We start from the raw sequence: 56,434 nt of genomic DNA on the forward strand, positions 1-56,434 counted from the left end.
TGAAGCCGAAGCCCTTTTCGCTGTTGAACCATTTGACGGTTCCCTGCACGAGTGCTGCCTGTGCCATAAAGCTGTTCCTCTCGGAATCTATCCGGCCCCGCCGTGTGCGAGTCCGGGGTCGTGACGTGTGACGCCGCGAACCCGATCCGAGATGTGGAAGGGAAACGTCGTCGCGCGCTGCAGAAATCCTGCGCGCCAAGACGTGAAGGACCAATGCCTAACCACCGCCAACGCTAGCATCAATCGACCCAAACGCGCTCCGCTGGCGCCCTCTGCGGCTGCCGGACGGCGTCAGGCCGGCGCCAGCCTGGCTTGCCGCAGTGGTGCACCGAGCCCGTGCAGGTGCCGCAGCACGATCGCGTACGAACCGACCAGTGATGTCTCGGTGTAGGTGATGGCCCGCTCCGCACAGTGCGCCCGCACGAGCGCGCGGACGGCTCGCAGGTTGGCGCGGGGCAGGTTCGGGAACAGGTGGTGCTCGATCTGGTAGTTCAGCCCGCCGAAGACGAAGTCGGTGATCCGGCCGCCGCGCACGTTGCGGGCGGTCAGCACCTGCTTGCGCAGGAAGTCGGCGGACTCGCCGGTCGTCGTCGGCATTCCCTTGTGGTTCGGGGCGAAGGAGCATCCCATGTAGACACCCCACAAAGCCTGGTGCACCACGATGAACAGCACCGCGACCCCGGGCGAGAGCACCACGAACACGGCGCCGAGGTAGATGACGACGTGCGCGGTCAGCAGCAGCCCTTCGAGCCGGCGCGCCTTGGTCTGCCCCTGCCAGATCGCCCTGACCCCGGAGACGTGCAGGTTCAGGCCTTCGAGGGTGAGCAGCGGGAAGAACAGCACCGCCTGGTGCTTGGCCATCCAGCGGAGAAACCCGGACTTCAGCCGCGCCTGGCGGCTGGTGAAGGCCAGCGCCGGGATGTCGAGGTCGGGGTCGTGCTCCTCGTGGTTCGGGTTGGCGTGGTGGCGGTTGTGCACGCTGACCCAGCGCCGGAAACTCATCCCGACCAGGCCACCGTGCACGGTGCCGATCAGGTCGTTCGGGCGGCGGGTGCGGAAGATCTGCTTGTGCCCGGCGTCGTGGCCGACGAACGCCAGCTGGGCGAACAGGACGGCCAGCAGCGCGGCGATGATCAGCTGCCACCAGCTGTCGCCGATGAAGGCGAACGCGACCCAGGCCCCGGCCAGCATGATGAGGTTGCCGGAGATCTTGAGCGCGTAGTAGTCGTAACGGCGGCGCAGCAGCCCCGCCGAGCGCACCTCGTTCAGTAGTTCCGCGTACTCACCGGTGGTCGTCGCCGCCGCGGCGGCCGGAACCGTCACCGGCACGACCCGCCAGGGGTCGCGAAGGGTTCGGCGGAAAGGCGCACGCGCCGCGCGCGCTCGGCGGCGGTCACCTCGGGCGCGGCGGAAGACTGCGTATCCGGGTGGCTGAACACCACCGGCGCGGCCGTAGGCGTGCGGCGTTCGGTTACTGGCATGAAAGCTCCTTGAGCGGTGGTCGCGGCGCGAGCGATCGCACGCTTGGTGTCGCGAGACTTTGTTCGTGCCGGCAGGTGAAAAAGGAAGATCGCGATATTCGACCTTGTCCGTGTTCCGGGCGTCGCCGGTGTACACGGCAGCACGTGGAGCTCCTGCTGGCCGCCAGCTTACACGTCGGGGCCCGGTGAAGCGCCAGCCGGCGCCGGGACCCCTCCCGGCCGTTGGCGCGACCCTGTCCCCCGGCAACCGCTCGCCGTGGAAGGGACCCGGATGGACTACCAGCCGCAGGAACAGCCGGAGCCCGCGCCGCGCGACCCGCTGGCCGTGGCGATCGGCAACGCGTCGCTGCTCGGCGTGGGCTATCTGTTGTCGCGCCGGCGCGGGCTCGCGGCGGCGACCGGCGTGGTGACCGTGCTGCTGCTGGTCCTGCTCGCCACGGTGGCGCGGACGGTGTGGTTCGAGGCCGTGGTGCTCGTGTGGTGGCTGGGCATGACCTGGCACGGCTGGTTCCTCGCCGGCGGCCGCGCCCGGTGGAACCTCGTCCGGCGGCAGCGGTCGATCGCGCTCGCCGTGACGATCCCGGTCCTGATCGCGGTGGGGCTGCTCCGGTTCGACGCCGCACAGATCGAGAAGACCGTGACCACCGCTCGCGCCAAGGGAGACTGCGGCCAGGCACTGTCCGCTTTGGACAGAGTCTGGGTGGGCCACCGGGTGGTCGACGCGCCCATGACCGTGCGCGGCGAGACCACCGCGCAAGCCTGCGGCCGGCTGCGGGAAGCCTATGATCACCTCACCGTCGGCCTCAGCGGGGACACCGTAGCGCTCACCGCCGGTTTCGCCGATCTCTCGTCCGTGCTGGCGGAATACCCCGGCCACGAGAAGATGGTCGACACCGTCCTGGACGGGTTCCTCGGCCGGCTGCCCGCTCCCGACGCCTGCCGGACAGCCGCCGTCACCGACTGGCTCCGTCAGCGGCCCGCCGGCCACAACGCACTGGACCGCGCCGCCACCGCCGTCCCACGCGTCGCGCCCGCGGCACTGGCCGGATGCGGCGATGCCTTGCTGGCAGGGCAGAACTGGACCGACGCACAGCGGCGCTACCAGCAACTCCTCGACCAGTACCCAGGAAACGAACTCACCGGCAAGGCCCAGGACGGCGTCCGGCGGGCGGGCCTCGCGCTCGAACTCGCCGACGTGACCGCCCTCCTCGGCGGAAGCGCGGAGTCGGCGCCCCAGTACTGTGCCGCGCCGGGCCATTACAGCGCCGCCGCGCCGTACGGCAAGGGCGTCAACCACGCGCTGGTCTACGGCAACACCGACTACACCAGCCGGCTCCCCGCAGACTGGAAAGCCGACGGTCCCGGCAACGCCGTGCTGGTCCTCTGCACCGGGGACGCGACCTACGGAACCCCGACCAGGACCTGCGGCTACAACGCCGACGACAGCACGGGCGGCGCGACTGACGTGACGTTCCACAAAATCGCCATTCCGGTGCGGGCGTTCGAACTGCGCACCGGCAACGTCGTCGCCGACACCACGGTCGAAATCGGCGGCACGAGCTGCCCGTATTTCCTCTCGTACACCACGTTCGGCGACTACGACCACGGCCCCGGAACCGACCAGTACGTGGACCCGTCCGACGACGACATCCGCGCCGCCTTCGCCCCGGTGATAGCGCGCTGAGAATCCCTTTTGCCGCAGTAAGTTTGACTTTCCAACTCACTGGCGTACGCTCGGGCGCAGGACCTCGGACGGCACGGAAAGAGTGAACATGCGCCACCTGACCTTGTCGCGGCGGAGCGGCATGCGTGTCTCGGAATACGCGCTCGGCGCGGGCAACTTCGGCACCAGGTGGGGCACCGGCGCCGATCCGGACACCAGCCGCGCCATCCTGGACCGGTTCGCCGAAGCCGGCGGGACCTTCATCGACACCGCGAACAGCTACCAGTTCGGCGAATCCGAGGAGATCCTCGGCGCGCTGCTCGGCAAGAACCGCGACGAGTTCGTGCTGGCGACCAAGTTCACCAACCCCGTCACACCGGACGCGTCGATCCTCGCCAAGGGCAACAGCCGCAAGACGATGACCCGGACCGTGGAAGACAGTCTCCGCCGGCTCGACACCGACTACCTCGACCTGCTGTGGGTGCATTTCCCGGATTCGGTGACGCCGACCGAGGAGATCATGCACGGCCTGGACGCGCTGGCGACGTCGGGGAAGATCCTGCACGCCGGGTTCTCGAACTTCCCGGCCTGGCGGGTCTCGCGCGCGGTCACCTACGGCGAACTGCGCGGAATCCCTTGGCTGGTGGCGATTCAGACCGAGTACAGCCTCGCCGAGCGCACCGCCGACCGCGACCTGTTCCCGATGGCCGAGGCGCTGGGCCTCGGCACGACGATCTGGTCCCCGCTCGCGGGCGGCTTCCTCACCGGCAAGTACCGGACCGCGAACGGCGGCGGCCGGGCGGACACCGCGTTGAAGCACCTCCTGCACAACGAGCAGGACGCACACCGGAAAGCCTTGCTCGACACGGTTTTGGCGGTCGCGGACGAACAAGGAGCCACCGCGGCCGAGGTGTCGATGGCCTGGCTGCGCGAGCACTCGGCGCGGCTGGCCACGACGTCGATCCCCATCATCGGCCCGCGCACGGTCGCGCAGCTGGACGACTACCTCGGCGCATTCGACGTGACCCTCACGCCCGGGCAGTTCGAGCGGCTGACGGCGGCGAGCGACGTGCCGCTGGGGCAGCCGCACGAACGCGGCGCCACCCAGCTCGACACGTTGCTTGGGCCGGACCGGGCCCGGTTCGAGGCCGCGAGCGGCCCGGTCGCCTGATCGGTCAGCCGACGGCCGACGGCGTGCGCGTCCCGCTCGCCGAGCCCGCGGGCAAGGCACGCAAGAGATCCTCCACGCGCTCCTTGGCGTCACCGAAGAGCATCGCGGTGTTCTCGCGGAAGAACAACGGGTTCTGCACACCCGCGTACCCCGAGGACATGGACCGCTTGAACACGATCACGTTCTTGGCCTCCCACACGCTGAGCACGGGCATGCCCGCGATCGGCGATCCGGGATCCTCGGCCGCGGCCGGGTTCACCGTGTCGTTGGCGCCGATGACGAGCACGACGTCGGTGTCGGCGAAGTCGTCGTTGATCTCGTCCATCTCCAGCACGATGTCGTACGGGACCTTGGCCTCGGCGAGCAGCACGTTCATATGCCCCGGCAGGCGCCCGGCGACGGGATGGATGCCGAAGCGCACGTTCACGCCGCGCTCGCGCAGCTTGCGGGTCAGCTCGGCGACGCCGTGCTGCGCCTGTGCGACCGCCATGCCGTAGCCCGGCGTGATGATCACGCTGCTCGCTTCCGCGAGCAGTTCGGCGGCACCGTCGACGGTGATCTCGCGGTGCTCCCCGTAGTCGGTGTCGTCGGCGGGCCCGGCCTCGATGCCGAAGCCACCGGCGATGACCGAGATGAACGACCGGTTCATGGCCTTGCACATGATGTAGGACAGGTAGGCACCGGACGAACCGACGAGCGCGCCGGTGATGATCAGCAGGTTGTTCTCCAGCAGGAACCCGCTCGCCGCGGCTGCCCAGCCCGAGTAGCTGTTGAGCATCGACACCACCACGGGCATGTCCCCGCCGCCGATGGATGCGACCAGGTGCAGCCCCAGCGCGAGCGCCACCACGGTGACGACGATGAGCAGCCACAAATGCGGATCCGCCACGAACCACGCCGTCAGCCCGACGAACACCGCGAGCGCGCCGAGGTTGAGGAAGTTCTTGCCCGGCAACGTCAACGGCGCGGATTTGATCCTGGCCGACAGCTTCAGGAACGCCACGATGGAACCGGTGAAGGTCACCGCGCCGATGAACACGCCGATGAACACCTCACCGGAGTGGATCCCGCCGAGCCCGAGTGCCTTGAGGGACAACGCTTCCGCGCCTCCGGGGTCGGCTTCGACCTGCTGGTAACCGTTCCAGCCCACCAGCACCGCGGCGAGCCCGACGAACGAGTGCAGCAGCGCGATCAGCTCGGGCATACCGGTCATCTGCACGACGCGGGCGCGCTGCAGGCCGACGGCGGCACCGGCCACCATCGCCACGACCAGCAGCACCACGCCGAGCAAGGAGATCTCGCGCTGCACGGCGAGCGTGATGGTGGCGGCGAGCGCGATGACCATGCCGGCGATGCCGAATCCGTTGCCGGTTTTCGCCGTCTCGTGCCGGGAAAGGCCCGCGAGCGCCAGGATGAACAACAGCGCGGCGACGATGTAGGCCGCCTGCGCGATGGTGTCGAGGGTCATGTGCGGTCTCAGACTTTCGTGCTCGGGGCCGGATTCAGCTGCGGGAGAACATGCCGAGCATGCGCCGGGTGATGGCGAACCCACCGAAGATGTTGATCGACGCCAGCAGGATCGCGGCGAACGAGAGCCATGTGACCGCGGCGCCGTGGCCGACCTGCAGGAGCGCGCCGACCACGATGATGCCGGAAATGGCGTTGGTGACCGACATCAGCGGCGTGTGCAGCGCGTGGTGCACGTGCCCGATCACGTAGAAACCGACCACCACCGCGAGCGCGAACACCGTCAAATGCCCTTGCAACGCCGGCGGTGACGCCGCGACCAACAGGAACAGCAGCGCGCCCGCCAGCGCGATCAACCCGGTTCTGGCCGCCGCGGACATCGGCTTCTTCGGCTCCGGCTCGGCGCGGGTCGCCTCCGCGGCGTCCTTTTTCGCCGGGGCGGCCGAAACCTGGGCGGGGGGCGGCGGCCAGAGGCACTCGCCGTCCTTGACCACCGTCATCGACCGCACGACGATGTCGTCCATGTCGAACACCGGCTTGCCGTCCTTGGCCGGGGTCACCAGCTTCATCAGGTTCACCACGTTCGTCCCGTAGAGCTGGGACGACTGGGCGGGCAGGCGGCCGGCCAGATCGGTGTAGCCGAGGATCGTGACCCCGTTGGCGGTGGTCACGGCCTTGCCCCGCACCGTGCCCTCGACGTTGCCGCCGTTGGCCGCGGCCATGTCGACGATCACGCTGCCGGGGCGCATCGAGGCCACCATGTCCGCGGTGATGATGCGCGGCGCGGGCCTGCCCGGGATCAGCGCCGTGGTGACGATGATGTCCACGTCGCGGCACTGGTCGGAGTAGAGCTGGGTTTCGCGGGTCTTGTAGTCCTCGCTCATCTCCTTGGCGTAACCGGTCGAGGAGACCTCGACGTCGGCCGCCTCGATGGACAGGTACTCGCCGCCGAGGCTGCGCACCTGGTCGGCGACCTCGGGCCGCGGATCCGTCGCGCGCACCATCGCCCCGAGCGAGCCCGCCGCGCCGATCGCCGCCAGCCCGGCGACGCCGGCCCCGACCACCAGCACCTTCGCCGGCGGCACCTTGCCCGCGGCCGTGACCTGCCCGGTGAAGAACCGGCCGAAACTGTGCGCGGCCTCGATCACCGCCCGGTAGCCCGCGATGTTGGCCATCGACGAAAGAACGTCCAGCGACTGGGCGCGGGAGATACGCGGCACCGCGTCCATCGCCAGCGCGGTAAGCGGGCGCGAGGACAGGTCCTCGACCAGTTCCTTGTTCAGCGCCGGGCTCAGCAGGCTGATCAACGTGGCGCCCGGCGCCATCGCGTCGAGCTGCTCCTTCACCGGCGCATTGACGCCCAGCACGATCTGCGCCCGCACCGCCTCGCCGATCGACGCGCCGGCCTCGGTGTAGGCCTCGTCGGAGAAGCTCGCCGCGGCACCGGCCCCAGGCTCCACCACGACGTCGTACCCCAGTTTCAGCAACTGGGACACCGTGGCCGGTGTCGCGGCCACCCGGGTCTCCCCCGGGGTGGCCTCCTTCAGCACTCCGACGAGCATCGAGCCTCCTCGCTCAGGTTCGGGCGATGAATGCCCTCCGGCCGGTGCACGGCCCGTGCTTTCCGGGCGGCCCTGCGAGCGAGGACGCACCGGAGTACCGGCTTGTTGGTGCAGTCATGGTAAGGCGCCGACTGTGCCACCGCACGCGAGATATGTCACGGAAAATGTCGGCAGAACTGTGTTTCCGGCGAATTCCGCCGCCATCGGGCCCGCCGCCGGGCGTGGCCTATTCCGGTCCACAATGGACGACGGTGCGCCGCCTCAGCCGATCGCTGCCGCGACAAGGGTTTTCGCCGTCCGGACCGCGCTGGCGACAGCCTCGTCCGGGGCGATCCCGCACAGATCGGTGAGGGTGAACAGCGCCTCGGCGCTCACGACCACCGCGAGGTCGCGCTTGAGCTGGGCGAACGTTTCCGGATCCGTGCGGGCGAGGGTGGTTTCCAGCGGCTGTAGCGCGTGGTCGATCAGGCCGAACCGGATGCCGGGCCGGGTCGTGACGTTTTCCGGCCGCGTGATCGTGGCCGCGATCATCGCCCGCACCGCGCCCTCGCGGGCGATGATGCCGCGAAGCAGGAATTCACAAGCAAAAGCGACGCGCTCTACCGCGTCGGCGGAGTCGTCCACCGGCGCGAGCGCTTCGGCAGGCGAGGGCCAGACGCCGGCCAGCGCTTCGCTGATCAACGACGAGAGATCGGGGAAATACCGGTACGCCGTGGCTTCCGAGACAAGCGCCGCGCGGGCGACCACGGGCATGGTCACCTCGGAGCCATCGCCGATGAGTTCCCGCGCGGCCGTCACGATCGCCGTGCGGGTGCGCTGTTTCTGGTTGATACGTCCCGTGCCCACCCTCGCATCCTAGCATTCAACTCTCGTTATGAGAGTTCACTTGCATGAACCCGGCCGCCCGGCTAGTCTCGTGAGAGTTGACTCTCATGAAGGAGATGCCCATGAGCAGCGTTTCGGTGATCGGCCCGGACGGCGGCGAGGCGATCCAGCTCGGCCCCACCCGGATGCGGATCCTCGAAGACGGCACCACGACCGGGCACCGTCTCGGGATCGGCGAGATCACCATCGCGCCGCACACCCAGGGCCCGCCGCAGCACCGGCACGCCCAGCACGACGAGGGTTTCTACGTCGTATCCGGCACCGTGCACTTCACCGTCGGCGAGACCACGCACGAGGCCCCGGCCGATTCGCTGGTCATGGTCCCGCCCGGCGCCCCGCACACCTTCGCCAACCTCGGCGAGACGCCCGCGGTCATGCTCAACACCTTCACGCCCGACCTCTACGTGCAGTACTTCCGCGATCTGCGGGCCATGATCGCCGCCGGCGGGGAGCTCACGCCGGCGGCGACGGCCACCGTGATGAGCCACTACGCCACCGTTCCCGCCACCGACTTTCGCCTGATCAGGAGACCTGGATGACCGACACCTACCCACTCACCGTCGACGGCCGCACCCTCGACGTCACCGTCGATCTGCACGGCGGCGCCGGGCGCCCGGTCCTGCTGCTGCACGGCGGCGGCGGCCCGCAGACCGTCGCCACGTTCGGCGCGCTCCTCGCGCGGCAACGGCCCGCGACGGTGCACATTCCCGTCCACCCCGGGTTCGACGGCACCCCCCGCCCCGGCTGGCTTTCCGACGTCCCGGCACTGGCGCGGGTGTACGCGGAGCTGCTGGAAACCCTTGCGCTGCAAGACGTCGCCGTCGTGGGCAACTCGATCGGCGGCTGGATCGCCGCCGAGCTCGCGGCACTGGGCAGCGACCGGATCGGCAGCGTCACCCTGGTCAACGCGGTCGGCGTCGACGTGCCAGGGCATCCGGTCGCCGACACCTTCGAGCTGACGCCGGCCGAACTGGCGCGGCTGTCCTTCCACGACCCGTCGAAGTTCCGCTTCGACCCCAGCGCGCTTTCCGAGGCACAGCGCGAAAACGCGGCCGCCAACCGCGCGGTGCTGCGCGTCTACTCGGGCCCGGACGACATGGCCGACCCCACGCTGCGCGCACGCCTGGCCAAGATCACCAAACCGGCCCTGGTCGCCTGGGGCGCGGGCGACCAGGTGGTGGACGCCGATTACGGGCGCGCCTACGCGGAAGCCATTCCCGGCGCGGAATTCCGCCTGCTGCCCGGCACCGGCCACATGCCGCAGGTCGAGACTCCTGCGGAGTTCCTCGACGCGCTCTGGGAGTTCGTCGGTACGGGCGCGTCGGTCGGTTGATGTGCGGCCCTCCGGCGAGGAGATCTGTGTGACCCCACCCCGCCCCGATCACGCGGTGTTCAACGGGCGGCGGTTGGTGGGGTGGCGTGTCGGGCGGGCGCTCAGGAAGGCAGCGGGGTTCCGGGAAGTACCACATCGCACGTGACCGGTTGCCGTCCGGTGAGAATCGGCACGGCGCGCGGGGTCGTCTTCGCGCTACTGGAACCGGGCGTGACCACCAGCAGGTACGCGCCGACGCCCGGCGGTCGCAGGCAGTACCGTCCTTGCCGTGTCTGCGCCCGCCCGACCTGGCGCCCGGCCTGGTCGATGAGCGTCACGACGGCGCAGACGGGCCGGGCGTCCACTCCGGACACGGAACCGCGGACAGTGCCCTCAGTCTCCACCGTCCGGGTCACCATCGGCGGTTTCTCTTCCGCCACAACGGGTTCCGCGCAGGGTTGCGCGCCGGCGATACGACGGGAGGTCTCGTCCAGGTGCCGCAGGGCTGCCACGATCCGCCGCGGATGCTCCGAAGTCACGCCGTACCAACTGACGAGCGTCAGCCCGATCGCGTCCAGCGACCGCGAGACGCCGTCCGTCTCAAGTGGACTCTCGTCGAGCGCGCGCAGCCTGGCGGCCAGCAGCCCGCAGATCCGCGACAGATCGTGCGCCAGATGGACCGGCGGGCGCGGGTCCGCGGTGGCGAGCACGGCCAGGCTCCGGACCTGCGCGGCGAGCATCGAGTACGCGGTCAGCCGGTGCCGCAGGTTCCGCGCGCCGGGGAACGGGCTTTCCGCGCCGAACAGGGCGGGCAAGGTCCACGGCCTCGTGGTCAGCAGCAACTGCTGCAGCGCCGCGTCGGCGGCCCGCGCGCTGCCCCGCAACGCCGACCGGTCGCCACGGCTGTCCTTCAGCTGATCGCCCGTTTCCGCGAGCAGATCCGCGGCGGCGACGAAGAAATTGCGCCGCGCCGTCCGTGCGACCCGGCGGGTGCTCGTGGGCAGGAAGCACAACGCGACCGCCGAACCGATCACCGCGCCCAGCGCCGTTTCCTCCACCCTCAGCAGGAGCAGCGAATCGGAGAACTCGTGCAGCACGCCGTAAAGCTGGCCGACCATGGTCGTGATGAAGACGACGGCCAGCACATAGGTGAACCGCATCAGGAAGAACCCGGCGAGCACCGAGCCGAAGATCACGATCAGCACGCCGACGAGGTTGCCGTGGGTCAGGTTCGCGAAGAAGATCGCGACCCCGACGCCGACCAGGGTGCCGAGTGCGCGGTCGAAAGCCTTGCTCACGGTCTCGGCCGCGGTGGCCGTTCCGGTGAAGGTCACGAAACAGGCCAGCGCCGCCCAGTAGTACCGCTGTTCGCTGATCATCGAGCCGAGCACGATCGCCACCGCGCTGGCCAGTGACACCTGGAGGGCCTGACGGGTGGGCAGCGGCATCCGGGCGATCCGCGCGCGCCAGCCGCTGCCGGCGCCGTCGTCGAACTGGGTGGCGAGCGGGGCGCTGCCCGGCAGCCGTCCGTTGAGCAGCTCGACGGACGGGGTGAAACGGCTCTCCGCGGGGCCCGCTTCGGGCACCGCTTCGACGTTTCGTTGCGCGCGCACCAGATCGACGACCGCGGACCCAAGTCGGTAGGCCGCGGCGGCGGCCGCATAACCGTTTCCGGCGCCGAGGCCGAGCGCGGTGAGGCGTTCGCCCGCGGCCTCGGCTGCCGCGAGATCGCCGCGGCGCAACGCGATCAGCGCCTCGCGGACGTTGGCGAGTTCCCGTGGCGTGACCGCGCTTCGCTCGTCACGGAGCCGTTCGGCGGTGGCCGCGACGGTGCCGACCGCGAACTCGGCGGTCAGCAGCTCGTGCCGGACCGCCTCCTCGCTCCAGCCCGTCGGCAACGATCCCGCGATGCCGAGCTGACCGTCGATCAGCAGCGCCGCCTCGTTCAACCGGATCAGGCGGATGCGCTGCCGCCGGTCCGTCCGGCCACCGGCCCGCGCCCCGTCGACCTGGGCGAGGCTGGTGTCGGCGACCGCGGCGACCCTGGCGTGGAAGGCACGCACCATGCGGGCCAGCACCCGGTCCGGGCGGACCTGGAAGACCCCCACCTGCAACACGACCATCGCCACGGTTTCCAGGCCCACCACGGCGAACACGGGCAGCAGCCGGTCGAACCCGATGCCGGTGAACATCGACATGAAGTAGGACATCCAGGCCATGAGGCCGTACGCGGCGAAGCGCGGACCGAACCGGCGGATCCACACGGCCACGAACATCACGACCACGAACCCGGCCAGCGCCGCCACGTGCCGGGGCGCGAGCAGGGCCGCCAGCACCATCCCGGCCGCGACCGGGACCGGCATCAGCACCACCGTGACCAGCCGCGCGCCACGGGTGGGCTCGGCGACCGTGAAGCCGATGTTCAGCGACAGCACCGCGCACAGCATGATCGGGATCAGCGGCTGCTGGCCGGTCAGATGCGCGCCACCGAACCCGACGAGGATGCCGACCGCGACGCTGACCACCGCGCGAGCCGCCAGCTGGAACTGGCTGAGCCCGGGATCGGAGGAGCAGAAGCGCCCCCAGAGGTTCCGGCCGATCTCCGCAACGCCCGACCCCGGCAAGCCAGCACTCCCGTCCGCAGCCTGGTCACGTTCCGTGGCCGGGCCACCCGATGGATGGTAAGCAATCAATGATCATTGTAACCATTACGTGAATCCTTCACGCCAGAGCGTTACCTGAGCTTAGCCTGCGGCAGCTTCCGCAAGGTGAGCGACAGGATCAGCACGGCCACGATGAACGCCCCGATGTAGAGCGAGACGCCGTTCCAGCCGCCCGCGCCGTAGGCGATCCCGCCGACCGAGCCGCCCACGCTCGAACCGAGGTAGTAGCAGAACAGGTAGACCGCCGGCCCCTGCACCTGCAGGGTCGCCGCCCGCGGCCCGACCCAGCCGCTCGCCACCGAATGCGCCGCGAAGAAGCCCACCGTGGTGGCGACCAGCCCGATCACCACGACCACGAGGTTGGACGGCACCATCAGCGCGATGCCGGCAAGCGTCACCGCGGCCGCGGCCGGCAGCATCCGGGGCCGCCCGAGCAGATCGACCAGGCGGCCGGCGACGGTCGAGGACACCGAGCCTGCCAAATACACCACGAAGATCATCCCGACCACGGCCGCCGACAGCCCGAAAGGCGGGCTCAGCAGGCGGAAGCCCAGGTAGTTGTAGACCGTCACGAAGCAGCCCATCAGCAGGAAACCGCAGGCGAACAGCCGCACGAGACCGTGGTCGGTGAACGACCGGCCGACGGCACCGGCAAGATGCCGCAGGCGCGGCGGGCTGGGCGTGAAGAAGGCGGACGGCACGATGCTGACGCGGAAGACGATCGCGCAGAGCAGGGCGACGCACCCGACGACAGCCAGCGCCCACCGCCAGTTCGACACGTCCAGCACGACGCTCGCGATGATGCGGCCCGCCATCCCGCCGATCCCGTTGCCCGCGATGTAGAGCCCCATCGCGGAGCCGAGCGAGCGGCGGTCGATTTCCTCGGCCAGATAAGACATCGCGGTCGCCTGCAGCCCGGCGAGCGCGAGCCCTTGCAAGGCGCGCAACACCAGCAGCACCGCGAACGACGGGCTGATCGCCTGCGCGACGCCGAGCAACGCGGCCGCGAACAGCGAGGCGGTCATCATCGGCGTCCGCCCGACGACCCCGGACAGCGCGGTCAACGGGATCACGCCCACGGCCAGCCCGCCGGTGCCGAGGGCGACGGCGAGACTCGACTCCGCCGGCGTCAGCCCGAACTGGGTACTCAGCGCCGGAAGCAGCGCCTGCACGCAGTAGAGGGTGGTGAACGTCGCCAGCCCGGAAGCGAAGAGCGCCAGGGTGATGCGCCGGAAACCGGGGGTGCCCCGCAGGTGCCGGATCGCTGCCCGCTGTGTCGTCGTCTCTGCCACGTTCAGTAACCGTAAGCAGCCGCATATTATGCGTCCAATACGCAGAGCAGACCCAAAACATCCATAGGTGGATCAATTCCATGGACGACCCGCTGACCGCGAGCATTACCCCGCTGGCCCCCCGGGTCGCGCTGCTGGACGCGCTGGCCGAGGAGAGCAACCTCACCCGTGCCGCGGCACTCGCCGGTGTCCCCCAGCCCACCGCGAGCCGGTGGCTGACGGAACTGGCGGAACAGCTGGGCACCGCGGTGGTGAGCCGCGACGGGCGGGGCATCAAGCTGACCCGCGCGGGACAGCGCCTGGCCGAATCCGCGCGACGGGCCGCGGGCGAACTGAGGCTCGGTTACCGGGCGGCACTGGCCGAGGCCGACCCGGAGCACGGACACGTCTCGCTCGCCTTCCTGCACACCATGGGCGGGGTCCGCGTGCCCGAACTGCTCGCCGGGTTCCGGGCGGCGCATGGCGGCGTCCGGTTCACCCTCGTGCAGGGCAGGAGCGAGGAGATGCTGCAACGGCTGCGCGCCGGCGAAGTGGACCTGGTGCTCACCGCTCCGTTGCCGGCCGGTGACCCGGAACTGGCCACCCGCGCACTCGCGAAACAACCCCTGGTGGCCGTCGTCCCAGCAGGACACGCCCTCGCGTCCCGGAAACGAGTGCGGCTCGCGGCGCTCGCGGAATCCGAGTTCGTGTCGCTCAAACCGGGGTTCGGCCTGCGTCGCATCGTCGACGCGCTGCTCGCCGAAGCGGGCTGCACACCGCGGATCTCGTTCGAGGGCGAGGAAGCGGACACGTTGCGCGGCATGGTCGCCGCCCGGCTCGGCGTGGCGGTGCTGCCGGAGTCGGAGCCGCTGCCCAATCCCGGCACGGTGGAAATCCCGCTGCAGCCGCCCGCGTACCGGGAAATCGGGCTGGTCTGGTCGACGGAACGGCCGCTTTTGCCCGCGGTGCGGACCTTCCGGGACTACGCGGCCGGCGAGGCGCAGCTCACCGCCGCCGCGACGCGCGCAGGAACTCCCGGTTGAGCGTGGTGATGCTGGCCAGCGGGATGCCCTTCGGGCAGGACGCGACGCATTCGCCGGTGTTCGTGCAGCCGCCGAAACCCTCGGCGTCCATGGTCTCCACCATGTCCAGCACCCGCGTTTCGCGTTCCGGCCGCCCCTGCGGCAGCGTGTTGAGGTGCGCGACCTTGGCCGAGGTGAACAGCATCGCCGAGCCGTTGGGGCAGGCCGCGACGCACGCGCCGCAGCCGATGCACGTGGCATTGTCGAACGCCAGGTCCGCGGCGGGCTTCGGCACCGGGGTCGCGTGTGCTTCCGGGGCGCTGCCGGTCGGCGCGGTGACGTAACCGCCGGACTGGACGATCCGGTCGAACGCGGAACGGTCCACCACGAGGTCCTTGATCACCGGGAATCCACTGGCGCGCCACGGTTCCACGTCGAGCACGTCGCCGTCGCGGAAGGACCGCAGGTGCAACTGGCAGGTCGTGGTGCGCTCGGGGCCGTGTGCCCGGCCGTTGATCACCACCCCGCAGGAGCCGCAGATGCCCTCGCGGCAGTCGTGGTCGAACGCGATGGGCTCTTCGCCCTCCTCGATGAGCCGCTGGTTGAGCACGTCGAGCAGTTCGAGGAAGGACATGTCCGGGCTGGCGTCGTCGACGGCGTACTCGACGAGGGTGCCGGCAACGTCGGGGCCGGCCTGGCGCCAGACGCGCAGGGTGAGTTTCACGTGTAGCTCCGCTGGGTGGGGTGTACGTGTTCGAAGTCCAGGGTTTCCTTGTGCAGCACGGGAATTTCGCCGTATTCCCAGGCCGCCACGTGCGCGAAGTTCTCGTCGTCGCGCCGGGCCTCGCCGTCGGCGGTCTGGTACTCCTCGCGGAAATGCCCGCCGCAGGACTCCTCGCGCACGAGGGCGTCGAGCAACAGCAGCTCCGCCAGTTCGAGGAAATCCGCGACCCGGCCGGCCTTTTCCAGCTCCTGGTTGAGTTCCGCGCCGCTGCCGGGCACGCGGACATCGCGCCAGAACTCGGCGCGCAGCTCCGGCACGCGGTCGAGCGCCTTGCGCAACCCCTCCGCGGTGCGCGACATCCCGCAGTGCTCCCACATCAGGTGGCCGAGTTCGCGATGGAACGAGTGGACACTGCGGCTGCCCTGCACGGCGAGCAGGCTGGACAGCCGCTCGCGCACCGCCGCTTCGGTCTCGCGCACCGCCTGGTCCCCGGGGCCGAGTTCGTCGAAGCCGCCGCGCGCGATGTAGTCGTTGAGGGTGGCCGGAAGCACGAAATAGCCGTCTGCCAGGCCCTGCATCAGCGCCGACGCGCCGAGCCGGTTCGCACCGTGGTCGGAGAAGTTCGCCTCGCCGATCACGAACAGGCCGGGCACCGTGCTCTGCAGGTCGTAGTCCACCCACAGACCGCCCATCGTGTAATGGATCGCCGGGTAGATGCGCATCGGGACCTCGTAGGGGTTCTCCGCGGTGATGCGCTCGTACATCTCGAAAAGGTTGCCGTACTTGGCTTCCACCGCCGCGCGGCCAAGGCGCGCGATGGCGTCCGCGAAGTCCAGGTACACCCCGAGCCCGCCGGGGCCGACGCCGTAGCCCGCGTCGCACACGTTCTTCGCCGCGCGCGAAGCGATGTCGCGCGGAACGAGGTTGCCGAAGCTGGGGTACATCCGTTCCAGGTAGTAATCCCGTTCGTCCTCCGGAATCTGGTCCGGCCGGCGGGAATCACCCTGCTGCTTCGGCACCCAGATCCGGCCGTCGTTGCGCAGCGACTCGCTCATCAGCGTCAGCTTCGACTGGTGCTCGCCCGAACGTGGGATGCACGTGGGGTGGATCTGGGTGAAGCACGGGTTGGCGAAGTACGCGCCGCGCTTGTGCGCGCGCCAGATCGCGGTCGCGTTGGAGCCCTTGGCATTGGTGGAAAGGTAGAAAACGTTGCCATAGCCGCCGGTCGCGAGCACGACGGCGTCCGCCAGATGCGTGGACACCTCGCCCGTCACCAGGTCGCGGGCGACGATGCCGCGGGCCCGGCCGCCGCAGACGATCAGGTCCAGCATCTCCGTGCGGGGATGCAGCTCCACTCCGCCGGCGTCGATCTGGCGCGACAACGCCTGATACGCGCCGAGCAGCAGTTGCTGGCCGGTCTGTCCTCGGGCATAGAACGTGCGCTGCACCTGCACCCCGCCGAACGAACGGGTGTCGAGCAAGCCGCCGTACTCGCGTGCGAACGGCACGCCCTGGGCGACCGCCTGATCGATGATCTGGGCGGAGACCTGCGCCAGCCTGTACACATTGGACTCCCGCGAGCGGAAGTCCCCGCCCTTCACGGTGTCGTAGAACAGGCGGTACACCGAATCGCCGTCGTTGCGGTAGTTCTTGGCCGCGTTGATCCCGCCCTGCGCGGCCACGGAATGGGCCCGGCGCGGGGAGTCCTGGAAGCAGAACTGCACCACGTGGTAGCCCTGTTCGGCGAGCGTCGCGCCGGCCGAGCCGCCGGCGAGGCCGGTGCCGACCACGATCACCCGGTGCCGCCGCCGGTTGGCCGGGTTCACCAGTTTCGCGCCGAAGCGGCGGGCGTCCCAGGCTTCGGAGACCGGGCCGTCCGGTGTCTTCGTGTCGGCGATCGGTGCGCCGACCGTGTATTCGAGCATGTCAGCTCACCCATCCCGCCATCACGGCGATCGGCACGATCAGGAAGCCGCCGGTGATCACGACGGCGAGCACGGTCCCGGTGGTCTTGATCGCCCGATCACGCGTGGCGCCGCGGATGCCCAGCGTCTGCGCCGCACTCCAGAAGCCGTGGTTGATGTGCAGCCCGAGCATCAGCAGCGCGACGATGTAGATCAGGTTGACCCACCAGACTCCGAAGTCCGCGACCACGTTGTGGTATGGGTGCCCCTCCTGGAAGTCCTGGTTCGCCACCCCGGCGGTGAGGTCGAGAATGTGCCACACCAGGTAGGCGGCGAGCGTGGCGCCGCCCCAGCGCATGGTGTGCGTGGCGAAGCTCGCCCGCGGCCGCCGGCCGTGCGCGTACCGCACCGGGCGAGCTCGTCTGTCCCGTTTGGACAGTTGGACGGCCGCGGTGACGTGCAGCACCAGTGCGAGCACGAGCACCGTGCGCTGGCCCCACAGGTACCACGAGCTGTGCAGCACCGGCGAGCCGATCATGCGCAGCCAGCTCGAGTAGTGGTCGAACTCCGCCGGACCGAAGAAGATCTTGAGGTTGCCCGCCATGTGCGCGAGCAGGAACGCCACGAACAAGAGCCCGGTCACGGCCATCACGCTCTTCTTGCCGATGGTCGAACGCCAGAACACGAGGAGCGCGGGCGGGCGGCGCGTCGTCGCGGTTGCGGTTGCCACGCACTCGACGGTAGGACGCGGCACACGAGAGGGCAAACACATGCTTCCTCTCATCATCATAGGCAAGAGCTATCATAAGATATGCAGTTCCAGCAGCTGGCCTACTTCGTGGCAGTCGCCGAGACGCGGCACTTCACCCAGGCCGCCGAGCGGATGCGCGTCGCGCAACCCTCGCTGTCGCAACAGATCCGGGCCCTGGAGCGGGATGTCGGCGCCGTCCTGTTCCACCGCATCCGGGGCAACATCACGCTGACCGAGGCGGGTGAGACGCTGCTGCCGATCGCCCGCCGGATCCTCGCCGAGACGGAAGCGGCCTACCGGGCGATCCGCGAGCTGGACGAGCTCGGCCGTGGCCGGGTGCGCCTTGGCGCGACGCCGAGCCTGTGCACCGGCCTGCTGCCCGCGATGCTCGCCGCGTTCCGCCGGGACTACCCGGGGATCGAGCTGGTGCTGCACGAAAGCGGCTCGCGGGACCTGCAGACCGAACTGTCCGAGGGCGCGCTGGATCTGGCGATGATCGTGGACAGCCGGGTGCACGACGATCCCCGGCTGGAAAGCCGCCCGTTGTTCGTCGAGGACCTCGTGGTGATCTCGCCGAAGGACGCGCCCGCGCCGGTGCGTGGCCGGATGCCGGTCCGCGCCCTGCGCGACCGCCAGCTGGTCATGTTCCGGCAGGGCTACGACCTGCGCGAAGCGACGGTGAACGCTTGCCACGCCGAGGGTTTCGACCCGCTGTTCGCAATCGAGGGCGGTGAGATGGACGCGGTGCTGGAACTGGTCAAGGCCGGCCTCGGGCTCGCGGTGGTGCCGAGCACCGTGGTGGGCGACCGGTTCCGCCGGACGCCGTTCGCCGGACCGGGCCTGAGCCGCGTGGTCCGGCTGGCCTACCGCCGCGACGTGGAACAGCCTCGCGCGGTCCGGGCCCTGCAGGCCGCGGTGGTCCGCTACCTCGGCGGAGCACAGCTCCCGCCCGGAATCCGCGCACTGCGCTCGTGATCTTCGCGGCCGCGTAATCGTGGCGCCGCCGGTCCGTAACTCCCCGTTCCGGCTGCTGCTCTTCCATCGGAAGCGTGTGGCGCGCACTCGAAACCGACCCCGGCGACCTGCACCGGACCGCCGGGGGCCTCGGTGACCTCCTGACCATGGACACGGCGACGCTCGACGGGATCGACGCGGCCACCGAGATCTACGGCAATGCCGCGCTGGCCGGGAAACTGCGGGATTTCGCCGATCTCGCGCGGCTCGCGGAGACGGTGTTGCACAAGCGCGTGGACCTGACGCACTCGGCGCTGCGCGATACGGCGACGTTGTTCGGCGCCACCGATCTGGAGGGCGAAGCGGCCATCCACCGAGTTTCCCGGTGAGCGCCGGGCTCGGGGACACCGACGATCCCCGTGCACTGATCCCCGGTGCGCCCGAGACCATCGTCGAGCACGTCAAGACACTGGTCGACAAGGCCGCACAGGTCGAAGGCGTCGGCTCCGAGCTGGCCGGGTTCACCGTGCCGGACTGGGCGGGCGCGACGGCGGACGCGTTCGGCGAGCTCGTCGACTGGCTGCCCGCGCAGTGGTACGCCGTGTCCGACAGCCTGACGTCCGCCGCCCGCGGCCTGACCGACTACGCCGACACCCTGCGCTGGGCACAGGAACAGGCTCGGGAAGCGATCGAGCTGTGGAACCAGGGCAAGCAGGCCGTCGAAGACGCCGCGGAGCAGACGGCCGAGCAGCTGCGGCAGCACGGCGAAGAACTGAAAACCCATGCGCAGGAGTTGCTAGACCGCGCGCGTGACCAGCTCGACCGCCAGGCCGCCGACAGCGCGCGGGTCATCGGCACGATCGGCGCCGCCACCGGGACCGCGATCGACGGGCTGGTCAAGGCGATCAGCAGCGGCTGGCAGGCCGAGGGCAGCTCCTCGGTCACCTTCGACGATTCCGGCACCAGGTTCATCCCGCCCGAGCACGGGAAACTCGGCCGCTACCGCACCTACGCCTACCTGCTTCACCAGGTGTCGCAGGGGAAACTGACCAAGGGCGACCTCACGCTGAGCGGCAAGCTCGAAACGATGGTCGGCATCGAGAACAACTTCCAGGCCGCGCTGAACAAGCGCGGGCTCACCGTGGAACTGGAGTCGATCACCGGGATCAAGGTGACCGCGACCGGCCGCGCCGACTACGGGATCCTCGGGCTGGATGGCAAGGCCGAGGGCACCTTCGGCACCCGTGGACGCGCGGGGTTGCGGATCGGCAAGAAAGGCGTCGAAGCCAAGGCCGGGGTGTTCGCCGGGGCGCGGGGCAGCGTCCGCGGAGCCGTCGACGTCGGCGGGGTCGGCGCGGGCACGACCGCGGAAGGCTGGGCGGGCGTCGGGGCCGAGGCCGCGGCCTCCGTCGGCATCGGCGACGACGGTAAGTTCCACCTCAAGGGCAATGTCGGGGCGTCGGTCGGGCTCGGCGGCGAGGTCGGGTTCGACCTGCAGATCGACGGGCACAAGGTGGCCGAGACCGCGGAATCGGCCGCGCACGGGATCGGCACCGGCATCGAGGCCGCCGGCGACGCGGTTTCCGGTGTGGGCAAGGATATTTCCGGCATCGGGAAGTCCGTCAAGGGGTTGTTCGGCTGATGACGCAGTTGCCCGTATCCGTCCACTTCGGACTCCCGGACGGCTGGGAACCGGTCCCCGTCGAGGAAACCGCCTTCGCCGCCGTGCATTCCGAGACGGCCGGGATCATGCTGACCGGCGGCCTGTGGCCGGTGGCGATGCCGCTGCGCGCAGTGGCCGGCGAAGCTGTGGCCGAGCTGCGCACGACCGCCGAGGTGGACACGCTCAGCGGCGAGGAGATCGGCGACGACGGCTTCGTCCAGGAGCTGCGGTTCACCATCGACGGCGAAACCCTCGTGCGCAGCGAGGTGTACCTGGCGATGGGCAGGGTCGAGGGTCGGCGCGCCGTCGTCCGCGCCGCGCTGACCTGCACCCGGGGCGAGTTCGGCGCAGTGGCCGGCGACTTCCGGTCCTTCGTCGCCTCACTGGGCCCCGACCTTCAGCGGTAGTGATCTGCATCACATTCACTGCACCTTGTCGGTAAGTGGCCGTCCCACGGTAAGTAGATCGGGTTGATCGTCCACTTTCGACAACAGGGGGCAGGAAAAAACCATGGCGCACACCATGATCACGCGGCTTACCGTCGGCTTCACCGCGCTCGCGGGAGCCTGCACGCTCGGCGCGTGCGGCACCTCCGCGCCCGCCGCTTCCCCGGCACCCGCTCCGGTTTCCTCGCCCGCGTTCGTCGCCGACTCGCACAGCGCGCCCAGCACGTCCACGCCCCGGTGCGGCACCGCCGACCTCTCGGTTTCCCTCGGCACTCCGAAGGAGTCTTCGGAGTATCCGGGGCAGTTCGACGTCCCGCTGGTGTACCGCAACATCTCCGCGCACGACTGTGGCCTCTACGGAGTCCCCGGCGTCGACCTGGTCGGCCCGGACGATCCGAACGGCCCCGTCTACCACCTGACACGGGTGGACAACGGCGCCCCCTACAACGAGGTCACGCCGGGCACGACCGCGACGGCCACGATCACGGTGCTCAGCGCCACCCCCGGTTCGGTCGGCAGCAACGGTTCCACGCGCTGGATCCCGGCCAGGGTCGAGACCATCCCGCCGGGGCAGACCACGGCACTGACCGCCCAGTGGCCCTCCGACGTGACGGTGCTGCGGCAGGACGCCGCCACCCATCCGGGCAGCTGGGTCAACGGAATCCTCGCCGATCCGGCCTGACGCGGTACGGCCCGATCGACCGCGGCTCACCCCGACGGCACCACCTCGCCGCCCTGGACAGTCCACTGTGGATGATCAGGGCACGACCTCGACCACATCACCTGGGCGCAGCGTCTGGTAGACCTTCACGGCCGCGGCATGGGACAGGTGCACGCACCCGTGCGACTGCACGCGCAAGCTGCCTTCGTGGAAGGCAACACCGGTGGTGGTGAAGAACACCGAGTACGGCATCGGGCCGTGATACTGCTTGCTGTAGTGGTCGATGTCCTTGTACTGCACGTGGAACCGGCCCTTCGGCGTCGGGTAACCCGGCGTGCCGACGGTGGCCGGCACCGCGCCATAGGTCACCTTCCCGTGGTCTGCCAGCCACACTTTCCCGGCCGACAACTGCACACACGCTTTGGCCTGGCTGGAGCAGGGCATCGACGCGGCATCGGCAGTACCGGCGGTGACCACCCCGAGCGCGCCGAGCGCCGCTACTCCGGTCACTATCGCGGAGATTTCTCGTAACGTAGTCATGCTCCGTGGTTACCCGCTGACGCACCGGATAAGCACCAACCGTCCGGACCCCGGCGAACCGAAGCGTTCCGGGAAGCGGGGTAGGCGGGCCGTGCTCCCGCCGAGCGGGCCCGCCTACCCCGCGTTTTCAGCCGCCACCAGTCCCGGCACGACGCCCGAGCGCGCCGTCTGGAATCACCGGCGGCTCGTCACCGCGGCCGCATCGCCCGGGGGAAAGCGATGCGGACGCGGCGGACGGGTTACCTGGTGGCGATCTTCTGCCCGACCAGGATCAGGTCGCCGTCGGGGATGTACTGCGCGTTGAGCTGCTGCAGGTGCTGCCAGCCGCCGGACGTGCCGAGCTTCTTCGCGAGGCCGGACAGGGTGTCGCCCGCGACGACGGTGTAGTCGCCGTTGGGGTTCGACCGCGTCGTGCCCGTCGAAACCGGCTTCTTGGTCTCGGCCTTGGCCTGGACCTTCGCCTGGGCCTTGGGCTTCGCCGTGGTCGCGCCGGTCTCCGTGGAGGCCGAACCGCCACCGATCGAACCGCCGAAGTAGGCGAAGGCCGACGGGCCGGAGCCCGTGCCGCACTCCCAGGGCGCCGAGCCCTGCTTGGCGTAGATCCGGTCCGCGACAACCTGCTGCTGGGCCGGGGTGGCCTTGTCGGCGGTCGGCGCGAACTGGCCACCGCCGTTGGCGAGCCAGGTCTTCGTCACGATCTGGAACAGGCCGGCGGGGCGGCCGGCACGCTGGCCCGCCGCGGTGTTGTTGACTGCAGTCGGGTTACCGCCGCTCTCGCACTTGACGATGCCGGCCTGCCCGGGGAAGGCGCTGGCCGTACCGGCGCCGGCGAGACCGATCCCGCCGATCGTGGCGCCCGCGAGAGCCGCGGTCGCGCCGGTGCGCTTGAGGACGGTTTTCGTTTTGCTGCGTTTGCTGTGACGTCCCACGGTGGGTGGGGCTCCTTCTCGTTCCACACCGCGGCGCCCTGGGTCCGTGGCCCAGCCCGGACCAGGACCCCAGGGGTTCGCGGTGGCCTGCGGCCGCTGATCCTCGGGGTAGATCGCAGGTCACCGCGAAAGCGCGAGAAGATTACGAAAGGGAAACAACAGATGTACAGAGTCCGTGGCAATGGACACAGATCACCAAACCTGGTAATGCAAGCGCCACGGTGAGTCACCCCTACCTACGCTCAGTCCGGCAATAGATCTTGGCTCAACCCCAACGAGGCCGGTCAGTTCCGGGTCGGATCCACACTCAGTTGGACACGAGGTCGATATTTTCTCACCAGGCCGACTAAACGTGGATAGGTTTTCTCAAACGGACCGAACGCAGCAGCCGCCGCGCGCGTCCGGCCTACCCGGAACCCGTTCGGCACCCGGTGCCCAAACCCGTCCACCAGGCCGGGAGCGGATGCTGTAGAACATCGTTCATGTTTTCCGACAGGGAATCGGCACCGCCGACGCCCGAGGGTGTCGACATGGAAAGACCGTCCGCCGCGCGGATCTACGACTGGTTCCTTGGCGGGACGCACAACTACGCCGTGGATCGCGAGTTCGGCAAGAAGGTGCTGGCGGGCTTCCCGCTCGTCCGGCCGATCGCCCGCTCGAACCGTGCCTGGATGCACCGCGTGGTGCGGGCCGCGGTCGCCGCGGGATTCCGCCAGTTCCTCGACCTGGGTTCCGGCGTGCCGACGGTCAACAACGTGCACGAAATCGTGCGCGATGCCCTGCCCGAAGGCGAACACGCCAGCGTCGTCTACGTGGACTACGAAGAGGTCGCCGCCGCGCACGCGCACGTCATGCTGGAGCAGCAGGGCGTCACGGACTGGGTGCGCTTCGTCCAGGCCGACCTGCGCGATGCCAAGCGCGTCCTGAAACACCCGGACACCAAGGCTTTGCTCGACAGCACCCAACCGGTGTGCCTGCTGCTGGTCGCGGCCCTGCATTTCCTCGGCCCCGGCGACGCGCCCGACCGGATCGTGGCCCAGTACCGGGAAAAACTGGCGCCGGGCAGCTGGCTCGCCCTGTCACACGTCACGATCGACGACGCCCAGAACGAGGTCGTCACCGATGCGCTGAAGGTGACGGACGCGTACAAGAGCACGAGCAACCCGTTCTGGGTGCGCACCCACGACGAGATCAAGGAGTTCTTCGGCGACTGGCGGATGATCGAACCCGGGCTCGTCCACCTGACCGACTGGCGGCCCGACAACCCGCAATGGCTCGCCACCGACGACAACGACGTCCGTCCGTACAACTGGGGCGGTGTCGCGGAAAAGCCGCGCTGACGGTTACCCTCGGTCGCCAGGGAGGTGTCCGCGTCCTGGTGGGCGCCGCGGTCTTCAAAACCGACGAGGCCGGGTATCCCGGCCTGGCGGGTTCGATTCCCGTTCACCTCCGCCATCACGGCTCGCCGCGCCGGCCGCTGCGAGCAACGCGACCGCGAACAGCAGGTAGGAAGCCGGCAGCCCGCCGGCGTTGTCGGCGGAGCTGAGGGTGCCGCCGATGGCGCGTCCCAGCAGCTGGCCGGTGGACTCCGCCGTGATCACCGCCGTGGCCAGCTCGGCGGCCGTGAAGCCGCCCGTGCCCGCGGTGCTCGCTCTGATGTACAGCCCGGGATAGGCGAGCCCGACACCGATCCCGGCCACCGCCCAGGCGACGAGCGCCACGACGAAGGACCCGCCGAGGGCAGTCACGGCCGTGCCGAGGGCTGTCATGGTCAGCCCGATCACGGGAAAGCGCCGGCGGTTGCCGAAGCGGGTGGCCAGCAGGCTCGTCGTCCCCCAGGCCAGCGGGGCCGCGCTCAGGATGATCACCGCCTGCCCGAGGTCCAGCCCGAAGCCGGTGGTCAGCAGCACGGTGATCAGGCTGTCCGCGCCGAAATAGCCGACCGCGAACAACACCAGCGCCCCGAGCGCGGCGGGCGTCCCCGGCCGCAACCGCGCGGTTCCCTTCGGGAGGATCGTGATCATCCCGGCCAGCGCGATCCCGGCGCCGGCGATCGCGAGCGGCCACCAGCCCATGCTCAGCACGACGCCCGCGGCGCCCAGCGGCACCAGCAAGGTCCGCCCCAGCGGGCGTTGCGCGGACCGGTCAGGCGGATCGTCACGGACCGACCGCACGATCAGCAACCGTCCACAAAGGACGAATGGAACCGGCACGAGCAAGGTCCAGCGCCAGCCCACGAGATGCGCGAGGCCGAGCGTCCCGGCCGGCCCGGCCAGTGCGGGCAGGATCCACATCGCCGACGACGCCGCGACCACCCGGATCCGCGCCCGCTCGTCGAGATGCCGGATCGCCGAACTGACACCGAACACGGCGAGCAGCCCGCCGGCGAGCCCGCTGAAAAGCTGCCCCAGCGCGAACATCCACGCCGTCTGAGCGCTCGCGGACAGGACGAGCCCGCCGACGTAGGCGACGATCCCGGCGGTGAGGGTGCCGCGCGTGCCGAGCCGCCCCAGCACCCGGCCGGCCAACGGAAGCGCGACGAACAACCCGAGCGTCGAACCGGCGATCAGGAGCGCGAGCCTGTTCCGCGCGTCCAGGTCGACGGCCACGAGTGGCAGCAGCGTGGACGCGACGAAACTCGTCACGGCGGCGGCGAACTCGAGCACGACGATCCCGACGGCGAGAAGCGCTGTCCCCGTCCGCCGGTCTGCGTGCTCCCCGGTGATCCGCCGGCTCCTCCCCCGCGATGTCCGCCTTCTCCAGCATCCGCCCGCGGTCAAGCGGGCGGATGCCCCGGCTCAGGCTCCCGGACGGTTGGCGGTGGGGATCGTGATGGGGGTGGTCGTCGGGGAGGTGACGTTGTTGAGGAACAGCATCGCGATCGCGCGCAGGGCCTGGTCGAACACGTAGAACCCGGCGGGCGCGACGGGCAGCAGCCCTTCCCGGAACGCGATGTAAGCGGGCCACCCGGCGCGGATGAGGGTCGCGGACGCGTAGTCGCGCGGCAGGCCGAGCCAGTCGCCGATCGCGTCGCTGAGCACGTAGCGCACGAACTCGTTGAGGAACCCGCGAGTGAGCCCGCCGTCGAGCTGCGCGGTGAGCCCGAGCAGGTCCTGGGCCAGCTCCTTGCCCTCGGTGGTCGGGGCGAGGATCGGGGTCAGCACCTGCGCCGACTGCGCCTCGGCAGCGGCCCAGGTCGTGGGGATGAACTCGTCGTGCACGCCGAGCATGTGGATGGCGACCTGCCACATGTGCAGGAAGGCGTCCTCGTCGGCGGCCGACATCGGGACCTTCCATTCCTTCAGCTTCTTGTGCACGTAGGTGCCGAGGCTGTGGAACGTGACCAGGATGTCGCCGTTGCTGATCGGGATCCGCTCGTCCGGGACCGCCGCCTTCCAGTGCGCCGAGTTCGGCAGCAGATGCCGGACCGCGGCGTGTACCAGGCGGGTTTTGTTGGCGGTGACCAGGAACTGGCCCGAGGGTTCGAACGCGTTCAGGTCGCTCAGGTCGTAGCCGAAGGTGAACGTCTTGGCCGCGCGGTCCTTCATGTTGGCACCACCCGCGGACCAGTAGACCGACGCGGCCTCCCGCGGGATGACGGTGCTCATGATGCCGCTGCCGAGCCCGTACAGCATGAACAGATAGGTGTCCTTGCGCCGGTTGAAATCCGCGGCCAGCCGCAGCTTGCCGCGATCGGCCCACGAAGGCAGCTGGTTGACCCCCTGCAGGTAGGTGGCGAGGTCGGCGGGGAGGCCGGCCGGCAACGGATCGCTGTTGTTCACCCACGACTTCAGCGCGGTGTTGACCGCCGGCACCTGGCCACTGTCGAGCAGCCCGGCCAGCAGACTGTCCACGTCGTCGTCCCAGACCCACCACGGGTCGGTGCCCGTGCCGGCGCCGGCGACGGAAGCCTTCGGCGACCACGCCCACGCCGGGGCAGCACCGGCCACGCCCACCAGGCCCAGCGCGACACCGAGCGACAGGGCGCTTCTTCTGCTGAGATTGTTCATTTACTTACCTAGCTTCCTTGGTAGGTGTAAGACGAGTCTTTGTCGAAGATGTGGCCGCCGCAACCCCTTGATCGAGTGTGAGATTTCTCGTTAACATATCCAGGCGAGCGGCCCGTCGGCAAGGGGCATCTCCAACCTGCAACCCCTCCGCTACCCGACGAGGAGCCCCGCATGAGCCCGATCGCCACGTCGACGAGTTCCCGGCCCGCCTGGGTCACCGACGAGCTGGTCGCGCAGTGGTGCGCGTGGGTGCGCCCGGACGGGGATTCCGAGGTGGAGCCGCTCACCGCCGTCGCGCCGTACGACCTGTCGCCGATCGCCGCCGTGCCCTCGTGCACCCCCGCCGATGTCGCCTCCGCCGTCGCCGACGCCCGGAAAGCCCAGCGGGACTGGGCGAAGACGTCCATCGGGCGCCGGGGCGAGATCGTGCTCGCCTTCCACGACCTGTTGCCGGCACGCCAGGACAAGGTGCTCGACCTGATCCAGTGGGAGACGGGCAAAGCGCGCTTCCACGCCTGGCAGGAGGTGGCCCAGGTCGCCACGATCGCCCGGCACTACGCGCGGCGGGCGCGGCATTACCTGGCCACCAACCACGTGCGCGGGATGGTGCCCGGCCTGACGAAGGTCAAGGAAGTGCGGGTGCCCAAGGGTGTCGTCGGCATCATCTCGCCCTGGAACTACCCGCTCTACCTCGGCGTCGGTGACGTGCTGCCCGCCCTGCTGGCCGGCAACGCGGTCGTCTCGAAGGCCGATTCCCAGACCGCGCTGACCATGCTGTGGACCCGCGACCTGCTGGCCGAAGCGGGCCTGCCCGCCGGCCTGTGGCAGATCGTGGCTGGTCCGGGGTCCGTGGTCGGCACCGCCGTGGTCGACGCCGTCGACTTCGTCTGCTTCACCGGGTCGACGGCCACCGGCGGCACGGTGGCGGAACGCGCCGCGCGACGGCTCGTCGGGGCTTCCCTTGAGCTGGGCGGAAAAAACCCGCTCATCGTGCGCGAGGACGCCGACCTCGCCGCCGCGGCGGCCGGCACGGCGGCCGCGGCCTTCGCCAACACCGGGCAGATGTGCATCCACATCGAGCGCGTCTACGTACACGAGAAGGTCTACGACGGGTTCCGCGACGAGCTCGTACGTGTCACCAACGCGCTGCGGCTCGGCCAGACGTTCGACTACTCGGTGGATATCGGGTCTCTGGTTTCGGCGGCCCAGCTGGCGGCCGTCGAGGCGCATATCGAGGACGCCACGGGCAAAGGAGCGACCGTGCTGGCGGGCGGCCGGGCCCGGCCGGACCTCGGGCCGCTGTGCTACGAGCCGACGATACTGGAGGGCGTCACGCAGGAGATGGCCGTCTGCGCCGAGGAAACGTTCGGCCCGGTGATCTCGCTGTACCCGTTCGCCACCGACGACGACGCTGTTTCGTTGGCAAATCAGGGAAACTACGGCCTGTCCGCGTCCATCTGGTCGCGTGACAGCGGTGCGGCCCACCGGATGGCCGCGCGGATCCGCTCGGGCTCGGTCAACATCAACGACGGCGCAACCGCCGCGGCAGGCAGCATCGAGGCCGGGATGGGCGGCATGGGCGACAGCGGGCTCGGCAGGCGCCACGGGGCCGAAGGAATCCGCAAATACACCGAGATCCAAACGATCGCCGCGCAACGGTTGTTGCCGCTGGGCCCGTCGCCCAAGTCGTCCGTCGGCGGTTTCGTCCGCAACACCAACCGGCAGCTGGCCCTGCTGCGACGGCTGCGGGTGCGATGAGCGGCGGGTCTCCGGGGTGCGGTCCGGTTCGTGGTTGACTGGCGCGTATGGCCCTGTACCCGTGCCCGTCCGCCCAGGCGCCGCTGTGACCGCCGAGCCGACCGCGGGCGTCCGGCCGCGTAACCGCAAGCAGCTCATCGTCGAAGCGGCCGGCCGGGTGTTCAGCGAGCGCGGTTATCACGCGGCGGCGATGGAGGAGATCGCGGTGGGCGTCGGCATCACCGCGGCGGCCCTGTACCGGCATTTCCCGAACAAGTACGCGTTGTTCGCGGAGTGCGCGAACGTCATGGCGGACCGGCTCGTCGAAGCGGTCGACGATGTGCCTCGCGACGCGGCCTTGACGGACGTGCTCGCGGCGGCCACCCGCGTCACCGTCACCCATCGTGCTTCGGGCGGCGTGCACCGCTGGGAGGCCCGGTACCTCAACCGCGAGGACCGGCGGCTGCTCAGGGCGAAGTTCGCGCACGTCGTCGACAGGGTGACCGAGGCGATGGGCCTCGAGCACCCGTCACCCGAGGAGCATCTGCGGGCTGTCGCGGCCCTCGGTGCCATCGGGTCCATCACGATGCATCACACGTCGATCGCCCAGCGCCGGGTCGAAGATCTGCTGCTGGCGTCCGCGCTGCGCGTGATCGCGACCGACCCCGCCGCGGGCATCGGGGACGCGCGGTTCGTCGAGCTGCCGGCCCAGCCCGTGGCACGCACCCGGCGCGCGGAGATCCTCGAAGCCGCCATCCCGCTGTTCGAAAAAGACGGGTTCGCCAATGTCACGAACGGCCGGATAGCCGAGGCCGTGGGGCTGGTCCCGTCCGCGCTGTACCGCTATTTCCCCGGCAAGGCCGACATCCTGGCGGCGGCCTGTCTGCAGGCGGCGGCCGTGCTGGCGCAGGCGGTGGAACAGAACCTTCGCGGGGTGGCCGACCCGCACGACGCCCTCGTCGCGCTCACGGCGACTTACGTGGCCTACAGCTTCGAGCGCACCGCGCTGACCAGCGTCGCGAACGCGGAGCTGGTCGGCTTGCCTGCCGCGTTGCAGCGCCCGTTGGTCGTGGCGCAGCGGGAACACATCGCTGTCTGGGAACAGCAACTGCGCTCGGCCCGCCCGGACCTCGATTCCCGCCAGGCCCGAGTCCTGGTGCACGCCGGTTTCGGCGTCGTGGTCGAGGCCGGACGCCGCTTGCGGTGGCACGACACTCCCGGCAACCGGGCCGCTGTCGGGTCGTTACTCGTTGGCGCGCTTGGTCTTTAGGGTTCGGTCGCCGCCGTGACCACCGGCCTTGGAAAGGCGTAGAACCGCACCGCCACCTCACGCGCGCCGGGGGCCGGGCGGCGCCCGCAGTACCGGGCGAGCAGCTCCATGTACTCCGCCTCGAACGCCCGCAGCTCCGCATCCGTCAGCCGGGCCGCGGCGCGTGATGCCTTGCCCCACGGGCCGAACTCGTCGCGATGGTCCGCCGCCCAGGACAGCAACTTCAGTTCCCGCGCGTACTTGTCCTCCAGGTACTTCGTCACTCGCGCCCGCTGCGGCCCGGTGTACTCGGCCGGGCTCGGCTCGCGCAGGTCCACCGGAAGCGCGCGCCACCGGGCGTTCCGCCGCCGCGCGAAACCCGCCGCGGCCAAGGTTTCCAGGCACCGCTGGATTTCCGTCTCCGCACGGCCGGTCCGCGCGGCCAGTTCCGCCGTGGTGGCAGGCAGTTCGCGCATCAGCTCCTGGTACCGCGCGTCCCCGGCCAGCTCGATGTCCCGCAGCGTCACCACACGCCGCCGCAGGTCGCCGGTGAGCAAGCGCCGGGCGGCCAGCAACAGGAAAACCGCGAGCGGGAGCTCTGCGAACACCGCCAGCCCGACGCTCGTCCAACGGTCGGACGAGCCCCAGTCGAGCAGCACGTCGAACCAGGCGTCGCAGCACAGCAAGGCCGCCGTGGCCGCCAGCAACGGCACCGCGGCGCGCCGTCGTCGCAGGCCCAGCCACGCCGCGCCCGCGAAACACGCCATCAGCGCCACGTCGAAGCCGACCCACGCCGTTCGCCACTGGCCCGTGTCGTAGCGATCAGGCAGCGTATGCGCGAGGTAGACGATCCAGGGCACGAGCACCACCGCCGCGCCGCCGAGGAACACGAGCACCAAGCGTCTGATCACGAACCGACGCTAACGAGCGGGCACGCCCGCGGCATCGGGGATTTTCCCTGGAAGAATGGCACAATGATCGCCAAGGCTCCCAGCGAACCGGTCGACGTCCCGCCGATAGTCACCCGGCTCGCGCGCGGGGAACCGGTGGAAACGGTGTGGCGCAACGAACTCGGCGGCCTGACTTTCCGGATCGGCGCGCGGTTCGTGAAGTGGATGCCTGTGGGCGACTTCAGCGCCGAAGTGGTGCGCCTGCGCTGGGCGGCCCATTTCACACCTGTGCCGCGCGTCCTCGGCCACGGCAGCGACGGCACCGGCTCGTGGCTCCTCACCGCGGGACTGCCCGGCCGCTCCGCCGTCGACGAGCGCTGGCTGCGTGACCCCGCCACCGCCGTCCGCGGCATCGGCGCCGGGCTGCGCGCCCTGCACGACGCGCTGCCGGTCCAGGGCTGCCCGTTCGACTGGTCGGCCGGACAGCGCATCAAACGCGTCGAAAGCCTGACCCCCAGGGACATCCCGCCTGTCGACGAGCTGGTCGTCTGCCACGGCGACGCCTGCGCCCCCAACACGCTGCTCGCCGGCGACGGCACCTGCACCGGGCACGTGGACCTCGGCGCACTCGGGCTCGGCGACCGCTGGGCCGACCTCGCCATCGCCACCTGGAGCACCCAGTGGAACTACGGCCCGGGCTGGGAGGGACCGCTGCTGGAGGCGTACGGCGTGGCGCGGGATGAGGAGCGCATCGGGTTCTACCGGCGCCTGTGGGAGCTGTCCGGCTGAGCGGTTCACCCGGCCGGCCAGGCCACGCACGGGTCAGTGCGCCAGGTCGAACCACCGGTGGGGAATCGACCAGTCGACATCCCCGGCCGCTTCGGCCTCGGCCTCTTCCCGCGCTCTGAGATACTCGGGATAGAGCTGCGCCGAGCCGCCGTTCAAGCAGCCCGTGATGATCAGCCCACGGACGAAATGTTGCCACAGGGCGGACATCGCGCTGCGTCGCGGCATGGAGCACCTCCCAGCCCGGCACCGTTGCCGACCGTGATCAACCATACGAGGGAGCAGCCGCGACGCACAGGGTTTCCGGGCCGGATTGCCCGGATGGGGTAACGCCACCCGGCGGCCCGGTCCACGCGCCAGACCCTCCAAAGTGGACAGCTCCCTGGACCGGCCAGGGTGAGGGGGCGGTCGCCCCCTCACCCTGGTTCGGTCAGAGCCCGGTCAGCAGCTGCCGCATCTCGGCGATCTCCGCCGTCTGACTGTCACTGATCCGCCGCGCCAAGGCCTTGGCATCGGCGTCGGCCCCATCCGCCAGCTCGGTTTCGGCCATGTCGACCGCGCCCTGGTGATGGGCAACCATCATCTGCAGGAACATCCTGTCGAACTCGGTTCCACCGGCCTGCCGCAGTTTCCCCATGTCCGCGTCGCTCATCATGCCGGGCATCGAGCCGCCCGGCGCGACGCCCCACTCGGTGAGCCAGCCGGTCATCTGCTGGATCTCGGGGCCCTGGGCCCGCTCGATACGGCCGGCGAGGTCCTTCACCCGCGCGTTCGAGGCCCGCGCGGTGGCGAGCTGTGCCATCGCCACGGCCTGCCGGTGGTGCGGGATCATTTCCTGGACGAAGGTGACGTCCGCGGCGTTGTGCGCGCCCGGCTGTGCCGCCGCGGTCGCACTGCTGCTCATGGCCATGCCGGACATGGAGTCGTTACCGCCGCAGCCGGCGAGGAGCAGCCCGGCGATGGCCAAGGCGGTACCCACGATTGTCTTGCGCATGCTGATCTTCCTTCGATGAGAGGTGTGCGATGCCTGCGAAAGCAGGTCACCTCACAGCCGCAACACGCACACCGAAGCAAGAAGGGAACGGCCCGCCAGGGTGTTCGGCCGGTCCGGCGCCCGTGGAGCCGGCAACCTCCGCACGCCCGGGCCGCGGGCGAAACCGGCGGCGAAAACCAGCAACAGGAGCAGGGCGCCCAAAGCGAACTGGCCGAGGATCGCCAGGCACTCGTGCAGCATGGCGCCCATCCCGTCGGCGTCCGGCGGCGACGCCGCCGGCATGACCACCGCCGCCCCGCCGTGCATCCCGGAACCGTCCTGCGCGGCCGGCGCGTGGTGCATCAAGATCAGGCCCAGCGCGACGACGGCGAGCAGCAACCATCGCACCAGCTGGCTGTGCCCGGTCCTGCTCACGCGCCCCACGATATCGGATTTCCGGTGCGACAACGGAGTGCGCTATCCCGATCCCTGCCCCGCGACGTGGGCCTGTTCGCGGCGGGCGGCTGTGGCGCGGGCGTCGTCGACGCGGCTGATCTCGGGGTCGTCGGTGCCGGTGTGGTGTTCGGTGGTGTAGAAGCGGATCTCGTGGCCGTCGGGGTCGTGCGTCTCCGGCAGGATCCAGCCGATCGTCGCGAAACGCACGCCGGCGTGCGTGTCACCGAAGCCGGTCAGCCGCTCGGCCAGCACGTCGATCGCCTCCTTGGACGGGACTCCGATCGAGAAGTAGTCGAATCCGGCGGCCGCCCCGGCGCGCGCCGCGTCCAGCCGCAGCGCGAACATCGGGCCGCCGTTGGGGTGGGTCATCACCAGGCCCGTGACCTTGCCGTGCTCGGCGAATTCGGTGCTGACCCGGTAACCCAGCCGCGACTCGTACCACGCGCGAGAGCGGTCGAGGTCGCTGACCGGGAGCTTGAGGTGGTGGACCCCGTCGAGCCGGGGCGCTTCGTCGGCCATGTCTTCCTCCACGGGGAAGAACCGAGAAAATGCAGCGGCACTGCACTGATGCAGTTATCATGCATCTTGTGAGTGATGCCGTCAATCCCCGGCCGACCGGTCTGCGTGCGGCCCGCGTCGCCGAGACCGAGCAACGGATCCTCGCCGCGGCCCGGGATCTGTTCGTTCGCAACGGTTACGCCGCGACCACGCTGGCCGCGATCGCCGACGCCGCCAGGGTCGGGCACCGCACCGTCTACGTCCGCTTCGACACCAAGGCGGATTTGCTCAAGCGGGTCGTGGACGTCGCGGTGGTCGGCGACACCGAGCGCATCGACCTGCACAGCCGCGACTGGTACCGGCAAGCGCTGGCCGCCCCCACCGTCGCCGAGCGCCTTGACCGGCTCGCGGACGGCACCGCCGCCCTGATGGCCCGCGCCGGTGACGTTTTCGCGGTCGCACAGCAGGCCGAGCCCGTCGAGCCGGTCATCGCGGACGCAGCCAAGGCCGGGCGCGCGGCGACTCGCGACTCGATGCGCGCCTTCTTCACCAAGATGCACAGCGACCGGCTCCTCCCACCGACAGCCGATCTGGAGTGGCTGTGCGACACCGCGGGCGCGCTGGCTCATGCCCAGACCTACCTGCTGATCCGCGAGACGCTCGGCCTGGAACCCGACCGGTACCGCAAGTGGCTCCGCACGACGTGGCAGCGCCTCATCGCGGCGGCGTCCGCGGGTACGGCCCTCGCCGAGCCCGGCGACACCAGGGTCAGGGAGTGGCGAGGCGGCGTTCACCGGTCGTCGTGAGCTCGGCGAGCAGGCGGCCGATTTCGGGCAGATACTGGAAGCGCCGCGCGGAAAACCCGGTGCCGGCCACCACCGGGCCTGCCCGGTCCAGCACGAAACCGGACGTCACCGCATACCTGCCCTCAGCAGGCATCGCGGTATCCGGATCCGTACCCGGCAGCCATTCCTGCGCGTAACGCCGCAACGCGCGCAGCCGCGCGGAGCCGGTCACGACATCAGCTTCGCCCGCGCCCGGAACCAAAAACCCGGTTCCGATGCCGCCGGGCGACGGGATTCCCCTGACGTCGCCGGGATATCCGCCCACCGCCCGGGTCGTCCAGTCCAGGGCGTGCAGGAAAACCGGCCATTCCTCGCGCGCGACGGGAAAGCGCATGGTCTGCTCCCGCCGGACCCGCGGCACCGGAACTCGCAGCAGACCTCCGGCCAGTTCGCCGGTCCACGGCCCGGCCGCGACCACAGCCCGGCGTGCGCGGTACGTCCGGCTGCCGGTGCGCACTTCGACGGCATCGGGGCCGCGCACCTCGATGCGACGCACCGGCTCGCCGTAGCGAAGCACCGCGCCCGCACGCACGGCCGCCCGCCGCAGCGCCCGCACAGCCGCGCCCGGGTCGAGTCGCCCGGTCAGCGGATGCGTGAAAACCCTTTCGCCGTAACGGATCCCGGGCCACCGTTCCGCTGCCTCAGCGGCCGGTATCCACCGGCCCGGCGAGCCGACCGCGTCCGCCGTCCAGGCCAGCAGGTCCAGCGCCGAGGTGCTCCCGTGTGCGACGCCGCCGGTCAGTTCGAGCACCCGGGACGAGGTGTCCCGCTCCAGCTCGCGCCACTCGGGCAGGCATCGCAACGCCAGGTCACCACCGGCGAGCTCACCGCCCGCCACTTGGAACACCGAGGCCGACCATGGCGCCGCCGGAGCCCGATCGGCCGTCCGCGCTTCGAGCACGAGCACGTCGGCTCCGTCCTCGGCGAGCCGCCAAGCCGTGGCCGAGCCGGTGCCACCGGCACCCACGACGACGACGTCGACCTCACGCCCGGCCACCCTCAGCACACCCTTTCCCCAGTTCGTGTCGCACAGCATGCGCCGCCCGGCCGCCGCGCGGCCACCGGGTCCACATCGTGAACGCGGGCCCGTCAGTCCTCAGTGGACGATGCGGGCGTCGGCGCGGCGGCCGCGAAATGGCCGCGCAGCGTCTCGGTCTCGTACTCGTGCCGGTACAGACCCCGCTTGCGCAGGATGGGCACGAGCTCGTCGGCGATCACCGCGAGCCCGTCGATCAGGACGTCCGGCTGGAGGTTGAAGCCGTCGATCGCGCCGGCGTGGAACCAGTCCTCGATGTGGTCGGCCAGCTGCTCCGGGGTGCCGACGAACCCCGCGTGGCCGGAGCCGGTGTAGCGGGTTTGCCTGAGGTATTCGCGCACGGTGGGGTTGCTCCGCCGGATCTGCGCGACGATCGACTCACGGAACCCCATGCTGCCCTGGAAGGTCTGGGGATCGGCCGGAGCGGCGAGAACCTCCTCGGGGAACGGTTCGTCGAGTTCGAGTTTCGAGGCGTCGTAGCCGATCGACTGCGAAAGCCAGTGCACCGAATAGGCGGCGGGGCCCGCGTCATGGAGTTCGTCGCTGCGCCGGCGTGCTTCCTCCTCGGTGCTGCCAAGGCTGAGCAGCAGCCCGGGCAGGATCTTGACGTCATCGGGCGAGCGCCCGCTGTCCCGCGCGAGGCGTTTCACCAGACGGTAGTGCTCGACGGCCTTGGCCTTGGTCAGTTCGGCCGCGAACACCCCTTCGGCGACCCGGCCGGCGAGCGCCCGGCCCTTGGGCGAGCCGCCCGCCTGGAGCAGCACCGGATGGCCCTGCCGCGACGGTGGCACGCGAAGCCGGCCGTCGATGTCGAAGAACTCCTTGTGGTGGCTGATGTCCTGGCCGGTGGCGGCCGAGTCCCACAGGGCGCGGACGACGTCGACGAACTCCGAGGCGCGGTCGTACCGGTCGTCGCGCAGCGGCACGTCCGGCAGTCCGAAGTTCCTCGCGGCCGCCGCCCCGCGTGTGGTCACGATGTTCCAGCCCGCGCGACCGCCGGAGAGGGTGTCCCACGACAGCAGGCGTTCGGCGAGTTCGAACGGGTCGTTGAACGTGGTGGACGCGGTCGCCACCATCCCGACCCGTTCGGTCGCGGCGGCGACGTAGCCCCAGTTCACGGTGGGTTCGAGGCGGATCGGGTTCGCGTCGTAGGCCGGGTCGCCCAGCTGCGGGCCGTCGGCGAGGAAGATCGCGTCGAGTGTGCCCCGTTCGGCGGTCCGGCCGATCGTGGCCCAGTATTCCGGGTCCGCGAAGGAGTCCTTCGTCAGCAGCGGTGACTGCCAGGCGGCCGGGAGATACCCGAGGACGAGTACGTTGATCCCGAGGATCACGTGTCCCGCGCGGCGCTCGGTCATGGCTTGCTCCTCACAACGACGGCTGGGGCTGGGGTACGGGGAAGGCCGGGCGCCCGCCCGGCCTGCGCGGCGGGGCCGCGAGCCCGAGCGCCGAGCGCAGCGGCTCACCCGGCCTTATCGGGCGAAACCCTTGGGACAGCAGGGTTTCCGCCGCACTCAGTACCTCACCGACCGAGTGCCCGGGCTCGGCTCGCAGGACAACGCCGGTGACGTCGCGCGGTGGCTGCCGGTCCAGCGGGACGACCACCACCGAGGCGCCGCCGAGGACCAGGTCGGCCGGCGGGGCGTCCGGGCCGTACCAAGCGATCACCGACGCACCCGTCGGTGGTTCCGGAGCGTTCAGCGGTCCGGCGATGGCAAACTCACCGGCCAGATCGACGTGCACGATTTCGTTCGAGCGCACCAGAATCCCGGTCTCGCGGTCGCCGACGACCGAGTCGTACGGCCAGCTCTGCTCCAGCGCACGGACGGCTTCAACGGCCGCACGGGCACGGGCCGCGCTCGATTCGCCCGGGGCATACGCGTCCCGGACGCCGGCGAGCAGACCGCTGCGGCCGCGCGAAAGATGGCCGAGCGAGGCGACCCGGCGTGCCAGGTTGTAGGGGTGGTCGCGCTGCGGGCTCGCCGCGATCAGGAACCGCCCGCCCGTCGTGCGCCCGGCCAGGACGGCACCGGCCGCACTGCTGTCCACAGTGGACCCCGCGGGCGGGCTCCCGTCGACCCGGTCGATGCCCAGGACGGTGAACGCCAGCGGCAGCGCGTCCCAGCGGGCGAGCAGCTCGCGGCTGCCGGTCAATTCCGTGAGGTGCGTCCCGGCCAGGCCGAGCGCGAGGTACGGGGCCGTCATCGGTTTCCCTTCCCGGCGGTGCTCAGCGGAGCACGCCATCCGATCGCCGGCCCGATTCCGGTGGCCAGCGGGTCCGTGGCGACGCGTTCGGCGATGTCGTCCGGCCGCGCGCGTTGGTGCGCTTCGAGACAGGCCCGGGCTTTCGGTGCCTGGCCGGTGTCCGCGGGGTCGAAGAACGCACCCTGCCGCAGCCCGTCCCCGCTGCCCCCGGCGGCCGATTCGACACTCGTGGCGGCCTGCCCCAGCTGTCGCCGCACGCACGCGCCCGGCGGACACAGGCGCGGGCCGTCCGGTGCCGGCGGTTTACCTTCGAGCGCGGCATCCGACCGCGCCACTTTCTCGGCGAACACTTCGTGGTGGACCCGGCCGCCGCTCAGCGCGTCGACGACCGCCGCGTCCTCGGCCGGCCGGATCGGATCCTCGAACGGCAAGGTGGTGATCCCCGTCCCGGGCGTGAGGCGCGAAGTCCGGCTCGCCGCCGCGACGAGGAACGGCAGCGGCGACGCGAAGGGACCGTCGGTGTTGTCGGAATGGTGCTGCCCCACCCACACGCTGTCGGTGCCGAGCCGGTCGGCGTAGGCGATCGTGTCGAGCACGTCCTCGTAGCCTCGGGCGACGTCGCCGATGTCCCGGGACGAGGTGCGGAAGTCCAGCGCGAAGCCGATTCCGGGCGGCACGGTCAGTCGCCCTGGCCGCCGCGGCCGAGCGCCGCAAGGTTGGGCACCGGGTCCTTGTCGTTGACCAGCCAGTCCCCGAGGATGCGGGCCTTGTAGACGCGTGGGTTGTGCGAAGCCAGCGTGCGGGCGTTGCGCCAGTGCCGGTCCAGCAGCCTGGTTTCGGACACGCCGGAGGCGCCGAGCGCGTCGAAGATGGTCGTGGTCGCCTGCAATGCGGCCTCGATGATCACCAGTTGTGCTTGTGCGGTGGCGACTTCGGCTTCGAGCACCCGCTGTTTCCTGGCGGTTTCGTCGCCGTCCGCGTGCGCGGTGGCGACGCCGTCCAGCGTGCCGGACGACGTGCGCAGCGCGGCCTTGGCGGCGAAGGCGTGCGCGGAAACCTGGCCGACAACCTGCAGCAGCTGCGCGTCGGCGGTCGGTTCGGGATCCAGGGCCTGCGGGTAGTTGCGGCCACGCGCCTTGAGCGCGGCGATGCCGTCCCGCAGCGCGGCGCGCGTGATTCCGGCCAGTACGGACAGCATCGCGGTCTGGTAGAAGTGCCCCTGGTAGACAAACCTTTCCCCGGCCGGGAAGACATCGCCTTCCTCGGCGGGCACGTCGCGGTAGTTCGCGCTCCCGCTCGCCGTGGTGCGCTGGCCGAAACCGGTCCAGTCGTCGATCAGTTCGACGCCCGGGTCGTCGCGGCGCACCAGCGCGGTCAGCACGCTGTCCCCCTCGCCCTTGCCGATCACGTCGAGCCAGTCGGCGTAGAGGCTGCCGGTGGCGTAGAACTTGGCGCCGTTGACCAGCCACCGGTCGCCGTCCCGGCGCACCGTGGTCTTGAGGGTGGCGAAGGTCCCGTTGTTGGCTTCGGTCCAGCCGCCGCCGACGAACTCGCCGTCGAGGAACCGCTGCAGCCACCGGTCGTTGCCTGCCGACGGGCGCGCGTTGAGCCGGTCTTCGACGAAGGCCAGGTGGTTGCGCCAGATGTGCGCGACGTTGGCGTCCGCCTCGGCGAGGTCGGCGAGCAGGTCGAAGGTCTGTTCCAGCGAAGCGCCGAAACCGCCGTGTTCGACGGGGATGCGCACCCGGCCGAAGCCGGCGTCCTTGAGCAGGCGGACCTGTTCGTGCGGGAAGACGCGCTCTTGCTCACGCTGCACGTTGCCGTCCGCGACCCGGTCGAACACGGGCTGGAAGCGGGCGGAGAGTCCGGCGGCGGTCGCGGTGGCGGGACGCAGGTAGGTCAGTGCGGTGTGTTCTTCGGTCGCGGTCATGATGCCTCTCTGTCGTCGCTGCGGGAATCGATGGGAAGCACGGCCTCCAGTAGTGCGCGGGTGTCCGGATGTCGCTCGGCCGAGAACAGTTCGCCTGCTCCGAACGTCTCCACGAGTGCGCCCTCCCGGAGCACGCCGATGCGGTCGCACAGCGACTCGATGATCGCCAGGTTGTGTCCGATGAGGACATACGTCAGGCCGAGCTTCGCCTTCAGTTCCAGCAGCAGGTCGAAGATGGCGGCCTGGGTGGAGACGTCGAGGGCGGAGGTCGGCTCGTCGAGGATGAGCAGCTCCGGTTCCAGCGCGATGGCACGCGCGATCCCGACCCGCTGGCGCTGCCCGCCGGAGAACTCCCGGGGGTAGCGGCCGGCGTGGCCGGGATGCAGCCCGACGAGCTCGAGCGCGTGCTGCGCCTGCTCGGTCGCTTCCTTGCGGTTGACGGCTTTTCCGAGCCTGCGCAACGGCCGGGCGATCTGTTCCCCGGCGGTGATCCGGGGGTTGAGCGCCGTCGCGGCGTCCTGGAAAACGTATTGGAAGCGCCGCCGCAGGTCACGGGCCTCGCCGAGCTCGGCACCGTCGAAGTGGACCGTGCCGCCGGTGGGCTGGATCAACCCGCCCGCCAGCCGGGCCAGCGTCGACTTCCCGGAGCCGGATTCGCCGATCAGGCCGAAGATCTCGCCACGGCGCACGGTCAGCGACACGTCGTCGACCGCACGGGTCACCGATTTGTGCCGTCCGGTCCCGAACCCGCCGACGGTGAAATCCCTGGACACCGCCCGGAGTTCGAGGATCGGTGTGGCACCCGGCGCAGCGCGGCCGGCGCGCGGATGGCGTCGCCCGATCTCGGGGACCGCCTCGATCAGTGTCCGGGTGTAGGGGTGTTCGGGCGCGTTCAGCACCTGGACCGTGCTGCCCTCCTCGACGATCACCCCGTCTCGCATGACGGCGACCCGGGTGCTGGTGTGCGACACCACCCCGAAGTCGTGCGTGATGAGCAGGACCGCCGTCCTGGTCTCGGCCGCCAGCCCGAGCAGGAGATCGAGGATCTGCTTCTGCACCGTGGCGTCCAGTGCCGTGGTCGGCTCGTCGGCGATCAGCAGCTCCGGGCCGGACAGGCTCGCCAGCGCGATCATCACGCGCTGGCGCATCCCGCCGCTGAGCTCGTGCGGATACGAACGCAGGACCCGGTCCGCCTCGCGCAATCCGACGCGTTCCAGCCAGTCGCGCGCGACCGCGCGAGCCTCCTGGCGCGAAACGCCCAGATGGAGCCGGGCGGTGTCACCGAGCTGGCTGCCGACGGTGAACGACGGATCCAGTGAGGTGACCGGGTTCTGGAAGATCATCCCGATCCCGGCACCGCGGAACACGTTGAGCTGCCGGTCTTTCAGCCCGGTCAGTTCGGTGTCGCCGAATCGGATGCTGCCGCCCGCGATGCGCGCGGTGCGCGGCAGCAGGCCGAGGACGGCGGCGGCGGTGACGCTCTTGCCGGAGCCGGACGCGCCGACGAGCGCGAGAACTTCTCCTTGCCGCACAACGAGATCAGCACCTCGGACCGCGTGCACGGTCGCGCCGGGCAACGTGAAGTCGACGTGGACGCCGCTCACGGTGAGAACCGCTGTCATCTGTGCACCTGCCTGCTCACGGGTTGAGGACATCGCGCAGCCCGTCGCCGAGCCAGTTGAACGCGAGCGCGACGAGGAGGATGGCGGCCGCCGGGAACGTGGCGACGCCGGGATTCCCGGTCACCAGGACCTTGGCGCCCTCGGAGATCATCCGGCCCCAGTCCGCGTCAGGCGGCTGGATGCCGAGGCCGAGCGCGCTCAGGCTCGCGGTGAACACGATGTTGACCCCGACCAGGCTCGTCCCGTAGATCACCACCGACGAAACGAGATTGGGCAGCACCTCGGTGCGAACGACCGCCGCCGGCGACGCGCCCAGCGCGCGGGCCGCCTCCACGTAGTCCTTGTCCCGTTCGATCTTCGCCTCGGCGAACACGATCCGGGCCACGTACGGCACCGCGCCGAACACCACCGTGCCGGTCAGCACCCAGACCCCGGGCTGGACGATCGCGGCGAGCGAGAGGGCGACCAGGATGACCGGGAACGCGAACAGCAGGTCCACGATCCGCATGAGCACCCCGGAGGCGCGGCGGCCGGCGAACGCGCCGAGCAGCCCCAGCACGGTGCCGAGCACGACCGCGACCGTCACCGAAGAGATCGAGACCAGCAGCGCGCCACGGCCGCCGTAGAGCACCCGGCTGAGCACATCCCGGCCCTGATCGTCGGTTCCCAGCAGATGACCGGCGGTGCCGAGCGGCGCCAGCGTGTTCCCGGCGTGCCCGGCGTTCGGATCGTCCGGGGCGAGCCAGGGCGCCGCGACCGACACGAGCACGACGACCGCGAGCACGACGGCGCCGAGCATCGCTTCCCGGTTCCGCACGAACCGGGAAGGGAATGAACGCCGCAGCCGCGGTGGGCCTTCGATCGCCGTCGTCATGCGTCACCCCGGCGCAGTCGTGGGTTGAGCAGATCCAGCAGCACGTCGGTGACCAGGTTGACGAGCACGAACGTGGTGGCGACGAGCAGGATCCCGGACTGGATCACCGGGTAGTCCGAGCCGGCGATCGCGTTCAGCAGCACGCTGCCGATCCCCGGCCAGGAGAAGATCGTCTCGACGAACACCACCCCGGTCAGCACCGAGCCGACGGTCAGCCCGGTGATGTTCACGATCGGCGAGAGGATGTTGCGCCCGATGTGCTTGCCGAGGATCGCCGCGCGCCCGAACCCCTGCGAGCGGTAGGTCCTGATGTAGTCGGACTGTTCGCTCTCGATCACCGCGGCGCGCACGAACCGGGCGATGATCAGCATCGACACCAGCGACGCCGCGAACGCGGGGGCGATCAGGTGCAGCAGCAGGTCACCGAAGCCGCCGTCGCCGCGCAGGTCGTGCATTCCCCCGGCGGGCAGCCATTTCAGCCGCACGGCGGTGAGCCAGATGATGATCAGCCCGAACCAGTAGACCGGCAGGTTGCTGCCGACCTGGACGAACAGCATCACGATCCGGTCGGTCAGCCTGCCGTGCCGGATCCCCGACAGGTAGCCGATCGCGACCCCGAGGACGACGGTGCACGCCGTCGCCCCCGCGATCAGGATCAGCGTGTTGACGAACGCCGGGAACACGATCCCCGAGACCGGGCTGCGGACGCTGAGCGAGATGCCGCCGCCGTTGGTGAACATGTCGCCCAGCCAGCTCAGATACTGCTGCCACGCCGGGCGGTCCAGCCCGTACGCCGCGCGGATCTGCTCGATCTGCCCGGGTGACATCTTCTGGCTCAGCACGTCCTTGACCGGGTCGGCCGGGCCTGCCTGCGCGATGAAGAACACCAGCAGGCTGATCACGAACAGCAGCGGCACGAGGCCGGCCAGCCGCCACAGGATCCGGCGCGCCATGGTCAGTTCGCCACCCAGACCTTGGACAGGTCGTAGTGGTCCTGTTGTGGCCAGACGAATCCGCCGACGCGCGGCGAGACGGCGTAGTACCGGTTGAACGACAGCAACGGGAAGATCGTCGCGTCCTTCGCCCAGGCCTGCGCCGCTGCCTGCCACAGCTCGGTGGACTTCGCGGGGTCGGAGTTGCCCGCCGCCGTGGTGATCGCCTGCACCGTGGCTGCGCTGGTGTCGGAGTACTTGTCCCCGTCGTGCGCGACCACGCTGTACTTGTGCGCGATCTGCACCCAGTTCGCGGCGACGTAGCCCCACTCGCCGAGGTACAGGCCGTCCTCGGGCTTCAGGTTGGCGGTGCGGGTGCCGTAGGTGATCCACTCGAACGACTGCACCGAGGCGTCGATGCCGATCGCCTGCAACGACTGCTGCAGGTACTCCGCCGTGGGCTGGCCCGTGGTGTCCGACAGGATGGTGAACTTCACCTGTCCCGGCTGATAACCCGCGTCCGTCAACAGCTTTTTCGCCGCCGCCGGATCGTAGGGATAATCGACAGCCGACGGGTCGTACGCTTCGTTGCCCTGGTTGACGATCGACGTGGCCGCTTCGGCGTATCCCTTGTAGATGGTCGCGGCCAGCTGCTTGCGGTCCACCGCCTCGATGATCGCCTGCCGGACCCGCTTGTCCCGCAGGAAGGGGTTGGCGAAGTTGTAGCTGTAGTAGATGATCTGTGGCACGCCCTTGTTCTCGGGCATCGAGTAGCCGCCCTTCTCCAAAGTGGACACCGAATCCGGTGGCACCCGGCTGATCAGGTCGACGGCCCCGGTCTGCAGCGCGGCGACCCGGCTCTGGTCGTCGCCGATCGGCTTGAAGATCACCTTGTCCAGATGGGGCCGCGCACCCCAGTAGTCCTGGTTGCGCACCAGCGTGGTGTGGTCGCCGCGGACCCGTTCGGCGAAGGTGAACGGCCCGGTGCCCACGGGATGGTCGGCGAGCCCGTCCTGGCCGTACTTCTTCAGCGCCTCCGGGCTGAAGATGCCCGACGCCGCGTTGCCGCTGTTGGGGATCTGGTGCAGGAAATCGAGGAACGGGTGTTTGAAGGTGTACTGCACGGTGTAGTCGTCGAGCACCTTGAACGACGCGAGGTCCCCGTACACCAGGGACATGGTCGAGGCGCTCACCTTGTCGTAGTACTCGAACGCCGGGTCGGTGAAGCGGCGCACGTTGAACTGCACGGCCTGCGCGTCGAACGGCGTGCCGTCACTGAACTTCACGCCTTTGCGCAGCTGGAAGGTGTAGGTGGTCGCGTCCGGGCTCACCGTCCACGACGTGGCCAGCCTGGGCACGATTTTCGGCACCCCGGTCGGCGACGACAGGTCCTCGTCCACCAGCGTTTCGTAGATGTTGCGGTCGATCCGCCAGGTTTCCCAGGAATACTGCCGGTTCGGGTCGAACTGCGTGACCTCCTGGTACTGCCCGATGATCAGGGTGCCGCCGTCGCGCGGCTGCGAACCGGCGACGGCGCCGCTGCTCGAGCCGCACCCGGCGAGCAGCAGGACGAGGCTCGTCGCCGCGGCGGTCCACGCGAGGATTCTGCGCTTGTATGAGGCCATGATTCGGGGATTTCTTTCTGCGGGGAGAAAGCGGGGAGACCAGTCCACAACGGACGGTGGCTCCGGCGGCAGCCGCCGGAGCCGGTCACGCCTTTGAATGTAGTACCGCGGACGGATTTTCCTGAGCCTGTTCACGAAGTGGGAACGGGCTCCGGGATGCCGGGAGGCGACCGGAGCGTCCGCCCGGAGTACTCGTGACGGAACAGGCCGCGTCGGCGCCGACTCGGTTCAGAACACTGTGCCGGAGAACGGAAGCACGGCCGTGGTGAACAGCGCGTCCGCGCGCCGGATCGCGTCCGGATCGTGGACGCCGACGCGGCCGGCGGCAGCGAGGTGGCGCCAGCGGGTGCCGCCGAGGTACGCGGCGGCCAGTGTCGCGATGTCGACGTTCAGGTCGGCGGCGGCGTCCGTACGGGTCACGGATTTCGGGCCCACTTCGAAGTTTCCATTGTTGCCGGCAAGCAACGCGTCACGCACACCCAGCACGACGGGATCTTCACCGCCCCGGCTGCGTGCTCGCAGCGCGGCCTCGACATCGACCAGGCGAAGCCATGTCTCGTCACGCGCCGAGCCGAGTTCCACCGCCCTGCGATCGGCGACGGCGAGCGGCAGCGGGTCGTCCAGCGCCAGCGAATCGAAGGCGACCGCGTCGACCAGGTCCAGCGACAGCAGGTGCCGCCACAGTCCGGCCCGCGCGGAATCGTTGAGCGCCACGAAATCGGTCACCGTGACGGTCTTGTCCTGGCTGGCGAACCAGCCGCCGGTCTGCACCGGGTGATAGACCGCGTACCCGTCGTCGGCCCCGTCCGTGCTGTGCACGACCACGTAGTGCGCCACGGTGTCCGACCCGCGGGAGATCTCCTGCAACCGCCACCAGCCCGCCGGGCGCCCGATCGCGCCGGTCCACGAGGCCTGGTCGTAGATGCCGGCCAGCAGCTCGGTGGTGACGGCGCCGTCGACCAGCCGGACCGTGCCGCCCGCGGGAACCTCCGGACGGAGCCCCGCGCGGCGCAGGCTCACCCGCGCCGATTGCGCGGAACTCGCGACGCCGTAACCGAAACGCTCGTAAATGACCGCCTCCGACGCCCGCAGCGACGCCACCACTTCGCCGCGTTCCGCGATGTCCTGCAGCTGCCGGGCGATGAGCCCACTGACGATCCCGCGGCGCCGGTGCGTCGGCAGCACGCCGACGTGAGTCACCGCCGCGTGCGGCACCCGGGCACCACCGGGCACGGCCAGCCAGCTGCCGTACGAGTCGGCCCCGGCGACGACGTCCGCCCCGTCGAGCGCGCCGAGGTAGCGGCCGGGGTCGGTGATCCCGGTGGCGTCGACGTCACGGAACGGCAGGCCGACCATGGCACGCAGGAACACCCGGAACCCGGCGTTGACCTCCCCGGCCGTCGCCAGCGTCCGGATCTCGATTTCCTGTTGCCCTGTCACGGTTTCACTCCGTTCCCGAAGAAGTTCGAAGATGCCCGAGCACGAAGTCGCGGACGGCATCGATGGCTTCGACGTGGTCGACATCGTTGAGCACGTTGTGCAGGCCGTCGCGGATTTCGACGAGCCGCGCGTCTGCCAGCGTGTCCCGCCAGTGCCGCGCGTCCTCGATCGGCGCGAGCGCGTCCCTGGTGCCGTTGACCAGCAGTATCGGCAGGCTCGTGGCGGGGAACGCCGTGGCCAGCTGCCCGGCCGCGGTGGCGAGCGCGGCGGCGGTCACCTCGGGCTGGGGCAGCACGAGCTGGACCAGCGGGTCCTTCTCCAGTTCCTCCAGATAGTCCGGATCCGCCGCCAGCACGGAGATGTCGAACCGGAAACTGTCCCCTGTGGACGGTTCGGCGAGTGCGGTGCGACCGCGCAGGCTCGCGCCGGTGAGCACCGCGCCCGCGAACGGGGCCGGGTTCTTGGTGACCGCCAGCGCGGTCGTCCAGCCGCCGAGTGAGTGCCCGCCGATCACCAGCGGCAGCCCCGGACGGCGCTCGCGCACGATGTCGGCCAGGCTGAGCGCGTCCCTGGCGAGGACGTCGAGGGAGCGCACCACCCCGCGCTCACCGCCGGAGATTCCGTGGCCCTGGTGGTCGATCGCCCACACGTCGATGCCGGCGGCGTTGAGGCGGGACGCCAGCCTGCTGAACTGTCCCGAATGCTCCCCTCCCCCGTGCAGGAACACGAATCCGGCGACGGGCCGGTCCACCTCCCAGGCACGGTAGTAGAGCCGGGCGTCGGGACTGTCGAAGAAAGGCATGGTGATCTCCTCTGTCCTCAGTGGACGTTGGGCCGGCGGATCGCGTCGAGGATGCCGAGCTCGGCAAGCCGTTCCTGCTCCGCGTCCGACAGCGTCTGGATCGAACCCACCCTGGCCGCGACCTCCGGCCGGGTGACGCGCAGCCACAGGAACCGGGCCAGCCCGGCCAGCAGCAGCACGAGGAACACGTACGGCAGGTACCGGTACGCGCCCTCCGGCACCGGGATCAGGTTCTTGTAGATCACGTACACGATTCCGGCGACGGCCAGCACCGAAACGACGAGACTGGCCGGGTTGAGCGCCCTGATCCGGCGCAGCCACAACGGGGTCGCGATCGCCACCAGCAGATAGGCGAACAGATACGCGTAGCTCGACACGATCCCGACGTAGACGTCCCACTGGAACCGGCCGACCGTGTTCACGGTGCCGACCAGCCCGACGACGAACCCGACCAGCCCGACGAGCCCGATCGCGACGTGTGGCGTCCGGAAACGTGGGTGCACCCGGCCGAGCGGCGCCGGGAGCGCGTGCTCGCGGGCGAGGGTGAACAGGCTGCGGGCGCCGGAGTTGACGACCGCCGAGGAGAACACGATCATCGCGGTGCCCAGCGAGAGGTCGACCACATAGGTCACCCAGCTGACGCCGGCGTTCTGCGCGACCACCGGCAGCGGGGTGCTGTCGGTATCGAGTTGGTGCGCGCCTTGGAAACCGAGCACCTCGGGATAGGTGGCGAGCAGGTACAGCACGGCCAGCCCGATCACCAGCCGCAGGATCGCGCGCGGCACGTTGCGGTGCGCGTCCTTGGCTTCGTGCCCGAGTGAGGCGGCGCTTTCGAATCCGGCGTAGGAGCCGACCGCCGTCACCGCGGCGATGAGGGTGCTGCTGTGACCGAGGTGGCCCAAGGTGAACTGGCCGCCGTCGAGGCGCGCGCCGTAGGTGACGTACGAAGCGACGAGGATGATCGCGATCGCCAGCAGCGACACCACTTCGAACCCGAGACCGAACTTCACCGACACGCTCACCCCGCGGAACGGGATGTACAGGGCCGCAGCGGTGGCCAGCACCAGGAGCGCGACCTTGAACACCAGGTGATCGGTGTGCAGGCCGATCTCCTGCAGGAACGCGTTGAAATACAGCACGGCACCGAGTACGCCGCCCGCGGCGAACCCGATGTAGCCGATGATCAGCGCCCATCCGGTGACGAACGCCGCGACCGGCCCGAGACCGTTGCCCGCGTACGTGCCGAGCGAACCGGAGGACACCGTGCGCCGCGCCTGCAGCGCGATCACCGTGGCGACGAGATATACCAGGACACCGCCGACAATGGCCGCCCAGAGCGCGCCCTTGCCGGCGACGAGAAACAGTGAACCCGGCACGCCCGCGATCGCGACGCTGGGCGCGGCGGCGGCGAGTCCCTGGGCGAAGACACCGAGTCCGGACACCTCACCGGCGGGCAGTTCGCCCTGGCGGGTGTCGAGAACGGCGGGAATGGATCTTTCCGTGGTCATGCTGGATCAACCGGACCTTTCGGTGCCAGAACCGAAAAAAGGGAGACCTGACGAGTTTTTCCGGCGCCCCGCCGCCGGCGGGGCCAGGAATACGCCGCGTGGCAACGAATTCCACGCGTGACCGAGATGCTTTCCGTTCAGCGACAGAGCGCGCCGAACAACAGGCACAGGTCCAGGTAGCGCCTACTCGAAAGGCGGGCCGGCTGGTTCACGCCGACGAAGGTAATTGACGGCGCAAGCATTTTCCAGCATTCCCACAGAGCGATCACCGGCTCAGCGACCGCCAGGCAGCGGTTCGGCGAACGCCCAGTGCTCCACGAGCTGTCCGTCGCGCACCCGGACCATGTCGAGCCCGTGGATCTCGAAGCGTTCGCCGGTCGGTGGCTGACCGAAGAAATCCCCGGTGTGCGTCCCACGGATGGTGTAGCGGTTGGCCACCCATTCACCGTTCTCCACGCTGTGCTCGGTGACCACCTCCATGTCCGGGCACCCCGCGCGCATCGCCTCCCACTTCCGCCGCCAGTCGTCCCGGCCGGCCCGCACGCCCTGGTCGAGCGACTCGGGCGCGATGAAACGCAGGCTCGTGTCCAGGTCGTCGCTGTCCCGGGCCGCGATGATCGCCCTGGCCACCGCCGCCGGCCGTAGCACCTCGGTCATCGTCTCTCCTTCCATAATCGGGGACTTGTCCCCGTTTCCTCCGGCCAAGATACGGGGACAGCTCCCCGATTGACAAGTAGACTGGCGCAATGGCTTCCCGACCGGTGCGCCGCGCCGACGCGCAACGCAACTACGACCGCCTGCTGGCCGCCGCGGAGACCGTGCTCGACGCCGACGGGGCCGGCGCCTCGCTCGACGACATCGCCAAGGCCGCCGGGGTCGGCAACGCCACCCTGTACCGGCACTTCCCGACGCGGGGGAAACTGATCGAGGCCATCTACGACCAACGGATCCGGCTGCTGTGCGAGGCGGCGGAAAACCGGGTCACGGCACGGGATCCCGGCAAGGCACTGATCGACTGGCTGCGGGAGGTCGTCGTCCACCTCACCGAAAGCCGGGTACTGGCCGAGGCGTTCATGGCCGCCCAGCCGGGCCCGCCCGGCGTCGAGCCGCCACAGATCGCGGCCTGGCACAAGGCCGTCGACAACGCCGCCGCACCCCTGCTGGCCGCGGCGCAAGCCGACGGCGCTATCCGGCCCGGCCTGGACGCGACCGATCTGATGGCGCTCACCACCGCCGTCGCCCGCGCCGGGAGCCCGGAGCAGGCGGACGCCTTCCTCGATCTCCTGCTGGAGGGAATCACGCCACGCCAAGGAAACTGAGCGCGACGCGCCTTATCCCGGGCCGCGGCGGAAGCCCCGCATCGCGACTTCGATCAGACGGTCCGCCTGTGTGCCGCCGACCTGCTCGCGCGTCCACGCGGCGGCGTTGGTCACCGCGAGGACGTCGGCCGCGGTGACGTCCGGTTCGAGTAGCCGCGCCGCACGTGCTTCGCTCACCAGGCGTTCGGTGATCACGGCCATCCGCGCGCAGTCGTCGTGCAACTCCGACGCCGCGTCATCCAGCCCGGCGGCGAGGAACCCGGCCAGGCCCCGGTAGGCCGCGGCATGTGCCGTGACCGCGCGGACCCATGTCGCGATTTCCTTTCCTGGCAACGAATCCCCGAGTTCGAACAGCGCGTCGTGGCGCGCGCGCAACAGCGCGGCGACAAGTGCGGCCCGGCTTGGAAAGTGCGCGTAGAGCGTGCCGGCCGCCACGGCTGCCCGCCGGGCGATCTGCCCGAGGGAGGCTTCGACGCCGTACTCTCCGAACCCCGCATCCGCCGCTTCGAGCAACAGCTCCCGGTTACGCCGCGCATCGGCGCGCATCCGCCGGGCCGCCATCATTTCCTCCTTGCCAAGTCGAGGTGCCCTCATTAGCTTAACTTGAGATCCCCTCAACTTCTACCGTGAGGACATGTCCGATGCTTCTCGTGACGGGTGCCACCGGTTCGATCGGCCGCCATCTGGTGCGGCGCCTGAGCGCCGACGGGGTGCCGTTCCGGGCGCTGGTCCGACGGCCCTGGCAGGGACACGAGCTCGGATGTCCTTTCGTGGTCGGGGATTTCGACGAACCCCGGTCACTGGAGCGCGCGTTCGAAGGAGTCGGCACACTGTTCCTCAACGGCCCCGGCGCGGTGCCTGCCGAAGGCGAGCAGCCGATGATCCGCCGACAGCTCGCCGCCATCGAAGCGGCGCGTCGCGCCGGCGTCACGCGGATCGTGAAGGTTTCGGTGTGGCGGGCGCGCGAGGGCGGCAAACTCGCCGAGGGGGCGCACTGGATCATCGAGGAGGCGCTGAAGAAGTCGGGTATCGGCTGGGCGATCCTCCAGCCGAGCGGGTTAATGCAGAACTTCCTGACGGGCACGGGCTCGTTCACCGAGGACGGCGATCTCCTCGGCGCGTACGGCAGCGCCCGGGTGTCCTATGTAGACTGTTATGACATCGCGGCCTGCGCGGCCGTGTCACTGGCCGGCGACGCCGTCGGCAGCTATGTGGTCACCGGACCGGAAGCACTGGACCACAACGAGATCGCGGCGAAACTGTCGGTCGCGCTCGGCCGGCCGGTGCGGTACGTCGATCTCCCGCCCGACGCGTTCGCCGCGAAACTGACCGCCCAGGGTCTCCCGTCCGGTTTCGCCGAGGACGTGGCCGCCCTTTACGCCGAAGTCGCCCAGGGGGTCCTCGCCGGGACGACCACCACGGTCGAAGAGCTGACCGGCCGGAAAGCCCGCACCTTCGACCGGTTCCTCGCGGACCAGCGTTCGTGAGCGGCGATCGGCCGCGGTGGGTGCGTCGCAGCCCGTTCTTCAGTGGCGACGCAGGTCGTTCATCGCCGCGAGGCCCGCGTTGAGCTGTTTCCTCGTCTCCGGGCCGGTGCCCGTGTCGAGCTCCCGCCGGCCCCGGCGCTCGCGGACGCCGGCCGGGGCCGCCACCGGATCGGTCACCTCGGCCGATCCAGCGACTCGCCGGGGTTCACGTGATGGCACCATCGATCTTGAGCTGGGCCAGCTCGGCGTCGGAAAGCCCGAGCTCTCGCAGCAGTTCCTCGGTGTGCTCGGCGAACTGCGGCGCACGGCGCAGCTGTACCGGCGTCTCGTCGAACTGCACCGGATTGGCCACCAGCTCGCGGTCCCGGCCGTCGGCATCGACGACCGGGGCGATCATCCCGACGGCGCGCAGGGCCGGATCCTGGCCGATCTCCCAGGCATTCTGCACCGCCGACCACTGACCTTCCCCGCCGTCGAGCAGCTCGGTCCATTCGGCGAACGTCCGGGCCCCGATGATCCCGGCGACGATCTCGCCCGCTTCGGCCGCGTTGGCCATCAGCTTCTCGGTGGTGTCGAACCGTTCGTCCGCCGCCAGCTCCTCGTGGCCCGCGATCCGGACGAACTCCGCCCAGTACCGGCCCGGCTGCAGCATGCACAGCTCGAGCCAGCGATCGTCCGACGTGCGGTAGGAGCCCACGAGTGGGTTCGTCGCGGAACCGTGCTTCGGCGGTTCCGGCAGCGGCGGCGGGCCACCGGCCAGCAGCGCGAGGTTCACCGAGAACTGCGTGGCCCACGCCCCGACACCGAGCAGCGACACATCGACAACCGAGGGTTCGCCGGTGGCCTTGCGCGAGTACAGCGCGGCCGCGATGCCACCGGCGATGGTCATCCCGCCGATCGAATCGCCATAGGCCCCCGAAGGCATCTTCATCATCCGTTCCGAACCCGGCGGCGTGACTCCGGCGGCACTTCCGCCGCGCGCCCAGAACGCCGTGCTGTCGTACCCACCTTTGTCCGCGTCCGGGCCACGGGAACCGAATCCCGAACCGCGAACGTAGATGATGTCCGGGTTGATCGCACGCACGTCCTCGAGCTCGATGCCCAGTTTCCGGCGAGCGCCCGGCAGGAAGTTCGTCAGGAACACGTCGCTGGACCGGATCAGCTCCTCGAGCACCTTGCGGGCGCCGGGCTTTTCCAGCGCCAGCCCGATACTGCGTTTGCCGCGGTTGGGCCCCTCCATGATGGGAAAGAAAGAGGAGCCTTTACTCGCGGCATCGAGGCCGAGCAGGCGCACGAGCGCGCGTTGCGCGTCACCGCGCTCCGCGTGCTCCACCTTGATGACGTCGGCACCCCAGTCCGCCAGCACCGCGCCCGCCGCGGGCACGAACGTGAACTGGGCGACTTCCAGGATCCGTACGCCCTCCATCGGTCGCTGCATTGCGCCCGTCTCCTCGCTGTCGCGAAAATTGGATAAACTGAATCCTAGGTCGTGCCAGGCCCACCGCGGAAGATCCACGTGTCCGCGAACAGGACAGGACGGAGTCAGTGAACCCTTCCGCACCAACGGGGAGCTCCTATCCGGCCCTGTCCGACCTCCTCGACCTGGTGCCGTCGGGCGCCGGCACGTTCACCGCGGTGAGCCCGCCCGGGGGTGCGACCGGACGCCTCTTCGGCGGGCAACTCGTCGCGCAGGCGCTGCGGGCCGCGGGTCTCACCGCTCCGCGCGGCGCGCACCCGTACCAGCTGCACGCGCAGTTCCTCCGCGCCGGACGTCCGTACGAGCCGCTCACCCTGCACACGTGGAGCCCGCGCGACGGGCGGGCCTTCGCCAACCGCCAGGTCACGGTGGAACAGCACGGAAAACCCGTACTGGCGCTGCTGGCTTCGTTCCACACCGGCGAGCCGGGTGACGATCTGCAGCCCTCCTACGACGCCGGGCCGCACCCGGACTCGCTGCCGCCCTGGCCCTCGCCGCTGGACAACGGCGCGGCGATGAGCGCGTTCGAGCTTCGGCCTGCCTGCCCACCGAAAGCCGGTGGGCGCCCGGCATTGCACCCGCTCTGGCTGCGGGCGAAGGAACCACTTCCCGGGGATGCCCTCGTGCACGCGTGCGCGCAGGCCTTCGCGAGTGACTTCGGGCTGGCCCTGAGCGCCCGCTGGGAACGGCCGGACCCGGACGCGTTCACCACGGTGAGCCTGGATCATTCCGTCTGGTTCCACCGGCCGGCGCCCGCGACCCGCTGGTTGCTGCTGTCCACCAAGACCATGTCGGTGGCGAACGGGCGCTGCCTCGTGCACGGCTGCCTGCACACCACCCGCGGCGAACTGGTGGCCACCATCGCGCAGGTCGCGTTGCTCCGGCGCGCCGGAACAGCCGACGATCGGTCCACAATGGACTGAGCGGGTGCTGGTGTGTCCGCGGCGGACCGCCCTAGGATCCGGACCATGACGACAGCGATGACAGTCGGGTTCGTCGGCGCCGGGCAGACCGGAGCGCCGATGGCGGAACGGATCCTGGCCGCCGGGCACCGCCTTCGCCTCTATGCCCGCAGGCCTGAGGTCCGCGACCGCTTCGCCGGGCTTGGCGCGGAAACAGTGGACTCGGTCGCAAGCGCCGCGGCGGGCGCGGAGGTGGTGGTGACGAGCCTGTTCGACGACGAGCAGCTGCTCGAAGTCGGCACCGAGCTCGTCGCGCACCAGGCCGAAGGGACGGTCCTCGTCTCCCACACCACCGGCACTCCCGGCACGATCGATCAGCTCGCCGGGCTCGCCGGGCCGCGTGGCGTCGCCGTTCTCGATGCGCCGTTCAGCGGGACCGCGGACGTCATCCGCGAGGGCGGGCTGACCGTCTACCTGAGCGGCTCGGGCACCGCGGCCGAACGCGCCACCGTGGTGCTGAAAGCCTACGCGGGCAAGGTGTTGCGCACGGGCGGGCGCGGCTCGGCCCTGCGGATGAAGCTGCTGAACAACCTGCTGTTCGCGGCGATCGCCCAGCTCACCCTCACCGGCGCCGAAGCGGGCCGCGCCATGGGAGTGGACGAGTCCGCCTTCTTCGAGGCGCTCGCGGTCAGCAGCGGCGGCAGCACCGCGGCGGCCCACGTCGGGAAAGCCGGTGGCGCGCAAGCGTTCGCCGCGGCGGTGGCGCATTTCCTGCGCAAGGACGTGGCCGCCTGCCGGGCCGTGGCCGCGGAACTGGGTGTCGAGCTCGGCCCGCTGCTGCGCGCCGCGAGCGACGGGCCGATCAGCGTGGCCACGGACTGAACCGCCCGCCGCGCCGGGCTCAATGGTGCGCCGAAACCGCGCCACCGGTCGCAGGCTGCCTGCCGTGCCGCATGAACGAGGTCATCACCAGAGCCACCACGCCCGCGGCCGCAAGAATGAGGAACACAGCGGTGTAGCCGTGCGAAGCGTAGACCGGTTCCTTCCCGCCCTCGAGCACATTGGCCGCGAGCACCGCGGCGATGACGACCGGCATCGCCGAGCCGCCGAACGCGGAGGTGAAGGCCTGCATACCGGTGCTCACCCCGGTCACGCGCGAGGGCACGGCCTCGATCACCAGGTTCGGTCCCGACGCGTAGTAGAACCCGGAGGAAATGCCCATGATCAGGCCGAACACGACGAAATGCCACAACTCGCTGTGCCACAAGGCCGTCAGCACCGCCGCGACGATGCCGCTCAGGCAGCACAACAACATCACGAACCGCGGCGAGGTGCGTTTCGTCAGGTAACCGCCGAGCGGGCCGCAGGCCATGCTCAGGATCCCGTTGGCCAGTGTCACGACGCCGACTTCGGTGGCGGACAGGCCGAAGCCGTAGTCGATTCCGGGATGCGCGTGGGTTTCCAGGAGCTGCGGGACGACGTAGCCCCACGCGGTCGACATCACGCCGGCGAACAGCGAAACCAGCAGCGTGGTGCGCAGCGCGTGACCGCCGAGCAGTCTCATGTCGATCATCGGCTGCTTGATCCGGTACTCGGCGAAGCCGAACGCGACCAGCAAGGCCACACCGAGTACCAATGACAACAGCACGGTCGTCGACGTCCAGCCGGCGGTGGACGCGTCGCTGATGCCGAACAGGATCAGGCCCGCCCCGACGGTGAACATCGCCGAGCCCAGGAAGTCCACCCGCTGCCGCGGCCCGCTTTTCCTCGCCTGCCGTATCTCGGGGATGACGAAGTACACGATCGGCGCCACGACGGCCATGTAGATGGCGCAGAACCAGAAGATCGCCCGGTAGGTCCCGAAACCGGACAGCAGCCCGCCCGCGATGAACGGGGCGACGATCGCGGAAACCCCGATATTGGTGGAAACCAGCCCGACCGAGATCGGCACCATCCGCCTGGGCAGGTAGTCGCGGAAGAACGAGTAGATGACGCCGGGCAGCGCGACAGCGGCGGCCTGCAGGATCCGCGCGACCAGCATCAGCTGGAAGTTGCCCGCGACGGCGCCGAGCACCGACCCGGCGATGTAGAGCACGGCGACGGTCAGCAGCAGCCGTTTCCGCCCGAACACGTCGGCGAGCTTGCCGATCAGGGGCTGCATGGCCCCGGCGACGAGCAGGGTGACCGTGATGATCCACGGCAGCTGGGCCGACGTGAACGCCGGGTACATGTACGGCAGGGCCGAGTACAGCAGGATCGCGCCGTGGACCGTGGTTTCGGCCATCAGCAGCACGACGACGATCAGCAGGACGTAATATCCGGTCGAGCGCCGCGGCCCGCCGATGGCCGGTGCGCCGGGATCTTCGGTCGGCAGTGGGGTGGCCGGGGCTTCGCTCACGATGCCTCCTGAATCAGGGTGCCCGTGGCGAACGCACCGGGCACCGCGTCGGGAAAGACGGAGAAGGTCCAACAGGTCACTGAATCCGCGTCCATGCACACTGAAGCAAACCGCGAATCCGGCCGTCCGGACCTCCGCGGTGAGGTGACGCCTGCGCCCCAAAGTGCGCAGTGATCAGCATAACCAGGGCCGGGCCGGCGGAGCAACGACCGTTTCAGCAGATCGGCGGCTGCCGACAGGAATCCACCAGGCCGGAGAACAGGTTACTGAATATTGCCCGGAGGGTGCGTGCGCTGCTACTTTCGCGTGGTGAGCACGATCGCGGAACTCGCCCCGTTCGGACCCGCCGACGACACCTACCACGAGT

At 70.0% G+C, this 56,434-nt stretch carries 55 protein-coding genes, 1 tRNA gene and 1 pseudogene (1 of these 57 cut by a window edge); 21 read left to right on the forward strand and 36 right to left on the reverse strand.

Going from position 1 to position 56,434, the window contains the following annotated elements; genetic code table 11:
• Nucleotides 1-291: 291 nt before the first annotated feature.
• A complete protein-coding gene (locus VHD82_RS25380; RefSeq protein WP_325708911.1) occupies nt 292-1,323 on the reverse strand; it encodes an acyl-CoA desaturase in 1,032 nt (343 codons plus the stop codon).
• On the reverse strand, nt 1,320-1,481 hold the full coding sequence (locus tag VHD82_RS25385; protein WP_325708914.1) for a hypothetical protein: 162 nt from the start codon (nt 1,479-1,481) through the stop codon (nt 1,320-1,322). The genes VHD82_RS25380 and VHD82_RS25385 overlap by 4 nt, the downstream gene beginning before the upstream one ends.
• Before the next feature lie 271 nt (nt 1,482-1,752).
• On the opposite strand from VHD82_RS25385, the gene VHD82_RS25390 reads away from it, so the two are divergent.
• Together VHD82_RS25390 and VHD82_RS25395 are read left to right on the forward strand one after the other, a co-directional pair.
• Nucleotides 1,753-3,165 carry a hypothetical protein gene (locus VHD82_RS25390; protein ID WP_325708917.1) on the forward strand — a complete coding sequence of 471 codons (1,413 nt, stop codon included), beginning with the start codon at nt 1,753-1,755 and terminating at the stop codon, nt 3,163-3,165.
• Nucleotides 3,166-3,286: 121 nt separating this feature from the next.
• Complete coding sequence (locus VHD82_RS25395; protein WP_325708920.1) at nt 3,287-4,315, forward strand: aldo/keto reductase; 1,029 nt, start codon at nt 3,287-3,289, stop codon at nt 4,313-4,315.
• A 4-nt stretch (nt 4,316-4,319) separates the two neighbouring features.
• Here the strand turns inward: VHD82_RS25395 and pntB are convergent, their stop codons facing one another.
• From pntB to VHD82_RS25410, 3 genes are all read right to left on the reverse strand, one after another.
• Nucleotides 4,320-5,783 (reverse strand): Re/Si-specific NAD(P)(+) transhydrogenase subunit beta, encoded by a 1,464-nt coding sequence (pntB, locus tag VHD82_RS25400; protein ID WP_325708923.1) that lies wholly within the window; start codon nt 5,781-5,783, stop codon nt 4,320-4,322.
• A gap of 34 nt (nt 5,784-5,817) precedes the next feature.
• A complete protein-coding gene (locus VHD82_RS25405) occupies nt 5,818-7,344 on the reverse strand; it encodes a Re/Si-specific NAD(P)(+) transhydrogenase subunit alpha (RefSeq protein ID WP_325708926.1) in 1,527 nt (508 codons plus the stop codon).
• A gap of 261 nt (nt 7,345-7,605) precedes the next feature.
• Nucleotides 7,606-8,190 (reverse strand): TetR/AcrR family transcriptional regulator, encoded by a 585-nt coding sequence (locus tag VHD82_RS25410; protein ID WP_325708929.1) that lies wholly within the window; start codon nt 8,188-8,190, stop codon nt 7,606-7,608.
• A 101-nt stretch (nt 8,191-8,291) separates the two neighbouring features.
• Between VHD82_RS25410 and VHD82_RS25415 the strand changes: the two genes are divergently transcribed.
• Nucleotides 8,292-8,768 (forward strand): cupin domain-containing protein, encoded by a 477-nt coding sequence (locus VHD82_RS25415; RefSeq protein WP_325708932.1) that lies wholly within the window; start codon nt 8,292-8,294, stop codon nt 8,766-8,768.
• Nucleotides 8,765-9,562, forward strand: coding sequence for an alpha/beta hydrolase (locus VHD82_RS25420; protein WP_325708935.1), 798 nt, complete (start codon nt 8,765-8,767; stop codon nt 9,560-9,562). Before VHD82_RS25415 ends, VHD82_RS25420 begins: the two co-directional genes overlap by 4 nt.
• A gap of 101 nt (nt 9,563-9,663) precedes the next feature.
• Here VHD82_RS25420 and VHD82_RS25425 read toward each other — a convergent pair whose 3' ends face one another.
• Nucleotides 9,664-12,165, reverse strand: coding sequence for an FUSC family protein (locus tag VHD82_RS25425; protein ID WP_325708937.1), 2,502 nt, complete (start codon nt 12,163-12,165; stop codon nt 9,664-9,666).
• Between the two features lie 110 nt (nt 12,166-12,275).
• Nucleotides 12,276-13,496 (reverse strand): MFS transporter, encoded by a 1,221-nt coding sequence (locus VHD82_RS25430; RefSeq protein ID WP_325708940.1) that lies wholly within the window; start codon nt 13,494-13,496, stop codon nt 12,276-12,278.
• Nucleotides 13,497-13,576: 80 nt separating this feature from the next.
• Here VHD82_RS25430 and VHD82_RS25435 point away from each other — a divergent pair, with 80 nt between their 5' ends.
• Nucleotides 13,577-14,518, forward strand: coding sequence for a LysR family transcriptional regulator (locus VHD82_RS25435; RefSeq protein ID WP_325708942.1), 942 nt, complete (start codon nt 13,577-13,579; stop codon nt 14,516-14,518).
• Here the strand turns inward: VHD82_RS25435 and VHD82_RS25440 are convergent.
• Genes VHD82_RS25440 through VHD82_RS25450 form a run of 3 tightly spaced genes read right to left on the reverse strand, consistent with a single transcriptional unit; the run spans nt 14,481 to nt 17,855 of the window.
• Nucleotides 14,481-15,221, reverse strand: a complete 741-nt coding sequence (locus VHD82_RS25440; RefSeq protein WP_325708944.1) for a succinate dehydrogenase/fumarate reductase iron-sulfur subunit — start codon at nt 15,219-15,221, stop codon at nt 14,481-14,483. The genes VHD82_RS25435 and VHD82_RS25440 overlap by 38 nt on opposite strands.
• Complete coding sequence (locus VHD82_RS25445) at nt 15,218-17,146, reverse strand: fumarate reductase/succinate dehydrogenase flavoprotein subunit (protein WP_325708947.1); 1,929 nt, start codon at nt 17,144-17,146, stop codon at nt 15,218-15,220. The genes VHD82_RS25440 and VHD82_RS25445 overlap by 4 nt, the downstream gene beginning before the upstream one ends.
• Before the next feature lies 1 nt (nt 17,147).
• Nucleotides 17,148-17,855: a succinate dehydrogenase cytochrome b subunit gene (locus VHD82_RS25450; RefSeq protein ID WP_325708950.1), complete on the reverse strand. Its 708-nt coding sequence runs from the start codon at nt 17,853-17,855 to the stop codon at nt 17,148-17,150.
• An 81-nt stretch (nt 17,856-17,936) separates the two neighbouring features.
• Between VHD82_RS25450 and VHD82_RS25455 the strand changes: the two genes are divergently transcribed.
• The 5 genes from VHD82_RS25455 (at nt 17,937) to VHD82_RS25475 (ending at nt 21,621) form a co-directional block, all read left to right on the forward strand.
• Nucleotides 17,937-18,851: a LysR family transcriptional regulator gene (locus VHD82_RS25455; protein ID WP_325708953.1), complete on the forward strand. Its 915-nt coding sequence runs from the start codon at nt 17,937-17,939 to the stop codon at nt 18,849-18,851.
• 74 nt (nt 18,852-18,925) lie between these two features.
• Nucleotides 18,926-19,219: a hypothetical protein gene (locus tag VHD82_RS25460; RefSeq protein ID WP_325708956.1), complete on the forward strand. Its 294-nt coding sequence runs from the start codon at nt 18,926-18,928 to the stop codon at nt 19,217-19,219.
• On the forward strand, nt 19,216-20,472 hold the full coding sequence (locus VHD82_RS25465) for a putative T7SS-secreted protein (protein WP_325708959.1): 1,257 nt from the start codon (nt 19,216-19,218) through the stop codon (nt 20,470-20,472). Before VHD82_RS25460 ends, VHD82_RS25465 begins: the two co-directional genes overlap by 4 nt.
• A complete protein-coding gene (locus VHD82_RS25470; protein WP_325708962.1) occupies nt 20,472-20,900 on the forward strand; it encodes a hypothetical protein in 429 nt (142 codons plus the stop codon). The genes VHD82_RS25465 and VHD82_RS25470 overlap by 1 nt, the downstream gene beginning before the upstream one ends.
• A gap of 103 nt (nt 20,901-21,003) precedes the next feature.
• On the forward strand, nt 21,004-21,621 hold the full coding sequence (locus VHD82_RS25475; protein WP_325708965.1) for a DUF4232 domain-containing protein: 618 nt from the start codon (nt 21,004-21,006) through the stop codon (nt 21,619-21,621).
• Between the two features lie 75 nt (nt 21,622-21,696).
• Here VHD82_RS25475 and VHD82_RS25480 read toward each other — a convergent pair whose 3' ends face one another.
• Together VHD82_RS25480 and VHD82_RS25485 are read right to left on the reverse strand one after the other, a co-directional pair.
• Nucleotides 21,697-22,140, reverse strand: coding sequence for a L,D-transpeptidase (locus tag VHD82_RS25480; RefSeq protein ID WP_325708968.1), 444 nt, complete (start codon nt 22,138-22,140; stop codon nt 21,697-21,699).
• 239 nt (nt 22,141-22,379) lie between these two features.
• Nucleotides 22,380-23,069, reverse strand: coding sequence for a LysM peptidoglycan-binding domain-containing protein (locus tag VHD82_RS25485; RefSeq protein ID WP_325708970.1), 690 nt, complete (start codon nt 23,067-23,069; stop codon nt 22,380-22,382).
• 482 nt (nt 23,070-23,551) lie between these two features.
• Between VHD82_RS25485 and VHD82_RS25490 the strand changes: the two genes are divergently transcribed.
• Both VHD82_RS25490 and VHD82_RS25495 read left to right on the forward strand, forming a co-directional pair.
• A complete protein-coding gene (locus VHD82_RS25490) occupies nt 23,552-24,409 on the forward strand; it encodes an SAM-dependent methyltransferase (protein ID WP_325708973.1) in 858 nt (285 codons plus the stop codon).
• Between the two features lie 20 nt (nt 24,410-24,429).
• Nucleotides 24,430-24,524 (forward strand) — tRNA-Sec (locus VHD82_RS25495).
• Between the two features lie 242 nt (nt 24,525-24,766).
• Here VHD82_RS25495 and VHD82_RS25500 read toward each other — a convergent pair.
• Nucleotides 24,767-25,735, reverse strand: a pseudogene (locus tag VHD82_RS25500) (MFS transporter); the annotation flags it as partial.
• Nucleotides 25,736-25,867: 132 nt separating this feature from the next.
• Complete coding sequence (locus tag VHD82_RS25505) at nt 25,868-27,079, reverse strand: oxygenase MpaB family protein (RefSeq protein ID WP_325708976.1); 1,212 nt, start codon at nt 27,077-27,079, stop codon at nt 25,868-25,870.
• A 171-nt stretch (nt 27,080-27,250) separates the two neighbouring features.
• On the opposite strand from VHD82_RS25505, the gene VHD82_RS25510 reads away from it, so the two are divergent.
• Both VHD82_RS25510 and VHD82_RS25515 read left to right on the forward strand, forming a co-directional pair.
• Nucleotides 27,251-28,837 (forward strand): succinic semialdehyde dehydrogenase, encoded by a 1,587-nt coding sequence (locus VHD82_RS25510; RefSeq protein ID WP_325708979.1) that lies wholly within the window; start codon nt 27,251-27,253, stop codon nt 28,835-28,837.
• An 85-nt stretch (nt 28,838-28,922) separates the two neighbouring features.
• Nucleotides 28,923-30,086, forward strand: a complete 1,164-nt coding sequence (locus VHD82_RS25515; RefSeq protein WP_325708982.1) for a helix-turn-helix domain-containing protein — start codon at nt 28,923-28,925, stop codon at nt 30,084-30,086.
• On the opposite strand, the gene VHD82_RS25520 is transcribed toward VHD82_RS25515, so the two are convergent.
• The gene (locus VHD82_RS25520) at nt 30,083-30,976 is read right to left on the reverse strand and encodes a hypothetical protein (protein ID WP_325708985.1); all 894 of its coding nucleotides are present in this window, start codon (nt 30,974-30,976) and stop codon (nt 30,083-30,085) included. The two genes, VHD82_RS25515 and VHD82_RS25520, sit on opposite strands and share 4 nt — an antisense overlap.
• 63 nt (nt 30,977-31,039) lie before the next feature.
• Between VHD82_RS25520 and VHD82_RS25525 the strand changes: the two genes are divergently transcribed.
• Nucleotides 31,040-31,744, forward strand: a complete 705-nt coding sequence (locus VHD82_RS25525) for an aminoglycoside 3'-phosphotransferase (RefSeq protein ID WP_325708988.1) — start codon at nt 31,040-31,042, stop codon at nt 31,742-31,744.
• A 33-nt stretch (nt 31,745-31,777) separates the two neighbouring features.
• Here VHD82_RS25525 and VHD82_RS25530 read toward each other — a convergent pair whose 3' ends face one another.
• The 4 genes from VHD82_RS25530 to VHD82_RS25545 form a co-directional block, all read right to left on the reverse strand.
• A complete protein-coding gene (locus VHD82_RS25530; RefSeq protein ID WP_325708991.1) occupies nt 31,778-31,969 on the reverse strand; it encodes a hypothetical protein in 192 nt (63 codons plus the stop codon).
• A 202-nt stretch (nt 31,970-32,171) separates the two neighbouring features.
• Complete coding sequence (locus VHD82_RS25535) at nt 32,172-32,735, reverse strand: DUF305 domain-containing protein (protein WP_325708995.1); 564 nt, start codon at nt 32,733-32,735, stop codon at nt 32,172-32,174.
• A 51-nt stretch (nt 32,736-32,786) separates the two neighbouring features.
• A complete protein-coding gene (locus VHD82_RS25540; protein ID WP_325708998.1) occupies nt 32,787-33,149 on the reverse strand; it encodes a hypothetical protein in 363 nt (120 codons plus the stop codon).
• A 42-nt stretch (nt 33,150-33,191) separates the two neighbouring features.
• Nucleotides 33,192-33,689 carry a VOC family protein gene (locus VHD82_RS25545; RefSeq protein WP_325709001.1) on the reverse strand — a complete coding sequence of 166 codons (498 nt, stop codon included), beginning with the start codon at nt 33,687-33,689 and terminating at the stop codon, nt 33,192-33,194.
• Between the two features lie 68 nt (nt 33,690-33,757).
• On the opposite strand from VHD82_RS25545, the gene VHD82_RS25550 reads away from it, so the two are divergent.
• Nucleotides 33,758-34,474, forward strand: coding sequence for a helix-turn-helix domain-containing protein (locus VHD82_RS25550; protein WP_325709005.1), 717 nt, complete (start codon nt 33,758-33,760; stop codon nt 34,472-34,474).
• Here VHD82_RS25550 and VHD82_RS25555 read toward each other — a convergent pair.
• The 13 genes from VHD82_RS25555 to VHD82_RS25615 form a co-directional block, all read right to left on the reverse strand.
• Entirely contained in the window at nt 34,437-35,519 is a 1,083-nt protein-coding gene (locus VHD82_RS25555) for an NAD(P)/FAD-dependent oxidoreductase (protein ID WP_325709008.1), read from the reverse strand. The two genes, VHD82_RS25550 and VHD82_RS25555, sit on opposite strands and share 38 nt — an antisense overlap.
• An 83-nt stretch (nt 35,520-35,602) precedes the next feature.
• Nucleotides 35,603-36,904, reverse strand: a complete 1,302-nt coding sequence (locus tag VHD82_RS25560; protein WP_325709012.1) for an NtaA/DmoA family FMN-dependent monooxygenase — start codon at nt 36,902-36,904, stop codon at nt 35,603-35,605.
• Nucleotides 36,905-36,914: 10 nt separating this feature from the next.
• A complete protein-coding gene (locus VHD82_RS25565) occupies nt 36,915-37,751 on the reverse strand; it encodes an LLM class flavin-dependent oxidoreductase (RefSeq protein ID WP_325709015.1) in 837 nt (278 codons plus the stop codon).
• Nucleotides 37,748-38,428 carry an LLM class flavin-dependent oxidoreductase gene (locus VHD82_RS25570; protein ID WP_325709018.1) on the reverse strand — a complete coding sequence of 227 codons (681 nt, stop codon included), beginning with the start codon at nt 38,426-38,428 and terminating at the stop codon, nt 37,748-37,750. The genes VHD82_RS25565 and VHD82_RS25570 overlap by 4 nt, the downstream gene beginning before the upstream one ends.
• Before the next feature lie 2 nt (nt 38,429-38,430).
• Nucleotides 38,431-39,681 (reverse strand): acyl-CoA dehydrogenase family protein, encoded by a 1,251-nt coding sequence (locus tag VHD82_RS25575; protein WP_325709022.1) that lies wholly within the window; start codon nt 39,679-39,681, stop codon nt 38,431-38,433.
• Nucleotides 39,678-41,303: an ABC transporter ATP-binding protein gene (nikE, locus tag VHD82_RS25580; RefSeq protein ID WP_325709024.1), complete on the reverse strand. Its 1,626-nt coding sequence runs from the start codon at nt 41,301-41,303 to the stop codon at nt 39,678-39,680. The genes VHD82_RS25575 and nikE overlap by 4 nt, the downstream gene beginning before the upstream one ends.
• A 16-nt stretch (nt 41,304-41,319) precedes the next feature.
• Entirely contained in the window at nt 41,320-42,177 is an 858-nt protein-coding gene (locus VHD82_RS25585; RefSeq protein ID WP_325709026.1) for an ABC transporter permease, read from the reverse strand.
• Nucleotides 42,174-43,130, reverse strand: a complete 957-nt coding sequence (locus VHD82_RS25590; RefSeq protein WP_325709030.1) for an ABC transporter permease — start codon at nt 43,128-43,130, stop codon at nt 42,174-42,176. Before VHD82_RS25590 ends, VHD82_RS25585 begins: the two co-directional genes overlap by 4 nt.
• 2 nt (nt 43,131-43,132) lie before the next feature.
• Complete coding sequence (locus VHD82_RS25595; protein WP_325709033.1) at nt 43,133-44,734, reverse strand: ABC transporter substrate-binding protein; 1,602 nt, start codon at nt 44,732-44,734, stop codon at nt 43,133-43,135.
• 228 nt (nt 44,735-44,962) lie between these two features.
• On the reverse strand, nt 44,963-46,174 hold the full coding sequence (locus VHD82_RS25600; RefSeq protein WP_325709036.1) for a GNAT family N-acetyltransferase: 1,212 nt from the start codon (nt 46,172-46,174) through the stop codon (nt 44,963-44,965).
• A 4-nt stretch (nt 46,175-46,178) separates the two neighbouring features.
• A complete protein-coding gene (locus VHD82_RS25605) occupies nt 46,179-46,976 on the reverse strand; it encodes an alpha/beta fold hydrolase (protein WP_325709039.1) in 798 nt (265 codons plus the stop codon).
• Between the two features lie 17 nt (nt 46,977-46,993).
• Nucleotides 46,994-48,484: an APC family permease gene (locus tag VHD82_RS25610; RefSeq protein WP_325709042.1), complete on the reverse strand. Its 1,491-nt coding sequence runs from the start codon at nt 48,482-48,484 to the stop codon at nt 46,994-46,996.
• A 273-nt stretch (nt 48,485-48,757) separates the two neighbouring features.
• Nucleotides 48,758-49,141: an ester cyclase gene (locus VHD82_RS25615; RefSeq protein WP_325709045.1), complete on the reverse strand. Its 384-nt coding sequence runs from the start codon at nt 49,139-49,141 to the stop codon at nt 48,758-48,760.
• 89 nt (nt 49,142-49,230) lie between these two features.
• Between VHD82_RS25615 and VHD82_RS25620 the strand changes: the two genes are divergently transcribed.
• A complete protein-coding gene (locus VHD82_RS25620) occupies nt 49,231-49,803 on the forward strand; it encodes a TetR/AcrR family transcriptional regulator (protein ID WP_325709048.1) in 573 nt (190 codons plus the stop codon).
• A 12-nt stretch (nt 49,804-49,815) separates the two neighbouring features.
• On the opposite strand, the gene VHD82_RS25625 is transcribed toward VHD82_RS25620, so the two are convergent.
• Complete coding sequence (locus VHD82_RS25625; RefSeq protein ID WP_325709051.1) at nt 49,816-50,367, reverse strand: helix-turn-helix domain-containing protein; 552 nt, start codon at nt 50,365-50,367, stop codon at nt 49,816-49,818.
• 77 nt (nt 50,368-50,444) lie between these two features.
• Here VHD82_RS25625 and VHD82_RS25630 point away from each other — a divergent pair, with 77 nt between their 5' ends.
• Entirely contained in the window at nt 50,445-51,290 is an 846-nt protein-coding gene (locus VHD82_RS25630) for an SDR family oxidoreductase (RefSeq protein ID WP_325709056.1), read from the forward strand.
• A gap of 39 nt (nt 51,291-51,329) precedes the next feature.
• Here VHD82_RS25630 and VHD82_RS25635 read toward each other — a convergent pair whose 3' ends face one another.
• Complete coding sequence (locus VHD82_RS25635) at nt 51,330-51,467, reverse strand: hypothetical protein (RefSeq protein ID WP_325709059.1); 138 nt, start codon at nt 51,465-51,467, stop codon at nt 51,330-51,332.
• Between the two features lie 28 nt (nt 51,468-51,495).
• On the reverse strand, nt 51,496-52,728 hold the full coding sequence (locus VHD82_RS25640) for a CoA transferase (RefSeq protein ID WP_325709062.1): 1,233 nt from the start codon (nt 52,726-52,728) through the stop codon (nt 51,496-51,498).
• Between the two features lie 107 nt (nt 52,729-52,835).
• Between VHD82_RS25640 and VHD82_RS25645 the strand changes: the two genes are divergently transcribed.
• Together VHD82_RS25645 and VHD82_RS25650 are read left to right on the forward strand one after the other, a co-directional pair.
• A complete protein-coding gene (locus VHD82_RS25645; RefSeq protein ID WP_325709065.1) occupies nt 52,836-53,690 on the forward strand; it encodes an acyl-CoA thioesterase in 855 nt (284 codons plus the stop codon).
• A gap of 45 nt (nt 53,691-53,735) precedes the next feature.
• Complete coding sequence (locus tag VHD82_RS25650; protein ID WP_325709068.1) at nt 53,736-54,551, forward strand: NAD(P)-dependent oxidoreductase; 816 nt, start codon at nt 53,736-53,738, stop codon at nt 54,549-54,551.
• A 19-nt stretch (nt 54,552-54,570) separates the two neighbouring features.
• Here the strand turns inward: VHD82_RS25650 and VHD82_RS25655 are convergent, their stop codons facing one another.
• Nucleotides 54,571-56,067, reverse strand: coding sequence for an MFS transporter (locus tag VHD82_RS25655; protein ID WP_325709071.1), 1,497 nt, complete (start codon nt 56,065-56,067; stop codon nt 54,571-54,573).
• 309 nt (nt 56,068-56,376) lie between these two features.
• Between VHD82_RS25655 and VHD82_RS25660 the strand changes: the two genes are divergently transcribed.
• A protein-coding gene (locus VHD82_RS25660) for a DUF7065 domain-containing protein (RefSeq protein WP_325709074.1) crosses the window boundary here: on the forward strand, nt 56,377-56,434 show its start. The gene runs 1,007 nt beyond the window's last position; 58 of the gene's 1,065 nt are visible here — the first part of the coding sequence; the start codon lies at nt 56,377-56,379; the stop codon falls past the right edge of the window.

It is taken from the genome of Amycolatopsis sp., from assembly GCF_035546795.1.
In the GTDB taxonomy this organism is placed as follows: domain Bacteria; phylum Actinomycetota; class Actinomycetes; order Mycobacteriales; family Pseudonocardiaceae; genus Amycolatopsis_E.

Excerpts from the sequence above, each read along its gene's own strand:
- VHD82_RS25385 (WP_325708914.1), bottom strand. The coding sequence starts at position 1,481 with ATGCCAGTAACCGAACGCCGCACGCCTACGGCCGCGCCGGTGGTGTTC.
- VHD82_RS25390 (WP_325708917.1), top strand. The coding sequence starts at position 1,753 with ATGGACTACCAGCCGCAGGAACAGCCGGAGCCCGCGCCGCGCGACCCG.
- VHD82_RS25395 (WP_325708920.1), top strand. The coding sequence starts at position 3,287 with ATGCGTGTCTCGGAATACGCGCTCGGCGCGGGCAACTTCGGCACCAGG.
- pntB (WP_325708923.1), bottom strand. The coding sequence starts at position 5,783 with ATGACCCTCGACACCATCGCGCAGGCGGCCTACATCGTCGCCGCGCTG.
- VHD82_RS25405 (WP_325708926.1), bottom strand. The coding sequence starts at position 7,344 with ATGCTCGTCGGAGTGCTGAAGGAGGCCACCCCGGGGGAGACCCGGGTG.
- VHD82_RS25415 (WP_325708932.1), top strand. The coding sequence starts at position 8,292 with ATGAGCAGCGTTTCGGTGATCGGCCCGGACGGCGGCGAGGCGATCCAG.
- VHD82_RS25420 (WP_325708935.1), top strand. The coding sequence starts at position 8,765 with ATGACCGACACCTACCCACTCACCGTCGACGGCCGCACCCTCGACGTC.
- VHD82_RS25435 (WP_325708942.1), top strand. The coding sequence starts at position 13,577 with ATGGACGACCCGCTGACCGCGAGCATTACCCCGCTGGCCCCCCGGGTC.
- VHD82_RS25445 (WP_325708947.1), bottom strand. The coding sequence starts at position 17,146 with ATGCTCGAATACACGGTCGGCGCACCGATCGCCGACACGAAGACACCG.
- VHD82_RS25455 (WP_325708953.1), top strand. The coding sequence starts at position 17,937 with ATGCAGTTCCAGCAGCTGGCCTACTTCGTGGCAGTCGCCGAGACGCGG.
- VHD82_RS25470 (WP_325708962.1), top strand. The coding sequence starts at position 20,472 with ATGACGCAGTTGCCCGTATCCGTCCACTTCGGACTCCCGGACGGCTGG.
- VHD82_RS25475 (WP_325708965.1), top strand. The coding sequence starts at position 21,004 with ATGGCGCACACCATGATCACGCGGCTTACCGTCGGCTTCACCGCGCTC.
- VHD82_RS25480 (WP_325708968.1), bottom strand. The coding sequence starts at position 22,140 with ATGACTACGTTACGAGAAATCTCCGCGATAGTGACCGGAGTAGCGGCG.
- VHD82_RS25490 (WP_325708973.1), top strand. The coding sequence starts at position 23,552 with ATGTTTTCCGACAGGGAATCGGCACCGCCGACGCCCGAGGGTGTCGAC.
- VHD82_RS25505 (WP_325708976.1), bottom strand. The coding sequence starts at position 27,079 with ATGAACAATCTCAGCAGAAGAAGCGCCCTGTCGCTCGGTGTCGCGCTG.
- VHD82_RS25510 (WP_325708979.1), top strand. The coding sequence starts at position 27,251 with ATGAGCCCGATCGCCACGTCGACGAGTTCCCGGCCCGCCTGGGTCACC.
- VHD82_RS25525 (WP_325708988.1), top strand. The coding sequence starts at position 31,040 with ATGATCGCCAAGGCTCCCAGCGAACCGGTCGACGTCCCGCCGATAGTC.
- VHD82_RS25530 (WP_325708991.1), bottom strand. The coding sequence starts at position 31,969 with ATGCCGCGACGCAGCGCGATGTCCGCCCTGTGGCAACATTTCGTCCGT.
- VHD82_RS25535 (WP_325708995.1), bottom strand. The coding sequence starts at position 32,735 with ATGCGCAAGACAATCGTGGGTACCGCCTTGGCCATCGCCGGGCTGCTC.
- VHD82_RS25545 (WP_325709001.1), bottom strand. The coding sequence starts at position 33,689 with ATGGCCGACGAAGCGCCCCGGCTCGACGGGGTCCACCACCTCAAGCTC.
- VHD82_RS25560 (WP_325709012.1), bottom strand. The coding sequence starts at position 36,904 with ATGACCGAGCGCCGCGCGGGACACGTGATCCTCGGGATCAACGTACTC.
- VHD82_RS25565 (WP_325709015.1), bottom strand. The coding sequence starts at position 37,751 with ATGACGGCCCCGTACCTCGCGCTCGGCCTGGCCGGGACGCACCTCACG.
- VHD82_RS25575 (WP_325709022.1), bottom strand. The coding sequence starts at position 39,681 with ATGACCGCGACCGAAGAACACACCGCACTGACCTACCTGCGTCCCGCC.
- nikE (WP_325709024.1), bottom strand. The coding sequence starts at position 41,303 with ATGACAGCGGTTCTCACCGTGAGCGGCGTCCACGTCGACTTCACGTTG.
- VHD82_RS25585 (WP_325709026.1), bottom strand. The coding sequence starts at position 42,177 with ATGACGACGGCGATCGAAGGCCCACCGCGGCTGCGGCGTTCATTCCCT.
- VHD82_RS25590 (WP_325709030.1), bottom strand. The coding sequence starts at position 43,130 with ATGGCGCGCCGGATCCTGTGGCGGCTGGCCGGCCTCGTGCCGCTGCTG.
- VHD82_RS25595 (WP_325709033.1), bottom strand. The coding sequence starts at position 44,734 with ATGGCCTCATACAAGCGCAGAATCCTCGCGTGGACCGCCGCGGCGACG.
- VHD82_RS25605 (WP_325709039.1), bottom strand. The coding sequence starts at position 46,976 with ATGCCTTTCTTCGACAGTCCCGACGCCCGGCTCTACTACCGTGCCTGG.
- VHD82_RS25610 (WP_325709042.1), bottom strand. The coding sequence starts at position 48,484 with ATGACCACGGAAAGATCCATTCCCGCCGTTCTCGACACCCGCCAGGGC.
- VHD82_RS25615 (WP_325709045.1), bottom strand. The coding sequence starts at position 49,141 with ATGACCGAGGTGCTACGGCCGGCGGCGGTGGCCAGGGCGATCATCGCG.
- VHD82_RS25620 (WP_325709048.1), top strand. The coding sequence starts at position 49,231 with ATGGCTTCCCGACCGGTGCGCCGCGCCGACGCGCAACGCAACTACGAC.
- VHD82_RS25625 (WP_325709051.1), bottom strand. The coding sequence starts at position 50,367 with ATGATGGCGGCCCGGCGGATGCGCGCCGATGCGCGGCGTAACCGGGAG.
- VHD82_RS25630 (WP_325709056.1), top strand. The coding sequence starts at position 50,445 with ATGCTTCTCGTGACGGGTGCCACCGGTTCGATCGGCCGCCATCTGGTG.
- VHD82_RS25640 (WP_325709062.1), bottom strand. The coding sequence starts at position 52,728 with ATGCAGCGACCGATGGAGGGCGTACGGATCCTGGAAGTCGCCCAGTTC.
- VHD82_RS25650 (WP_325709068.1), top strand. The coding sequence starts at position 53,736 with ATGACGACAGCGATGACAGTCGGGTTCGTCGGCGCCGGGCAGACCGGA.